Raw genomic sequence first — 57671 nt, 5'->3', positions numbered from 1 at the left:
CCGCTTCTCCGCCGCCCGCCGGGGACAGCGGCGCGAAGGCCGCCGCGCCGACGACGGACGTCACGAAGGTCGCGGCAAGGGCGGCCGGGGCGACGCGGGCGACGGGCAGGCCCCGGCCGGCGAGGATCGGGCCGAGGAGGGACCCGCCGCCGATCCCGTAGACGCCGCCCACCACACCGGCGGCCAGGGCGAGGCCGGTGACCGTAGGGCGGACGGTTCGGCGGCGGGCCGTTCGCGTGGGGGCGGAGCGTACGGACGCACAGCCACAGTCCCAGCGGGAGCAGGAGAGCGGCGATGAGGTGCCGGAAAACGGCCGGGCCGGGACGGGCGAGGACGCGGATCACGGCGCCCACGCACACCCCGGGAAGGGCGCCGGCCACCAGGCGGCGGGTCAGTGGACCGCGCAGGGCGCCGGTCCGGCCGTGGCGCCACAGGGCTCCGGGGCCGGCGACGACGTTGAACGCGATGTTCACGAAGAGCGGAGGAAGGCGGCCTTCCGTGGCGGCTGTGGCGCGACGCGCACACCCTGCTCCAGCTCATGCCACGGGCGTCCCGGGGTGCGTCCTGCCGCGCCTGAAGATGACCGCGACCAGGGTCAGGCCCACCGCCGCGCCGATCAGCTGCATGCCGATGAAGCCGGCCACGGAGGCGGGGGCGATGCCGGCGAAGGTGTCCGTGAAGGCGCGGCCGATGGTCACCGCCGGGTTGGCGAAGGAGGTGGAGGAGGTGAACCAGTACGCGGCGCCGATGTACGAGGCGACCGCGACGGGGGCGAAGCGCAGCCGGTCGGTGCGGGCCAGGCCGAAGACCAGCAGGACGAGCCCCGCGGTGGCGACGACCTCACCGAGGAGGAGGTTGCCCGCGGAGCGGTCGTGGGTGGACCACTTCACCAGCGGCTCACCGAACATGGCGTCCGCCAGGATGGCGCCCGCGATGGCGCCGGCGGTCTGCGAAGGCACGTACACGGCCAGCTCGCGGGCGGTGACCCCGGCGCCGCCGCCGCGGGCGGTCCACCACTCGGCCAGGGTGACGGCCGGGTTGAAGTGCGCGCCGGAGACCGGGCCGAGGAGGGCTATCAGGACGCCGAGGCCGAAGACCGTGGCGGTGGAGTTGGCGAGGAGCTGGAGCGCCACGTCGTCGGTGAGCGCGGTGGCCTGGATGCCGGAGCCGACGACCACCGCCACCAGCGCGGCGGTGCCCACCAGTTCGGCGGCGGCGCGGGCGGTCAGCGGCGTGCGGGGCGGGGTCGCGCCGGGTGCGGGCCGGGGGGCTTCGGTGGCGGTGGCGGGCTCCGCCGCGGGGGCGGCGGCGACGCGCTCGGTGGCGGTCAAGACGGGTTCTCCTCGGGCGGGCGGGACGGACGGACAGCGGGCTACGGGCAGGACCGCTTGAGGTTCGCTTCGGCGGTGGCGCGCGCGGTCCGGGCGAGGCCGGCGAACTGACCGGCGAGGGTTTCGATGACGTCCGGGCGCAGCCGGTAGTAGACGTACCTCCCGCAGGGCTCCGTCTCGACGACCCCGGTCTCGCGCAGCACCTTCAGATGGTTGGAGAGGTTCGTCTGTCTGGCACCCGTCTCCTCGACGAGGTGGGTGGTGCAGAGGGTCTCGTGCGCGAGCAGGGTCACGATCCGGAGCCTGAGCGGGTCGGCCAGCACCCGGATCAGTTCAGTGTCGACTGACGTCATCATGTGCTGATACTCTCACATCAGCTGCGCCTGATACCAGTCTGAGCTGATGTGATCGCCTCACCCGGTGGAGCGCCGATCGCCCCGGAACCGCCCCCACCGCAGTCGACTCACCCCAAGGAAGAAGAGATGACCTCCGCCCTCCCCCGGCCCGGCGGCCGGGAGGTACCTCCCGCCGCCTCCGTCCTCTTCGTCTGCGTCCACAACGCGGGCCGCTCCCAGATGGCGGCCGGGTTCCTGCGCCACCTGGCGGGCGACCGCGTCGAGGTCCGCTCCGCGGGCTCCGTCCCCGGTGACCGGGTCAACCCCTCCGCTGTGGCCGCCATGGCCGAGCTGGGCATCGACATCTCCGGACAGAAGCCGAAGGTGCTCACCCCCGAGGCCGCTCAGGCCTCCGACTACATCATCACCATGGGCTGCGGCGACGCCTGCCCGTACTTCCCCGGCAAGACCTACCTCGACTGGCAGCTCGAGGACCCGGCCGGCCAGGGCGTCGAGGCCGTCCGCCCGATCCGCGACGAGATCCGGGGCCTCGTCGAGGGCCTCATCGCCGAGATCGACGCCGCGAGCCGGGCGTGACCTCCCCGGCGACCCCCGAGCGGTCCCGTCCCGCCCCGCCGGGGCCCGTTCCGCCCCTCTCCGCGTGCCGGCCCGTCCGCCACGAGGTGCCGTACTTCGCGCAGTGGGAGTCGCCCGAGCTGGTCTCGGAGATCGTCACGGGCCGCCTGGACGCCGCCGACGACCCCCGCTGGCGGGCCTCCGGCGCCGGCTCCCCCGAGGAGTACGCCTTCTGGTCCTGGCGGGTGTGCGGCATGGCCTGCCTGCGGATGGCGCTGGCCCACTGGGGCCTCGACGCGCCCCCGAGCGTCACCCTCGGCAAGGAGTACCTCGAAGCGGGCGCGTACGTACCGAAGGAGGGCGGCCTGCACGGGCTGATCTACGAGCCCTTCGCCCGCCACACCCGGGACCGCTTCGGCCTCCACGCCGAATCCCGGCCGTGCCTCCCGCCGCACGAGGTCGCGTACCAGCTGCACGCCGGCCGCCTCGTCATGCTGTCCGTCCACCCGGACGTGCGCGGCGGGGACGCCGAGCCGCCCCAGCGCGGAGGGCACCTTGTGCTGGCCGTGGGCGCGGACCGGGACTCGGTCACGATCCACAACCCGTCCGGCTGGCACGGCGGTTCACAGGAGTTCGCCGACGTCCCCTGGCCGGTGATGCGCCGCTACTACGCCGGTCGCGGCGTCGCGCTCGGCCGCCCGGCCGGCTGATCCGCACCCGCTCCCCCGCCCCCACCGCGCCGAAGCGGGACGTCACCGCCCTGCCTCCGCCCTGCCTCCGCCCGGGCGGGGGACCGGGCCGGGAGGACCGCCGCCGCGGCCGGGGGCGCGGCAGCCGGCTCAGAAGACCCGCGTACAGCCGTTGCGGGTGCAGAACTCCTCGGCCAGACGGACGTTGCTCCCGTCGTACATCGTGAGGTAGACCCGCTGGACGCCGCCCGGGACCGTGATCCTCAGTGATCCGGCGAGGAGCTGGTCCGGCCCGCCCGCCTGCGCGAACGGGCTGCAGATGAGACCCGACCTCGCGTCGCCGTTCGCGCCGTAGGCGCACACCCGCCGGTAGCCGCTCGCCGCGTGGACGACGCCGGAGACGGTGGCGGTGTACCCGTCGGTGAAGTGGATCGTGCCGGACGTGGTGCTGTTGCCGTAGGCCATGCCGAAGGGCATGTCCACGTCGTTCACGGCGGCCTGCGCCGGCGCGGCGAAACCGACCGCCGTCATCGCGGCCGCGGCCATCACCATCAGGAGCTTGCGCATGTCTCTTCCTCTCCGTCGGACGAACCTGGAGCGAACAGAAGCTTCCGCCACCCTACTCGCCCCGGGACGCGCCGAGTTGGACGTATCCGCCTCGCCGGCGGACGACGGGGGGGTGGACCTCGTCGTCCGCCGGCGGGCCGGCCGTCAGTAGAGGCGGTTGACGACGTTGCGCATCGTGGTGTTCTTGAAGTAGTCCACCGGAGGGGCGCTCCAGTTGCTCTCCCACTCGAGGAGGGTGACGGTGTCACCGTCGCGGCCCACTCCGAAGAGGTGGTTGTGGTAGAGGCCGGGGTCGAAGGTGTACGTCAGGCGCATGCCCTGGACGGAGACGCCCTCTTCCACGTCCACCGCCCCGTAGTCGAATCCGGTCACCACGGTGGAGGGCCCTTCGTAGAGCCGCGGGCAGTCCGCGAAGGCCTGCCGGGCGCGGACGGCGAAGGCGGCGGCCTCGGCTTCCGTCTCGAAGACCACGGTGTTCTGCCTGCCCGCGGCCGTCTCTGACGTGGCGACCTCGCGGCTCCACACGTTCACCTCGGGCGCCTGGCCGCCCGGCCAGAAGCCGTAGCAGGTGGTGAGGTCGTTCCAGCCCCGCACGGCCGGCGCGCCGTACCAGGTCGTGCCGTCCTTCGGCATGTCGGACAGGTACACCATGCCCGGCCGCGGCCGCCATTCGACGGCGGCCGCCTCGGCTCCCGAGGCCAGCACCGTCAGTGCGGTGGCCACGGCCGCCGTGACCGCCGCGCGCGTGCTCTTCCGTAGTGCCATGAGATCCGGTCCCCCCTGCTGGTCGTCGGTCTTCGGTCGTCGGTCCGGGGCTCAGCCGGTGACGGTGTAGCCCAGCGGGCCGCCGACGATCTGGCCCTCGCAGTTCGGGTCGTTCGACTCGAACAGTTCCCGCGACTGGTTGACCAGGCAGCGGTACACGGGGGCGCCCGCCACCCCTGCGGGCGGGCCGTCGTGGATCCAGCCGAGGCGCGTCACGTACTGCTGGCCCTCGCAGTTGACGTCGCGGGAGAGGAAGTTGTCTCCCCGCACCACGCACAGGTAGAGGGGGTTGGTGCCCGGGGCGGCGCTCGTGAGGAGACGGCCCAGGGAGCCCTCGCGGTTGTAGCCGTCGGGGACGTGCCACACGCTGCTGAGGTGGTCCTTGCCGGGCTTCAAGTACCGGTCCAGGGAGAGCTGCGCGGCGCTGACCGCCGGCTCGCCCACGCAGGTGATCTCGCGGGTGGAGGTCCAGTACCCGGCCGTCTGCTGGAAGTCCGTGCCGTTGGTGATCCGGCACTGGTTGCCGCTGAAGCCCGTCGCGGCGGCCTTGGCGAGGGCCGCTTCCAGGGCGGCGCGCTGGGCGATGTTCAGCGGCCCGCCTCCGATGCCGGTGTAGCGCAGTTGCACGGGGCCGGCCGCGGCGGTGGCCGCCCGGGCGCCGGCGGCACCCGCGATGAGGCAGGCCGTCGCGGCGACGGCGACGGCGGCCGGGCGCAGCAGGCCCGAGAGGGACGATCGGTTCAACGCGAACTCCTTCGGCGGTGGTGGCGGTCTCCTGTCCGGGGACCGTCTTGACGCCGGGAAACGTATCGAGATCCACTGAACGCGCGGCACCCGCCAGTTCAGGGGGGTGGCGCGGCGGGGGATCGTCTGCGCGGGGGGTGGGGAGTGGGGCTTGGACGTGCGCGCGCCGTGGCCGTCACCGTGGCCGGGCTCTTTCGGATGGCGCACCTGTTCTTCGCGGCCGGCGTGGTGGGCGGGGGCGAGGTGGACGTGGGGGCGGTCGGCGTCTTCGCCGTCGTCTGTGCCGTCAGCGCGGCCGTGTACGGACCGGCCCTGGTACGGGGCCGGCTGCGCCCCGCGTGGGTGTGGGTGGACGTGCTGGTGACGGGCTGTGCGCTGCCGTGGGCCGCCCTCGCCGTCCTGGGGGCCGGTCCGGCGGTGACGCCCCACGGCTGGCTGATGGTGCAGGCGCTGTCGGCGGTGACGGCCGTCGTCGTCGTGCTCGACCGGCGTGGGCTCGCCGGGTCGGTCGCGCTCCTGCTGGCCACGTCGCTGGCCCTGTACGGGGCGGTGCCGGGTTCCGGGCCCGCGGATCTCCTGCGGCACGTCGCCGCGCTCCTCGAGTGCGCGGTGCTGGCCGGAGCCTGCTGGTGGTACGTGCGCCGCCAGGGGACGCTGCTGGACGCCGCGCAGGAACGGGCCGTCGTGGCCGAGGTGGCGCGGGCGCGGCAGGCCGAGCGGGCGGCCCACCACGCGGCGCTGCACGACACGGTGCTCGCCACGCTGTCCACGATCGCCGCCGGCCGGGTGGACGCCAACGCTCCGGCCGTCCGGGACCGCTGCGCGCGCGAAGCGGCCTATCTGCGGCGGCTGGTCCAGCTGGAGGAGGGCGCGCAGCGCCGCTCCGGTTCCCCCTCCGAGGGGATGGCGGGGGTGGGCGCCTCCTTGGAGGAGGTGGTGCGCTCCGCGGAGGGGCTGGGGCTGGTGGTCAGCGCCCGGTACCACGCGGTGCCGGAGGTGCCCGCGCACGTCGCCGGGGCGCTGGCCGCCGCCGTGCGGGAGGCGTTGAACAACGTACGCAGGCATGCCGGGATCTCGTCGGCCCACTGCACCGTGGTGGGGGACGAGGGGGGTGTGGTGGTGACCGTGGCCGACCGCGGCGCCGGGTTCGACTCCCGCGACGCCGCCCGCCGCGGTTCCGGTACCGGCTTGCGGCGTTCGGTGTACGGGAGGATGGCCTCCGTCGGGGGTGCGGCCTGGGTCGACAGCCGTCCCGGCGAGGGGACCGTCGTGGAGCTGCGGTGGCCCGCGTGATCGACGTGGCCGTGGTGGACGACGACCGCATGCTGCTCGACGGGTTGTGCTCCTGGTTGTCCGGGCAGCGGAGACTGCGCCTCCTGGGGACCGCCGCCACGGTGGACGAGCTGCTGGCCGGTCCGGCGGCGGCCGCCGAGGTGGTGCTGCTGGACCTGGTGCTGCGCGACGGATCGGTTCCCGAAGAGAACGTGCGGCGGGTGCGCGAGGCGGGAAGCCGGGTCCTGGTGATCAGCACGGTGGCGGACCGCGGGAGGGTCGTGGCGGCCGTGGCGGCCGGAGCCGACGGCTACCTGACCAAGGACCACGCGCTGGACTCCCTGGTCGAGGCCGTCGAGGCGGTGGCCGCGGGCGGCACGGCGCACTCCCCGGAACTCGCCTTCGCCTGGTTCAGCGACACCGGTCCGGCGCGCCCGCGCCTGGCTCCGCGCGAGCGGCAGGTCCTGCGCGACTACGCGTCCGGACTGACCCTGAAGGCGACCGCCCGGCGCGCGGGGATCAGCGTCAACACGGCGAAGTACTACCTGGACCAGGTCAAGGAGAAGTACCGCCGGGCGGGCCGCCCGGCGCACACGAAGATCGAACTGGCCCGACGGGCCCAGGAGGACGGCTTCCACTCCTGAGCGGTGCCACGCCGGGCGGCGGACGGCCCGCGAGCGGCACCGGGGAGAAGGGTGCCGCTCGCGGTCACCGGCGGCGGGGGTTCCCGCCGGCCCGGTGAGACGTGCCGTCGCCACTGACCCGCATGTCCCCGATCCGGGTGCCCAAACCCGCCCGCGGGAACGGGACTTGGAAGGTGGTGCGGGGCGCCGGGGGTGGCGGGTGCGCCGTGGTCAGACGCTGCCGCGCCAGGCGCCGGTCTCGCGGCCGCGGTCCTCGATGAAGTGCTTGAACCGCTTGAGGTCGCCCTTGACCTGGCGGTCGACGAAGCCGAGCTTGTCGCCGATGTTCTCGGCCATCCCGTCGGGATCGAAGTCCATCATCAGCGTGACCTCGGTATGGGCCGGGTCGATCGGGCGGAAGGTGACCAGACCCGACTGCTCCGTTTCGCCCCCCACGGTGACCCAGGCGACCTTGCTGTCGGGGACCTGCTCGGTGATCTCCGCGTCGAACTCGCGCTCCACGCCGCCGATCTTCGTCACCCAGTGGGTGAGCGTGTCGGTGCGCTGCTCGATGTGCTCGACCCCGTCCATGAACTCGGGGAACGACTCGAACTGCGTCCACTGGTTGTAGGCGGTGGTGATCGGGACGTTGACCTCGATGGATTCCTTGACCTGCGACATGACCGATCCTCGTTCCTTGCGTGGGCGGCCGCCCTTGCGCCCTGTTCGGGCGGTCGGGCGGACGGGGAAGACTCGTCATGTCTTCCCCCCGGCCGCTCCTGCCCCTGCCCGGCCGCGGCACACCACCCTTCCGGAAGGCGGACGGCGGGCGTGTCGGCGCATCCGGCCCCCTTCCGCTCGCCCGTCCGCCGCCGACGCCGTAGCGCGGCTCCTCGCCCCGGCGCCCGGAATGCGCGGGCGGCCCGTGCCGGGCAGGGTGGTGCACCCGCCCCCTTCGCGTCGGAGGTACGACGGCGATGCCGCAGAAGGCCATCACGGTGCCGGATCCCCCCACCGCCCGGGCCGGCCCGGTGACGGCCCGCGGCCGTCGGGGGGACCTGGTGCGGCTGGGGTCGGTCGCCGCCGCGTACGGCGTCGTCCAGCTCCTCCTCGTCGTACCGGGCACCGGGCTCGGGTGGGACGAGACGGTGTACGTCAGCCAGGTCGCCGCCGAGGCCCCGGCGGCGTTCTTCAGCGCGCCGCGTGCCCGCGGCATCACCTACCTCGTCGCCCCGGTCACCGCGCTCACCTCCTCCGTACCGGCGCTACGGGTCTACCTGGCCGTGCTGGCGGCGGCGGGACTGCTGCTCTCCCTGTGGGCGTGGCGGGGGCTGCTCCCCACCCGCGTGCTCGCCCTGGCGGGCGGCCTGTTCGCGGGGCTGTGGATCACCCTGTTCTACGGGCCCCAGGCCATGCCGAACCTCTGGGTGGCCCTCGGCGCGCTCTTCACCGTCGGGTGTTTCCTGAGGGCGGCCCGCGATCCCCGGGACCGCCTCGCGGTGGCGGGTGCCGCCGCGGGGGTGGCGTTCGCCGCGCTGATGCGTCCCGGGGACGCGGTATGGCTGACCGTGCCCCTGCTCGGCGCCGTGCCGGCGCTCCCTCCCCGGTCGCGGGCCGCTCTCGCGGCGGCCGTGGTGGCGGGCCTCGGGGCGGGCTGCGCGGAGTGGGCCGTCGAGGCCCACCTCCGCTACGGCGGTGTCCTGCCGAGGCTCCGGAGGGCGAGCGAGATCCAGGGCGGTCTGGGCTGGAACCCGGCCTTCGCCGACCAGCTGCGCTCACTCGGCGGGCGGACGCTGTGCCGTCCCTGCGATGTGCCGTGGTCGCGGCCCGTCACGGGCCTGTGGTGGCTGGCCCTGCCTCCGCTGACAGCGGCCGGGCTGCTGTCCGCACACCGCGGCGGAACGGGGAGGCGGGTCGGCCTGGCCACGGTGGTCGCGCTGTTCCTCGCCGTGCCGTACCTGCTGATGATCGGCTATGCGGCTCCCCGCTTCCTGCTGCCCGCCTACGCCCTGCTCGCCATCCCTGTCGCCCTGTGCGTGGACCGGCTGTTCGCCGCGTGCCGGGCCCGTCCGCTCGCGCTGAGCGCGCTGTGCGCGGCCCTGGTGGCCCATGTGGCCCTGCAGTTCACCATCGCCGGTGCCGCGGCGGCCCGCAGCCGGGCCGACCGCGCGGCGTTCACCGCGGTCGCCGGAGAGCTGCGCCGTCTGGGCGTACGCCCCCCGTGCACGCTCAGCGGCGCCGAGGCGGTCCGGGCCGCTTTCGCCACCGGATGCGCCGCCCGTCAGGTGTACGGGGGCCACGACGGCAGCATCACCGCGCGCGAGCTCGTCTCGCTGGCGCGTACGCGGCCGACGGCCGTGCTGGTGCCGGGCGGCTCCCCACCGCCCCGCTGGGCCCGGGGCTGGCGCCCCCATCCCCTGCCCGGCCTGCCGGGCCGCCCCGGGTACCGCGCGTTCCTGGCACCCGCGCCACCACCCGCCGTGCGGTAGGCGGCCCCGACCGGGCCGTGCCGGGCGCCGGGCCGGCCGGGGCCGTCTGATCACGCGCGGCGGGGGCAGACGGGCTGGTGGGCGTAGGAGGTGGTGCGTCGTGCACGTCATCCGCAGCTGGGCCGATCGGGTCAGGGGCGGCGCCGCCGCGTTCGGCGAGCGCAGGGCGCGGGCCCTGGCGCGTCACGAGGCGCGAGCCGGGGCCGAGCGGATGCGGGAGGTACGGGCCGCCGCCCAGCGGCCCCGCCCCGCTTCCGCGGCGCCCGCGCAGGAGGTGCCCTGGGGCATACGGGTCGCGGCCGAGGTGGGCTGGCGCTTCGTGGTCATCGCCGCCGCCCTGTGGATCCTGATGCGGGTGATCGGGTCCGTGCGGCTGATCGCGCTCGTGTTCGTCGCGGCGCTGCTGGTCACCGCGCTGCTCCTGCCGACGGTCGCCCGCCTGCAGCGCTGGGGCCTGTCCCGGGGACCGGCCACCGTGGTCACGGCGGTCTGCGGGTTCGTCGTCCTCGGGCTGGCGGGCTGGTTCGTCGTGTGGCAGGTGCTCAACAACCTCGGCAGCCTGTCCAGCCGCCTCCAGGAGGGCATCGAGGAGCTGAAGCGCCGGCTCCTGAACAGCCCCTTCCACGTGACCGAGGAGCAGATCGGCGACATCGCGGGCCGGCTGAACGATGCGATCGGCACGGGCGCCGACACCATCGCCTCGACCGGTCTCCACGGCGTGACCCTCCTGGTCGAGCTGATCACCGGGGTGCTGCTGACGGTCTTCTGCACGCTCTTCCTGCTGTACGACGGCAGACGCATCTGGGAGTGGACCCTGCGCCTCGTGCCGGCCGCGGCGCGGCCCGCGGTCGCCGGGGCGGGCCCGCCGGCCTGGCGCACCCTGACCGCGTACGTGCGCGGAACGATGATCGTCGCCATGATCGACGCGGTCTTCATCGGTGTCGGCATCCACTTCCTCGGGGTGCCGCTCGCCGTGCCCATCGCCGTGGTGATCTTCCTGGCCTCGTTCGTACCGCTGATCGGAGCGGTCGCCTCGGGCGCGCTCGCGGTGATCGTCGCCCTGGTCACGCAGGGGCTGTTCACCGCGGTGATGACCCTGATGGTGGTGCTCCTCGTCCAGCAGATCGAAGGGCACGTCCTCCAGCCGTTCATCCTGGGGCGCGCGGTCCGGGTCCACCCCCTGGCCGTGGTCCTGGCGGTCGCCACGGGCGGGCTGGTCGCCGGCATCGGCGGGGCGGTCATCGCGGTCCCGCTGGCCGCCGTCACCAACACGGTCGTCGGCCACCTCCGCGCGGGCGCCGGCGAGGACCCGGACGGGGAACCGGACTCCGGCGGCGCCGGCCGGGTAGGGGCGGTACGGCCGGGCGCGGACGCCGGCGCGGACCGGGACGCGGCCGGGCACGCGGACCGCGCGGCGGCACGGGAGGAGGACCGGTACCAGGACGAGGACCGGTACGGGGACCGGGAGGAGGAGGCCCGGCGCGCAGCAGACCGCCCCGCGCCCGGCCCCCCGGACCGCGAGGAGAACCCGCCGTAGCCGGCCGCCCCGTCGTCCGCGCACGCCGCGGCCCCCGGTCGCGGCGCGTCCCTCGGCCCCCGGAACGGCGGTCAGCGGCCGGCGGCGTCGCGCCCGGCCCAGCCGGTGGCGTCGACCACCTCGCGCGCGATGTCCACGACGGGCCGTCCGTCCGTCACCACCCGTACGGTGCCCGCGCAGGCACGCTCGTCCAGAAGCCGTGCCGTGCGGACTCCGCCCGTCAGCTCCTGCTCCAGCTCCGAGCCGATCTCCCTGCCGAACAGCCGTTCGCGGGCGGTGGCGTCGGAAGCGGTGAGCAGGACCCGCGTGATGCGCACCCCCGCCCCCATGGCACGCTCGAACATGCCGGTCGCCTCCGGCAGCACGCTCGCGGTGTTCGTGTAGACAAGACGGCGGTAGCCGCGCCGGGTGAGGTTCTCCCACACGGCCGTCAGGTTGCTCTCGGTGATCCCCGAGCGGTCGGGGTCCCCCTCCGGTGCCGGGTGCACCTGCCCCATGAAGTCACCGTCGATGACCGCATGGGCGACCGCCACGGCACGCAGTCTCGCTGAAACCTCCCAGCCCACCGTCGTCTTGCCGGCTCCGGCCCGCCCTCCGATGAGCAGTACTTCCGCGTGGTCCATGGAAGCAGCCTGCCAGCCGGCGACCGCCCCGCGCGGCCGAACGGCGCAGACCGGCGCCGGCCACGCTGGCCGGCGGCGGACGCGTCAGCCGCAGGCGCGGCGCACCGCGTCGAGGTGGACGAGGCCGTTCAGGACCTCGTCCGTGTCACCGACGAAATCGATCAGGCAGGCGATCTCGTCGACCCCGATCGCTTCCATCCGGCGGACCACGGCCAGCGCGTCGTCCACGGTCCCGAACAGGCCGCTGGTCTCGAAGTACCGGTTGAAGGACTGCTCGACGAGGAAGTCGATGTCCTCGGGGTCGAGGTCCTCGTCGGGCTCCGGGGCGGCCCCGGTGCGTGCGGACAGGTTCACCGAGCTGCGCAGGTAGTCGCTGAAGGGCTTCCGCACGATGCCGCGTACGGCGTCGCGGTCGGTGCCGACGAAGGTGTGCAGCATCAGGACGACGTGGCCGTCGCCCTGGTGGGCGTCGGCGAAGGCGCGCCGGTACTCGGCTATGCCGTGGGTGAGGTCGTCGACGTCCTGTCCGAGCAGGTGGGTGAGGAGCCCGACGCCCAGCCGGCCCGCCGCGCGGAACGTCTCGACGCTGCCGGAGGTGGTGAGCCAGACCGGCAGTTCCGGCTGGACGGGCGGGGGGAAGGTCCGGACCCGCACCGGTTCTCCCGTGCCGTCGGTGAGGTCGACCTCTTCGCGCCGCCACAACCGGCGGACGGTGTCGACCGTCGCGGCGGCGACCTGTTTGCGGTCCGCGTAGTTCTCCGGGCGCAGTGCGAAGTCCGTACTGTGCCAGCCGGACGCGAACGACACTCCCACGCGTCCGTGCGAGAGGTTGTCCACGACGGCCCATTCCTCGGCGATCCGTACGGGCGAGTGCAGCGGGGCCACGACGCTGCCCGCCCGGATGGCGACCCGCTCGGTCACGGCTGCCACGGCGGCGCTGGTCAGCGCGGGGTTGGGGTATCCCCCGCCGAACGGGTGGAAGTGCCGTTCGGGGGTCCACACCGCGGTGAAGCCGTGGGTGTCGGCGAAGCGGGCGCCCTCCATGAGCATCCGGTAGCGGTCCTCGTCGTCCTGGGATTCGTCCGCGAAATAGAAAAGGCTCAGGTCCATCGGGTTCTCCACGGTGTCGGGCGTAGGGGCGGCGGCTCGGGTCACCGGACGAGGAGCGTGTGCAGCTCCTCGACGGTGCAGCCCCGGGCGGTCTTCGTGTCGATGGACTGGGGGCCCACGTGGATGCGGGGGACCTTCCGCGCGATGGCGCGTGCCACGGGCTCGTAGAAGACCATGTTGAAGTAGAGCGATTCCCGGTCGGTCCTGGCGTAGTCGCAGCCCCAGCACCGGATGACCCACGCGTCGTCGTGCTCCCAGATGACGCAGGCCCCCAGTGCCCGGCCGCCGGACCGGGCGAGCAGGGCGAATCCGCTGTCGTCCATGGCGAGGCCGAGTCCGGTGAGGTAGAACTCGATCTGGTCCACCGTGGTGGACCGCGCGTAGCGCTGTTCCACTTGGTGGACGAGCGGCGCGATCTCCTCGCAGACGTCCAGGACCGGTTCCTGGGTGACCACGATCCCGCTGTCCAGGAACCGGCGTCGTTCCTTGCGTACGCCGGCGCGGCGGCTGCCGGCCAGGGAGGCGACGTAGCCGTCGAAACTGTCCCAGGTGACGTCCAGCCCGGCGACGGGCTCGGTGTGGACCAGGACGCTTCCGGCACGGCCCGCTTCGGCCAGGGCCGCGGTGGCCAGCGCCCGTTGGGCGGCGTCGGCCAGGGGAAGCAGTACCGCGGTGGCGCCGTCGTGCGCGGCCAGGGACAGCGCGTGGTCGAGCAGCAGGCGCGTGCAGGTCTGCCGCTGCCGCGGGGACAGCGTAGGGGAGACCGCGAGCTGGTTGGCCGTCGCGCCGGGCGCACCGAGCAGGTGGACCGGTTCCCCGTCGCGCCAGGGGCCGCTCGGCGGGGTGAGGACCGGTGGGAGTGGCGCGGTGGCGCGGTAGACCGGCAGGACGGCTCCGCACCGTCCGTGGCCGTCGCGGGCCCGGAGGTACCGGACGGTGGTGCCGCGGAGGGACTCGGCGAGTTCGAGGCGTGCCAGCTCGGCGACGTAGTGCGCGGTCCCGCCGGGCACCGCCAGGCCGCCGAGGAGGTCCTCCTCGATGTCCTCGATGGCGTCGGCCTGCTCGATCCGCCAGGTGGGGTCCGGGGACGGCGCGGTCACCGGAACGCCCGGCCGAGTTCGGCGATGCGGGGGACGGACGCGAGGGCCTGCTCGGGTGCGACGCCGAAGTCGATCAGGCAGGCGATCTCGTCGACGCCGAGTTCGGCGATCCCCTCCGCGGCGGCGGTCGCGTCGCCGACGGTGCCGAACAGGGCGTAGTGCTCGTAGTAGTGGTCGAGGGAGCGCCGGACGATCTCGTCGACGTCGGCGGCGCTGAGGGTCGCGGGGTCCAGTGAGGCAGCGCCTCGGCGCAGTGATCCGGCGATGAGGCGGAAGTTGCTCTTCAAGTAGGCAGCCAGCGGGCCGGCGACGCGTTCCCTGGCCAGTTCCCGGGTGGTGTCGAGGTAGGTGGGGACCATCACGACGACGTGGCCCGACCAGGAGTTGCCGCTGGCGCGGCGGACCGCCGCCCGGTACTCGCGGATCTTGTCCGCGAGGTCGTCCCGGTCCTGTCCCAGGAGGTACGTCAGCAGCCCGACATTGAGGTCTCCGGCGGCGCGGAACGTCTCGGCGGAGCCCGCGCTGGTGAGCCACATCCGGGGGAAGGCCTGCACCGGGGCGGGGTGGGTGGTGACCTGGACCCGTCTGCCGCCGCCGTCCTCGGCCGTCAGCGGGTCACCGCTCCACAGCCGCCGGACTTCCTCCATGGTCTCGGTCACGCGTCGGCGCCGGTCGTCATAGGCTCCGGGCCGCAGGACGAAATCGGTGGCGTGCCAGCCGGAGGCGAAGGACATTCCGGCGCGGCCGCCGGAGAGGTTGTCGACCACGGACCAGTCCTCCACGATCCGGATCGGGTCGTGGAGGGGGGCGACGATGCTGCCGGCCCGGATCTGCACCCGTTCGGTGACGGCGGCGATCGCGGCGCCCGCGAGTGCGGGGTTGGGGTAGAGGCCTCCGAAGCGGTGGAAGTGACGTTCGGGCGTCCACACCGCGCAGAGCCCTTCCCGGTCGGCGATCCTGGCGCCTTCCAGCAGGAGGCGGTACTTGCCGGTGGCGGTACCGGCCGGGGGCCCGCTCCGCGCCGGGGGCTGGGCGGTGTCGTCGTCGGCGAAGTAGAACAGGCTGAATTCCATGGGGTCTCCCCCGCCGGGGCCGAGGTGGCCGGCGGATGGTCGTCGGGGTGGAGGGGGCACGGCGCGGGGCGGGGCGGCGCGGTCAGTGCACCGCGTCGAGCCCTCCGCCGCGCCGGCCGCGTCCGATCAGGAAGGTGAGGAGCAGGGCGGCGGCCGCCAGCCAGCCCACGGCCACCGCGGCTTCCAGGGCGAGCTGTCCCGCGACGTGTGCCGCCGGGGCGCCGTCGAGCAGGCCGCGCAGCGCGCGCAGGCCGTGGGTGACCGGCAGTACGTCGGCCAGGGCGCTGATCGGCGCGGGCCAGAAGGAGGCGGGGACGTTGACGCCGGTGAACGCCATGAGCAGCAGGTAGGCGACGTTGAGCGCGCCCCAGCCGGCGTTGGGGTAGCGCATGACCACGGCGCCGATGAGCGCGCCGTAGCAGTACGCGGAGAAGCAGGCGGCCAGCACGATGGGGACGATGGCCGCCGTGGCCGCTCCCGGCAGGGGGATGCCGAAGACGGGCACGATGAAGGCGGCCACGACCATGGAGCTGATGAATCCGCTGACCGGGTTGTTCAGGCTGCGGCTGAGCAGCGCGACGACGGGGTCGCCGGGGGATGCGACGAGCTGGGTGAGGGTGCCGTTCCTGCGGTCGCGCACGATGGACAGGACCGAGGAGGTCGATTCGATGGTGCCGACGGCGACGATGTTCCCGACCGCCAGGTAGCGGACGGTGTCCTGGTCGCCGACCACGGTTCCGATCGTGGCGAAGAAGACCACCTGGAAGACCAGGCGCAGTCCCCAGCCGAAGAACCAGGACCGCAGGGTGTACTGCGAACGGTATTCGGCGAAGCCGAGGAGGGCCGCGTTCCCGGCGATGCTGAGCCGGGAGGTGAGGGCGTTGTTCATGCGGCCATCACCCGTCCGGTGACGCGGATCCGGTTGAGGACGGCGCGGGCGCACCACACTCCGGCGGCCAGGGTGCCCGCGCCCAGCAGCAGGATCGCGGTGATCTGTCCCACGGGGTTGTCCATCGGGTCCGGCGCGGCCGCGGCGCGCAGCAGGTCGGCGCTCCAGGACAGGAAGATCACGCGCGAGAACGGCTGTGACCACTCCGGCAGCGCGGCGATGGGGACGAAGACGCCGCCGAGCACGTACACCGGGTAGTTGAGCGCGTTCTTGAAGGCGAGGGCGGTGCGTCCCAGGACGAAGACCGTGGCCATCACCGTGGAGGTGGCGGCCGTGGCCAGGCAGGTGGCGAGCAGTCCGGCCAGGAACCAGCCGGGGTGCGCGAAGGACAGGTCGGCGTCGAAGAACAGCGCGGCGAACGCCCACGATTCGGCGAAGCAGACCAGGCCGAGGACGCCGACCGCGGCGCAGCGGCCCAGCAGGTTCGCGAAGAACGACGCGGGCGCGGAGAGCACCACGTCCAGGACGCCGCTCCAGCGGTCGGCGTCGATGATGTCTCCGGCCAGCATCAGGGACAACGTCCACATGCCGGCGAGCGCGGGTGCCAGGGCGGCCTGCTGGTCCAGGTCCAGGCGGCCGCCGTGCCGGGTGATGGAAAGGAAGATGAGGACGTGGAAGGGGAGTGCGATGACGATGGAGACGCGGCCGATCGCGCTGCGGAAGAGCGCCAGTTGCAGCAGGAACGCCGAGGTGAAGACCCTCATGCCGACACCTTCAGTCCGCGTGCGCCGAGCATGTCCACGTAGATGTCCTCCAGGCTGGGGCGGCCGGTCCTGATCCGGGTCACCCCGGCCTCCACCAACAGGGCGAGCACTTCGCGCGCGGCGGACCCGTCGCTCAGCCGGATCCGGACGGCGCCGGCTGCGGGCTCGACGGAGGCGACCGCGCGGTGGGCGGCGACCTCGGCCAGGACGTGGCCGGGGGCGTCCTCGACGTCGATGTGCTCGTGACGTGACATCAGCTTGCTCAGGGCTTCCGGGGTTTCCGTGGTCAGGACGCGGCCCTCGTTGACGAGGGTCACGCGGTCGCACAGTTCCTCGGCTTCGGCCATGTCGTGCGTGGCCAGCAGCAGGGACCGGCCCTCGTCCTTCAGGACGCGCACCAGGTCGCGGAAGGCGCGGGCGGCGACCGGGTCCATGCCCATGGTGGGTTCGTCCAGCACGATGAGGCGGGCGTTGCCCACCAGGCCCCGGGCCAGGTGGAGGCGCTGCTTCATACCCCGGGAGAAGGTCTCCACCTTGACGTCGGCGCGGTCCGACAGTCCGAAGCGGTCCAGCACCTCGTCGACCTGCCGCCGGGCCTCGGCGCGGTCGAGTTTTTGCAGGGCCGCCCAGTAGCGCAGGTTCTGCCGTGCCGACAGGCCCTGGTACAGGCCGCGGTCGCCGCCGAGTACGAGGCCGATCTCCCGGCGCACCGCGGCGGCCGCGGTGACCACGTCGTGGCCGTAGACGCGGACGGTGCCGGAGGTGGGGAGCAGGGTGGTGGCCAGGATCTTGACGAGGGTGGTCTTGCCCGCGCCGTTCGGGCCGAGCAGGCCGTGCACCTCGCCCTGGCCCACGCGCAGGTCGACGTCGTCGAGGGCCACCCGGGTGGTGCGCGGGCCGCGCCAGCCCCGGGTTTCGTAGACGCGTCGCAGGCCGCGGACGTCCACCGCGTCGGCGTGGGGATCGGGTGCGGGCGGTGTCTGCGGCATCTCAGGCCCTCCCGGGTGCGGGGTGGGGTGCGCCCTCGCGCAGCAGGCCGGACAGCGCGCGGCCCACCTCGGGGCTGCGGAGCAGATCCTGGCGGGGGACGTCGAACGCGTGCCGCCGGGCGGCGTGGCGGGCGGCGGCCCCGGGGGTGGAGGAGGTGACGGCGACCGGGCCGCACGCCCAGGACGCGTCGGTGGTGAGGTGCGCGGCGACCAGGTAGGCGAGGAAGTGCTCGAACCGGTCGGCGGATTCGGCGGCCAGCTCGTCGCCCAGCTCCGCCCGGGTGAAGGCGCGGTGCACCAGCTCCCGGTAGAGGCCGGCGAGGTGGGCGGCGGCTTCGACGGGTTCGGCCGAAGGCGCGGCGGCCTCCTGTGCGCGGCGCGTCGCCCTCGCCAGCTCGTCAGGGGTGAGTTCGTCCGCCAGGCCCTCGGCGGCCCGGGTGAACTGGGCGTGGAAGGTGCCGGTTCCCGGGAGTTCGGGGTCGAAGAGGACCACCAGGGGCGGGGCCGGCTGGGTGGCGGCGAGCCGCGCCGCCAGGCCGAGCGCCAGCGGGCTGCCCATGCAGTATCCGAGCACGGCGCGAACCGGGCCGGGGGGTGCGGCCGGTGCGTCGGCCCACGGGGCCAGGTACGCCGGGGGCTCCAGTGCGGCACGGTCCCGCAGCCCGGTGGCGGGGGGCAGCGTCTCCAGCACCGTGTACGGGGTGTCCAGGTGCGCCACGAGTTCGGGGAAACCGGCGTCCGTCCTGCTCTGGCCGAAGTCCACGGCGAGCACGGTGCCCGGTGTTCCTCCCGCTTCGGGGGGCGTCGTCCCGGTGAGGGCGCGCCAGCCGGGCGTCTGCGTCATCGTGCTTCTCCTTCAACAGTCATGGTCACCGGCCGTGGCGCCGTCGCGTCCACCGCGACCAGGCGGAACTCCGCGGTGCACTGCCCGTCGTCCTCGTCGTCGAGCCACAGGTCGTCCGGGCCCGGCAGCATCTCCCCCAGGTCCAGGCAGACGTCCTCCTCGGGGAGGGCGGCGGCGAGCCGGAGCGCCCGGCGCAGATTGCGGACCAGCAGGGGTGCGTCCAGGTCGACGTAGAACGGCTTGGGTTCCGCGGGAGTGCGGGCGAAGACGTGGCGGGGAACGCCCCGCGCCCGCAGATCGGCCGCCAGGGCCTCGGCGGACCGGGCGCCGTGCAGCGCGGTGACGGGGATGCGCCAGCTCTCGCGGCAGATCACCATCTCGTCCAGCAGCACCCTCGGCCCGTGGGCGCCCTTGGGGCGGATCTGGAACCGGTTGACCACCAGGGCGGTCAGGAACTCTCCGAGCACCTCGGTCACCGGCGCGGACCAGGACCCGTCCGGTGGCTCCACGACCAGTTCCCCGCCGGCCTCGCGGACCCGCAGGGCGGTCGCGGGCCAGGAGACCGCCCCGCCCGGAGCTCCCGCGTCGCCGCCGAACGACCAGTACGCGTAGGCGCCGGGCACGTGGACCGCGAGCGGCGGGTAGGTGCGCGGGGACACTTCCGGCGAGTCGTTCGGCTGGAGGGCCAGGACCCTGCCGCCCGCCATGTCCCGGGCGACCGTGTCGCGCAGTTCGTCCCGGTCGTCGGCCTGGGTGTGGAAGACGCGGCTCTCCAGGGTGTTCAGCGCGACGTGCAGCTCGCCCAGGACCCAGCGCGCCGGGCCGTCCGGTCCCCCGGTCCTGGCCAGCATCACGTCGGGGCTGTGGTACCGGGCCCCGGACCAGGCCGGGGCCCGGTGCGGGAAGAGCGCCGCGGCGAGCGGAGCGAGCCCGGCGGTGCTCAGCCGTACCTCGCGGGTCCGCCCGGCACCCGCCGGGCGGGGTCCGGCGTCCAGCAGTTCCGCCCAGCGCAGCCGGAAGTCCTCCGCCACCTCGTCGATGACGGTGCCCGGCGCTCCGGCCAGGACGTCGGCCACCCCGAGGTACAGCTCGCTGAGCGTGACTTCCTCCGAGCGCCCGCGCAGGGTGCGGTAGCGGTCGCGGGCCCGCTCCTCCACCGCGGCGGCGGTCTCCGCCGCCAGCCATCGCGCACTGTCCAGCAGCAGCGCGAGCGGCCCGCGCAGCGCTTGGATCAGATCGCCGCCGATGGTGACGTCCAGGTCGCGGCGGCTGTCCTGGTACAGGTGGGAACGCCCGTACAGGGTCTGCTTCTTGTCCCGGACGGCGGCCCGGCCGGTCGCCTCGCTCAGGTAGCCGCCCAGGTCCTCCAGTGCCCGGTGGGTCGCCAGGGCGTCCCCGGCCGCGGCGGCCACCGTGTCCCGTCGCCGGTCCAGCTCGCGCAGCTGTTCGAGCGGGCCACGGCTCGCCGACGGGTCGGCAATCCGCTCCAGCTGCTCGCGCAGGCTGCGTTCGGGGTGCTCGTCCAGCGGCACGGTGAACCCGACGGCCAGCACGCCGGCGCGGCGCAGCCGGTCGAACTCCGCCGCGGCCTCGGCCTCCGGATGGCCGTCGCCGACGGCCGCGCGCACCGCCGGGCCGGCCGCGCCGTGTACTCCGACGGCGGTGAGCAGGGCCGCGGTGACGCCGGTGGCGGGTTCGGCCGGACGCCAGGGGCGGCGGATCACGGCGCCGTCGAAGTGGACGGCCGGGTGCACGCGCACCGGCAGGTGCGGTGCCAGCAGCGGGTCGTCGCACCACGCTTCGGCCAGGCTCTCCAGCGCCCAGGTCTCGAAGTGGGTGCTGCGGCGGCGGATGCCGCCGGTGCCGGTCCGGCGCAGACCGGTCGCCCGTTCGTCGAAGCGCGCCCAGGCGACCGGTCCGAAGAACCCGATGGTGTCGTTCTTGGCGCAGTACCGCTGCGCGTAGCGGGCCAGGAGCGCGTCCCGCTTGCCGCCGCGCCCGAGGTCCTGGCCGTCCCGGCGTGCGGTGGCGTGCCGGGCCACCCAGTTGCGCACGGCGGCGGGGTTCTGCCAGGCCAGTGCCTCGAGGTACCGCTCTTCGGAGAGGAACCGGCCGGGGCCGGGGCCGTCGGCGGCGAGGTCCGCCAGCCAGTGGAAGGGCATGCCGGCCCCGCGCAGGGCCGACAGGCGCCACATGCGCCAGCCGGGGGCCAGGCCGAACTGCGGGTCCGGTGGCGTGCCGGTGCCGGTGTCCGGTGCGGTGTCCGGTGCGGTGTCCGGCATTTCAGCGGGCTCCCCTCGTGCGGAGCTCCGCCGCGAGGGTGCGCAGCGTCGGGTTGTCGAACAGCGCCCCGATGCTGAGGTCGAGCGCGTACTGCTTGCGGATGTGCATCATCAGCTCCACGGCGGTGAGCGAGTTGCCGCCGAGGTCGAAGAAGTTGTCGTCGGGCCGGATCGTCTCGGTGCCCAGCGCGGCGTTCCACAGCTCCCGCAGCCGCTCCTCGACCGCATCCGCGCCCGTGGGCCCGGCTGCCGCGGCCCCTGCCGGGGCCGGGGACGGCACCGGGGACGGCACCGGGCCGGCGGGGGCGGGGCGGGGAGCGGGCGGGGGGACCGGGGCGGACGCCGCCGGGGCCGGCCGCACCGCGCGCACCGCGGCGACGGGCGGGACGGGCACGGGCACCGCGGGCGGAACCGGCGCCGCCGGGGCGGTGACCGGCATCGGCAGTCCGTCGCGGAACGGTACGACCGTGACCTGGCGCGGCGTCACGGAGTCGAGCAGGTCCAGGAGCAGCCGGACCCCGGTGTCGGGGTCGATGCCGGTCTGCACGGCCGGCGCGTCGTCCTGCCGGACACTGGACGCCGCGGCCGGGACGCCCGCCGTGGCGGCCGGACCGGCGGCGGTGGCATCGGCGGCGGTGACATCGGCGGCGGCCGGCTCGGCGGCCCGGAGGAACGCGGAGTCCTCCACCCGGCGCATCGTGAACCCCTGGATCTCGGCGAGTACCGCGCCTTCCTCCGACAGCAGCGTCACATCGGCGACGATCAGCCCGTCCGCGCTGTCCTGGCGCCTGATGTGGCTCAGCAGCCGGGCGGGCAGCGAGGCTTCGTGGAGCGTCAAGGAGCGGTACATGAACGGCAGGTGGAAGGTGTCGCGCTCCGGGTCGCGGGCGTGGGACGTCGCGCAGTCCAGCAGCGCGGGGTGCAGGGCGTGGTCAGCGGTCTCGTCCGCGAAGACCTCGGGCAGCGCCAGGCGGACCAGGTGCTCGGCGCGGTCGCCGGGGACGCTGTCGAGGGTGACGACGTTGTTCCAGCGCGGCCCGAGGGAGAAGAGCCGCTGCGGCTTCTTGCGGCCGGTGGCCGGGGGGCGCCGGACCGTGTGCCGGGCGCGCAGCGCCGCGAGGTCGACGTCCGTCCCGCCCGCCGGCGCCACCTCCCCGGTGGCGCTGCCGGTGACGTGGACCTGCCCGCCGGCCGCGGAGTGCGAGGTGACCGTGAAGTGCCACTCCCCCTCGCCGGAGTCCGCCGGTTCCCAGGAGACCTCCACCCGGCAGCTGTCCTCCACGACCAGCGGCCGCAGGAAGACGACGTCCGTCAGGCGGACCGGTGCGGGCCGGCCGTCGAGGCACTCGTCCCGGAAGGCCCGGACGACGAGGTCGAGGTGGCCGGTGCCCGGCAGTACGGCCTTGCCGTCGATGCGGTGCTCGTCGAGCGCGGGGCACTCGGCCGGGGTCAGCCCGGTGCTCCACACCCGTCGCGCGGTGGCGGCCGGCCGCGGCCGGCCGTCGCGGGCCGCGAGGGCGGGCACCGCCATGCCGACGGTGTTCCACGCGGGCCAGTTGACGCTCAGCATGCGGCAGCCGGGCAGCAGCGGGGTGCCGGTGAAGGCGTCCAGGAAGGCGTTGGCCGCCGCGTAGTCACCACCGCCCCGCAGGCCCGAGACCGCGGCGCGGCTGGAGAAGGACACGAAGAAGTCGAGCTGCGGGCGGTCGGCGAACAGGCCGGCGAGTGCCACGGTGCCCTGCACCTTGGGTGCCAGGACCGCGCCCGTCTGCTCGCGGTCGCGGAAAGCGAGCATCCCGTCACCGGCGACGCCGGCCAGGTGCAGGACCCCGGAGACCGGTCCGAAGCGGGCCGCGGCGACGTCCGCGGCCCGGCGCAGCGACCGCGCGTCGGTCACGTCGCACGCGAAGACCCGGTACTCCGCGCCCGACGCGGTCAGTTCCTCCAGGTCGGCCACGAGGCGGGTGGTCCGTGCGTCCCCGGCGGCCAGCAGCCGGTCGCGTTCCTCGCCCTCGGGCAGGCCGTTGCGGCCCAGCAGCACCAGGCGCGGCCGCAGCCCCGTCCGGGCCAGGCCCTTGGCCACCTCCATGCCCAGTCCGCCGAGCCCCCCGGTGATCAGGTAGACCCCGCCGCGCCGCAGTGCGGGCCGGGTGGCGGGCACCGGGTGGTACTCCCGCTCGGTGCGGTGCCAGCGGCGGTCGCCGCGCAGGGCCACCACACCGGGGAGCTGCCATTCGCCCAGCTCGGCCACGAGCGCGTCCTCGCCGGTCCCGGCACCGATGTCCACCAGCTTGCACACCATGCGTTCGTCCTCCAGCGCCAGGGTGCGCAGCAGGCCGTGGGTCATGGCCTTGACGGGGTCCACCGGTTCGGCGCCGGAGACGTCCGCCGAGTTCTCGGTGAGCACCAGGACGGCGGGGATCCCGGCGGCGCCGGCGTGCCGGGCCCCCTGCTGGGTGAGCGCGACCAGGCTGTGGAAGGCGTCGTCCAGCCGGCCGGGCACGGTGGCGGAGGTCGGGCGGGTCCAGGGGGCGAGGGTGAGGGCGTGCACCAGGACGCGGGGCCGGACGCCACGGGCGGCCAGCGTGCGGAACATCCGGTCGAAGTCCTCCACCGTTCCGGGGCGGACCCGGAATCCCGCACCGGTCTCCTCGTAGGCCTCACCGGGCTGGACGCGGGTGACGCGCAGTCCGGCCTGCTGGAGCGCGAGCGACGTCTCCAGTGCCCGGGCGGGATCGGCGGGCAGCAGTGCCAGCGCCGGGACGTCCTTCGGGGGCCGGGGGATCGCCGTACGGGGTGCGTCGGTCCACGAGAGGGTGCCGAACGGGGAACCGGCGGCCGGCGGCTGCCCGTCCCCGTCCGGGGCGGGCGGTCCGGCGGGCTGGTCCAGTGGGGCGGCGGAGTCGGCGGTGCCGGTCCGGGGAGGCTGCTCGGCGGCCGCGGGGTCCGGGGCCGCGGTGCCGGCGGCGTCGCGCGGGGCCGGGGCGTCGGCCCAGTGCCGGGACAGCTGGTACGGGTAGCCGGGGAGGGGGACGCGCCGGACGGGCTCGCGCTGGCCGACGGCGTCCCAGTCCACCTCGTGGCCCTCGGTCCAGAGGACCGCGAGCGCCTCCATGACGGAGCGCCAGTCGGCGCCGTCGCCGTCACGGTCGTCGCGGCGGCGCGGGAGGGTCGCGACCGCCGTGTGCCGGTCCTCGGCCATCTCCGGGTACCGGACGGCCAGCGAGGTCAGCGTGCGTCCCGGACCCACCTCGAGGAGCAGGTGGTCACCGTCGCGGAGCAGCGCTTCCAGCGCGGGGCCGAAGTGGACCGGGTCCGCCACCTGGCGGGCCCAGAAGGCGGGCGTCACGGCCTCCTGCTCGGTGACGGTCCGCCCGGTGGCGGCGGAACGGATCGGCAGCTTCGGCGCGCGCAGCTCGACACCTTCGAAGGCGCGCTCGAACTCCGCGGCGGCCGCCTCCATCAGGGGGGTGTGGAAGGCGTGCGAGGTCAGCACCGGACGGCACGCTATGCCTTCGCCGCGCAGGACCTCGGCGAAGGCCTCCAGCGCGGGCAGCGGTCCGGCGACCACCGTCTGCCGGGGGCCGTTGACGACCGCCACGGTCAGCTCCGGCGTCATCAGGCGCCGTACCGTGTCGGCGGGCGCCGCCACCGCGGACATGCCGCCGGGCTCCGCCCGTTCCATCGCCCGGACCCGGGCCGCCACCAGTGCGGCGCCGTCGGCGAGGCCGAACACCTCCGCGACGGCGGCCGCCGCCAGTTCACCGATGCTGTGGCCCAGGAGCGCGCGGGGACGGATCCCCCAGGCCAGCCACATCCTGCTCAGCGCGTACTCGACGGCGAACAGCAGCGGCTGCGCGAGCGCCGTGTCCCGCAGGTCGTCGTCGCTCCCGGCGGAGCACCACGCCTCGCGCACCGCCAGGCCGTGCCCGTCGAGCAGGTCGAGGCATTCGTCGAAGGCGCGGGTGAACTCCCGCTCGGTGCCGTACAGGCCCCGGGCCATTCCCGCGTGCTGGGCGCCCTGTCCGGGCAGCAGGAACACGACGCCGCGGGGCACGGCGGTACCGGGCCCCAGGACCGGCTTCCGCCCGTCCAGGCCGGTCAGGGCCGCCACGGCGGTGCCCGCGTCGGCGGCGACCACCGCCGCGCGGTGCAGGTGTGCGGTGCGGCCCGCCTGGAGGGTGGCGACGCTGTCGGCGAACGCGTCGTCGCCACCGGCCACCAGGTGCCGGGCGAGCCGCTCGCGGTAGGCCTGCTCGGCCTGCGGGCTCTTGCCCGACCACACCACGAGCCGCTCGCGGCCGTCGGGTGCGGTCAGCGTGGGCACCGGCCCCTCCTCGACGATGGCGTGCACGTTCGTCCCTCCGATCCCCAGGGAGCTGACCCCGGCCAGCCGTGGCGTACCGGCCGTGCGCGGCCAGGGGGTGAGCTCGGTGTTGACGCGGAACGGGGAACTCTCCAGCCCCAGCTTCGGGCTGGGCTCGGCGCAGTTGATGCTGGGCGGCAGTTGCTCGTTCTCCAGCGACAGCACGACCTTGATCAGCGCTGTCACCCCCGAGGCGTGGCCGAGGTGCCCGATGTTGCCCTTCACCGAGCCGATCGCGCAGCTTCCCGGCTCCAGCTCGCCGTCGGCCAGCCGCTGGTACGCCTGGGTGAGGGCGGCGACCTCGATGGGATCGCCGAGCGGGGTGCCGGTGGCGTGCGCCTCGACGTAGGAGATGTCGCCGGGAGCGACGCCCGCCATCTCCATGGCCTCCGCGACGACCGCGGACTGGCCGGTCACGCTGGGCGCGCTGAATCCGATCTTGCCCGAGCCGTCGTTGTTGACGGCGGTGCCGCGGATGACGGCCCGGATGGTGTCCCCGGCCGCGAGGGCGTCGCTGAGCCGCTTGAGCACCACGACGCCCGCTCCGCTGCCGAAGATCGTGCCGTTGGCGTCCTTGTCGAAGGGGCGGCAGTGGCCGTCGGGCGTCATCGGGCTGCCCGGCGCCCACCAGTGCCCGTGCCCCAGGGGGAACTCCACGTCGGAGCCGCCGGCCAGGGCGATCTCGCACTCGCCGTTGCGCAGCGCCTGCGCGGCCAGGTGCACCGTCAGCAGGGAGCTGGAACAGGCGGTCTGCACGGTCATGCTGGGGCCGCGGAAGTCGAACTTGTACGAGACCAGGGTGGCCGCGTAGTCCGAGTTGTTGAGCACGCCCACGGACATGCCCGAGGCGCTGCGCACCGTGCTGTGGTCGGCGCCGGCCAGCAGGTCGACGTACCGGTTGACGCCGACCGAGCCGAACACGCCGACGTCGCTGACGCGTTCCGGGTCGTAGCCGGAGTTCTCCAGCGCGGCGTGCGCGGCCTCCAGGAAGATCCGGATCTGCGGGTCGGTCGACGTGGCGTCGCGCGGCGACAGGTCGAAGAACCGGGCGTCGAACCGGTCGATGTCGGGCGCCAGGGCGACCGCCTTGACGTAGCCGGGGTCGTCCAGGGCCTCCGGCGGTACCCCGGCCGCCGCCAGTTCCTCGTCGGAGGGGAAGGTCACCGACTCCCGGCCCTCGCGCAGGTTGCGCCAGAAGGCCTCGGTGTCGCGGGCGCCGGGGAACCGGCCGGCGAGGCCGATCACGGCGATCGGCTCCAGCTGATCATTCATGGGTGCTTCGCCCCTCAAGGTGGATGCGCCGGCGGATCGCCCTGCGGCGTTCCGCGGCGTCGTGCAGGTTGGCGGTCGTGGCACCGGCCGGGCGGTGCGGTGTCCGGGTCCCTCCGGCGCTCCGGTCGGACAGGAAGCGCAGCAGGGACCGGGGACTCGCGTGGGTGAACAGGTCGGTGACGGTGAGCGGGCCGGGCAGCTCGCGGCGCAGCGTCTCGTGCAGCCGCAGCAGGGAGATCGAGTCGAGCCCGACGTCGAAGAAGTTCTCGTCGGGGCCGACGTCCTGTCCGACGAGTTCCCGCAGCCGCGCGGCCAGGACCGCGGCGGCCGGATCGTCGCCCCGCGGGGGTCCGGCCAGGACCTCGGACGGCCCGTCGGCGGGCGTCCGGTTCCCCGGCGCGATCCGGGCGGCGGTCTCCTCACGGGGCTCCGTGCCCGCGCTCACCACCTTGTGGTTGGCGTCCATGCGCACGTCACCGGTCAGCGTGATCGACGAAGGGACGGCCAGCGGTGGCAGCCAGGCCGACAGGTGGCGGCGCAGCCCGGCCGCGGTCGGCGCGCTGCCGTCGCGGGGCACCACCCACAGGGTGAGGGCCCCGTCGGGGGTCAGCGCCGCGCCGGCTTCCCGCACGTCGGCATGGCGCCGGGCGGCGCTTTCCACCTCCTCCAGGCCGACCCGGTAGCCGTTCACCGAGACCTGCCGGTCGGTGCGCCCTTCCACGTGCACCCGGCCCGACGGGTCGAGCCGGCCCAGGTCGCCCGTCCGGTAGGTGCCCGCCACCGGGCCCGTCGTCGCGTCGGGCCGCGGTGCGAACCGCTCGCCGGGCCCGGTGCCGTCGAGGTAACCGGTGGCCAGCAAGGGTCCGCGGACGAGGATCTCGCCCCGCTGTCCGGCTCCGGCCGGCCTCCCGTCCGGCGCCAGGACCACCAGCTCGGCACCGGCCGCACCGGACCCCACCGGGAGGGCGGCCTCGGCGGGCAGTGCGGCGGTGACCGGGGCGTAGCGCGCGGCGACCAGGTGGGCGGAGGCGATCTGCGGTGTCTCGGTGGCTCCGTAGGCGTTGACGACGGCCGCCCGGGTGAAGGCGCGGACCCGGCGGGCCTGGCCCACGGTCAGCGGCGCTCCCCCGGACATGACCAGGCGCAGGGCGTCCAGGCGCAGAGCGGGCCGCTCCTCGTGGGCGGCCGCCAGGAGCTCCAGCAGGGCTGGGGTCGCGTGCAGCAGCGTCACCCCGCTGCCGTGCAGCAGGCCGAGGAGGCGGGCGGGGTCGGTGCGCACGTCGGCCGGCGGCAGCACGACCGCACCTCCCGCGCGCAGTGGTACGAACAGATCGCGCAGCACCGGGTCGTGCCCCAGGCCCGACAGCAGCGCGGTGCGGTCCGCGGCCCGGGTTCCGTAGGTCCGGCCGTACCAGCTCAGCGCGGACTCCAGCGCCCCGCGCGGCACTTCCACCGCCGCGGGCGTGCCGGACGTGCCGGAGGTGAACAGCACGTGGCTCGCACCGGGCAGCGTCCGGGGCCGCGCGGCCCCGGCCAGCAGCGTCGGCGGCCGGTCCTGGCCGCCGTGCAGCCGCAGGGTCCGCGCGGGCCGGACGACGTCGCGGCAGGCGGCCAGCCGCCGCTCCGGCAGCGTGCCGTCCAGCAGTGCGGCGACGGCGCCCGCGTGCCACACGGCGAGCAGTGCCACCGGCAGCCACGCGCCGCGTACCGCCTCGACGGCGACCACGGCATCCGGCTCGACGCCGTCGGCGGTCAGCCGGGCGGCGAGCGCCGTCACCTGCCGGGCCAGCCAGCCGTACGTCAGGGCCGTGCCGTCGGCCGGGAGCAGCGCCGGCGCCGAGGGGTGCCGCGCGGCCGCGGCCAGCACCTGGCCGGCGAGGGCGGGCTCCGGTGCGAGCGGGGCGCGGGCGGGCGACGGCGGCCGCCGGGCGGCACGGGCGGCACGGGAGCGTTCGGTGACCAGGCTGAGGCCGGCCAGCGGGACGTCCGGGTGTTCCAGCACCTGGTCGAGCACGGCGGCGCACTGGTCGGCCAGTTCCTCGGCCACGTCGGCGGGGACCCGGTCCGTGGCGCGCACCAGATCCAGGTGGTAGGCCTGGCCGGTGCGGCGCAGGTAGAAGTTGACGTCGAACAGCGCGGCGAAGCCGGGGACGTCCACCAGCGTGACGTCCAGCCCGGTCATCGACGGCGCGGGCGCGACCTGGGTGAGGTCGTTGACCCACACCTGGAAGAGCGGATTGCCCGTCGGCCGGGTCGGCACGCCCAGCGCCTGGACGATGGCGTCGAACGTCGGCACGCTGTGCTCCAGCGCCTCGACCTGGCGTTCCCTGACGTGCTGGAGGAACGCCGGGAAGTCGGCGTGCCCGTCCACGTCGAGGCGTACCGGCAGGCTTTCGACGAGGAACCCGGCCAGGGCGTCGTCGGCCGGGCCGCGCCGCCGCGAGGCGGGCATGCCCAGCACCACGCCGGAACGCCCCGACCAGGCCGACATCACGAAGGCCACGCAGGCCAGGACGAGCACGGCGGGCGTGACCGCGTGCTCGCGGGTGAAGGCCTCCATCCGCCGGGTGCGGTCCGCGCCCAGGGGGCGTGGGTGCGTCTCCCCGCTGAAGGTGGGTCGGTCCGGGGCGGGCAGCCGGAACGGCAGGTCGCTGTCGCGCGGGGCATCGGCCAGCCGGTCCTGCCAGTAGGCGAGATCGGCCGTCCAGCGGGACCCGCCCACCGCGTCGGACTCGGCCTCGGCGTGGTCGGCGAACCGGGGGGCGGGCGGCAGCCGCGGGGGTTCGTCGTGCGCCCTGGCGTCGTACGCGGCCGCGAGGTCGGCCAGCAGCAGGTCGAGGGTGTGCTGGTCGGAGATCATGTGGTGCAGGGACAGGACCAGGACGCTTTCGTCGGCCGTCCGCGAGCGCAGCAGCGCCGCGTGCCACAAGGGGGCGCCGGTGAGGGCGATGGGGCGCTCGGCGGTCTCCCGTACGAATGCCGCGACCGCGGTTTCCAGGGGGCCCTGGACGGTGCGTACGCGCAGGTCGGGGCGGACGTCGTCCGCGTAGACCAGTGCGGGTTCCCCGTCGGGGGCGCCCGTCGGGAGGTCCACCGACGCGCGCAGGGCGTCGTGCCGGGCGGTGAGGTCGGCGAGCGCTGCCCGCAGCGCGGGCAGGCTGAGGTGTCCGCGCAGCCGCAGCGCGGTGACCACGTTGTACGCGGCGGAGTGCGGATGCAGGCGGCTGAGCGTCCACATCCGGCGCTGCGCGGGCGCCAGCCGGGACCGGGACCGGGAACGGCCGGAGGCGGGGGGCGGGAGGGGCCGGCCGGCCGCGGCGGCCGGACCGGATTCCGCCGGACCGGATCCGGCGTGACCGGCGGCGACGAGCTCGCGCAGTCGGGCCAGCGACCCGTTGTCGCGCAGCAACGAGCCGAGGGGGATCTCCACGCCGAAGTGCTCGCGCACCCGTGCCTTGAGCCGGACGGCCGCCCACGACGTGCCACCGCCGCTGACGAAGCCCGTGTCGTCCCCGTGTGCTCCTGGCGGCAGTTCGAGCAGCTCCCACCACAGCCCGGCCAGCACGTCGGCGGTTGCTCCGCCGGTGCCGGTGGTCCTCGGGGCGGAGGCGGCCGCCGTCGGCGCCGGTGGGCCGCTCCTGCGTACGGTTCTCCTCTTCCTGCTCACGCCGCGCCACCTCCCGCCGGCGCCGGCCGGGCGGTGCGGGCGGCGAGGTGGGCCGCGAGCGCCGAGGGGGTCGGCGCGCCGAAGACGTCGGCCAGCTTGACCCGGGTCTCGGCCGCCTTTTCGATCCGCCGTACGAGGCGGGCCGCGAGCAGTGAATGGCCGCCGCTGACGAAGAAGTTGGTGTCGGCGGTGATGTCGTCCCGTTTCAGGAACTCGCCCCACAGCGCCACCAGCTTCCCGGTCAGCGCGTCACCGTTCGGCGGGGCGTCCGCGTCCTCGGCGTCCGCGCCGTCCGCGCCCTCCGCGGATCCGGCGGGAGTGCCGGCCGTGGCGTCGGGCACGGCCGCGCGCCGGGCCCGGCGGGCCAGGGCCGTCTCCGTCAGCGCCCGGTGGTCGACCTTGCCGTTGGGCGTGGTGGGCAGGACGCTCACCGGCACCACGTCGTTGGGGACGAACGAGGCGGGCAGGACGGCACGCGCGTGGGCCCATGCGTCGGGGACGATCTCCTCGCCGCGTGCGGTGTGGACGAAGAGCACCAGGCGCCCGTCGGCCGTCGGGTCGCCCGCGATCACCGCGGCCGCCGCCAGGACTCCGGGGCACCCCGCCATGGCGGCCTCCACCTCGCCCAACTCGATCCGGTTGCCCCGCAGCTTCACCTGACGGTCGGCACGGCCCAGGACCTCCAGCGTGCCGTCGTGCCGCCACCGGGCGAGGTCGCCCGTGCGGTAGTGACGGCCGAAACGCGGGTGGTCACGGAACCGGTCCGCCGTCAGGTCCGCGTCGCGGTAGCCGAGGCCCACGCCGTCCCCCGCGACGCACAGTTCTCCGCGCAGGCCCGGGGGCAGTTCACGCCCGTCGGGGTCGGAGACGAAGACGGTGGTGTTGGCGATCGGGGTCCCGATGCTCACCGCGCCCGTCGGCCGCGCGCGCACCTCGGCGGCGGTCGACCAGATGGTCGTCTCCGTCGGCCCGTAGACGTTGTGCAGCCTGCAGCCGGTGTCCAGCAGCCGGCCCGCGAGCGCTGCGGGCATCGCCTCGCCGCCGCACAGCACGTGCCGCCCGGCGAGGCGGCCGCCCGCCTCGTCCACCACGAGCCGCCAGGTGGTCGGGGTGGCCTGGATGACGCGGACGTCGTGCCGTTCGACGAGCCCGAAGAGGACGGAGGCGTCGGTGCGCGCCTCGTCCGGTGCGACCACGACCCGCCCGCCGCAGGAGAGCGGCAGGAACAGTTCGAGCGCGGAGATGTCGAAGGCGAAGGTCGTCAGCCACAGCACGGCCTCGCCCGGAGCCGCGGACACGGTCCGCGCGAAATGCGAGACGACGTTGGCGAGGTTGGCGTGGCTGAGTTCGACGCCCTTGGGCCTGCCGGTGCTGCCGGAGGTGTAGATCAGGTAGGCGCGCTCGCCGGGCGCGGGCACGGTCTCCGGGCCCTCCAGCGGGCCGTCCGGTGCCGGCTCGGCGAACGGGAGGACGGCGCACGGCCCACTGATCCAGTCCCACCCGCCGCGCCCCAGGAGCACCTTGGCACCGGAGTCCTCCAGCTGGTGGGCCAGCCGCTCGCGGGGGTGCGCCGGGTCCAGCGGCAGGTAGGACGCCCCTGCCAGCCACACCCCGAGCACCGCCGCCGCCAGCGCGGCGCCGCGCGTGGCCTCGACCGCCACCACGTCCCCCGGGAGCACGCCCGCCGCGCCGAGCGCCGCACGGGTGGCCCCGGCCGTACGCCACAGCCGGCCGTACGTGACGTCCTGCCCTTCGTCCACGACGGCCACCGCACCGGGCCGCTCCGCCGCCCGTGCGGCGATGGCCGCCAGCAGGCCGGCCGGATCGACGGCCCGCTCCGTACGGTTCGCGCGCTCCAGCACCGCGCGGTCCCGTCCGCTGGCCAGCGGGAGGTCGCCCACCGGCCGGTCGGGGTCCTGGCCCACGGCCAGGATCAGTTCCTCGTACCGCTCCAGCAGCGACCGTACGTCCGCGGCCGTGTGGACCTCCGTGCTGTACACGGCCTTGACGCGCGTGCCCTTGGGCGACGGCGACACGAGGAACTCCAGGTCGAACCGGCTGTAGCCACGGTCCACGTCCAGGGTGCGAGCGGGCCGGCCGCCGACGGTCAGGCCGTCTCCGCCGTCGTCGGGCATGTAGTTGAACATGTGCCGGAACAGCACGCCGCGCCACGAGGCGTCCTGGCGCGGGATGTCGGGCAGGACGAGATCGACCGGCATGTCGGCTCGTGCGACGGCGCCCAGGAACACCTCCTGCGTCGTCCGGACGAGGGCCCGGAAGGTGTCACCGAGGTCCACCCGCACCCGGCAGGCCAGCGTGTTGACGTGATAGCCGACGCGGTCGCGCGCCTTGGCGCCCCGTATGTCCACCGGCGTGCCCACCACCAGGTCGGGTCCGGCACCGTGCCGGGCCAGCAGCAGGTAGTACGCCGCGAACAGCACGCTGCTCTCGGTCGCCTTCAGTTCCTCGCGCAGCCGGCGCACCACCGACCGCGCCTCGCCGGAGAGTTCGTGCACGATGCGCGCTCCGGCCAGGGTGGGCGCGTCCGGCTCGGGAGCGCCGCACCACAGCTCCATGCGGGCGGGGTCCACTCCCGACAGGTGCCGGCGCCAGTACGCGGCGCTGTCGGCGCTGGGCTCCGGTTCCACCAGAACCGGCACTTCGCGCAGCGACTCGGGCGCGGGCGCGGCGTCCGCGGCCAGGGCGTCGTACAGCGCGGTGAACTCGGCGAGCACCACGTTGGCGGAGCGTCCGTCGAAGACGACGTGGTGCACGACGAAGCAGAACACGTCACCGGTCTCGCACAGCAGGTGCGCGGCACGCACCAGCGGCTGCCCCTCCAGTGCGAAGGGCGTCGACGCGAACTCCTTGATGTCCTCCTCGAGGTTCTGCGGAGTCGACCGGATCACCTCGACGGCGATCTCCACGTCATCGGGCGGAAGGACTTCCTTGCGCAGCGCGCCCTGCTGACCGGACCGCCGCGTGCGGAACACGGTGCGCAGCACCGCGTGCCGCCGCATCAGGGCGTCGACCGTCTGCTGAAGGGACCACCACCGAAGCCGCCCCGTCACCTGGACCGCCAACGGCACATTGTTGATTCCGCTCCCCTGCATGATCTCGTGCAGGAGCCACAGCGCGTTTTCCTTGGCGGAAGCCATCGCGGAACCGTTCTCGTCCGCTTTCCCACCGTCGGGATCCAGCACCTTCACCGTCGCCACCAACCGTCCTGGAAATTCGATCGCTGGCGAGCCTAGGACCGCCCCGCGGCACGGGACATGACCGGAAGGGCACATCGAAGGGCACCCCCGGCTGCCCTCCCGCAACCTCCTCACCTGCCTCTTCGGCTTGGCGTCCAGGCACCGACCGCTTCCCTTCCGTACCTGTCGGCCGGTCGTCCGCCGCCCGAGAATCCATGGACGACCCGCGTCACCCGGACCCCGCAGCAGTGGCGGATCGGGCAGGAGAAGGCAGAGCGATGGACCATCTCAGACTGGTGTGCGCAGCCAGCGCCGCCGTACTCGGTACGGACGATCCGGATCCGAACGCCAATTTCTTCGCGCTCGGCGGAAGTTCGTTCAAGGCAGCGAAGGTCTGTCTCCGACTGCGCCGCGAACTGGACGTACCCGTACCGCTGGAACTCCTCTTCCGGAATCCCGTGCTGAAGGATTTCGCGGTGAGCCTGGCGGAACTGACGGACCGCGGGTGCGCGCCGACGCCGGTTCCCGGACCGCGCCCGGACGCCGCCGGGATCCGCCCCGGCGCGCCCCTTCCGGTGACCCCCTCGCAACAGCGGTCGCTGGAACGCGACCTGGCCCACCGGACCCTCGGGGCCAGGCCCCACGTGCGCACCGTGCCGTGGTGCGTCTCACTGGACGGCCCCGTCGACGAGCACCGGCTCACCGCCGCCCTCGCCGCGCTGGCCGCCCGGCACGACGCGCTGCGCACGGTGTTCACCATGCGGGACGGGGTGGGTGGGGCGACGGTCCTGCCGACGGGTGAAGTCCCCTTCCGCTCGTACGACCTCTCCGGTCTTCCGGAGCGGGACCGGTTGCCCCGGGCTCTGGCCCTGGCCGCCGAGTGCTCCGGCCGGCCCTTCGACCCGCGCGAGCTGCCCCGGCTGCGCGCCGCGCTCTACCGGCTCGCCCCGGAACGGTCGGTGCTCCTGCTGGTCAGCGACCACATCGTCTCCGACGGGCGCTCAGCGGAGGTGCTCGGCACGGAACTGGCCCGCCTCTACACCCGGGCGGCGACCGGCGACGCCCGTGAGCTGCCGCCGGTGGCGGTCCAGTTCCCCGACTGGGTGAGCCGCCGGCACGGACCGGAAGGCCTGCGGCAGCTGCACGCCCGGCTCCTGCCCTACTGGCTGCCCGAGGTCACCGCGAACCGCTTCTTCCCGCAGCTCGACCTGCCGAACGCCCGGCCGTCGGCGGAGCCGGCCGCCGACGGCATCCGCCATCACAGCCTGGTCCCGGCCGGCACGGCCGACGCCATGCAGGAGTACGCGCGGCGGCACGACACCACGCTCTTCACGGTCCATGCCGCGACCTTCGTCGCGCACCTGCACACCGTGACGGGCGAACACGACCTCACGGTCTGCACCCCCGACGACCTGCGCGCGACGGACGACCTGGAGCACACGGTCGGCTGGCTGTCGACCACCGTGGCCCTCCGTTTCCGGCTGCCCGAGGGTCCCGCTTTCGACGACGTCGTCGCGGAGACCCGTCGTGTCCTGCTGGGCGCCATGGACCACCGCGGACCCGGCTACCGCGACGTCCTGGACGCCGGCGGCGCCGCACAGCAGGGCCCGCCCACCGTCATCTTCTTCGAGTACACCGAGGCCGACGAGAGCGACGACGCGCCGCTGCTCTTCGCCGGCACTCCCGCCACCGGCCTGCCGCTCCCGCTCGCCGGGACGACCCCCGGGCTGTCCCTGTGGTCCCGCCGCACCACCGAAGGCCTGGCGACGACGGTCGTCCACGCCGGCAACCACCTGGACGCACCGGCCATGGAGGAGTTCCTCGCCGGCTGGCGCGCCCTTACGGCCCAGGCGCTCAGCGCCCCCCACCTGCCGGTCGCCGAGGTGGCCCGGCGGTCCGGCGGGCGGCGGACGGCATAGGCGCGGCGCGCCCGCCGACGGCCCCAGCAACCGAGCGGCTCCCCGCCACGGGCCCCGCTCCTTCCAGATCCTCGTCCGCCGTCCCAAGGCCCGGCGTGGCGTGGCGTCCCACCCTCCCTACGAAAGGCGTCCCGATGACCACCTACCCTCAGGAGACCGCCCTCTCCTCCCGTGCGCAACGAGCCGACGGAGTACGGCTCGCGCGCTTCACCCTGCAGGACCTGCCCACGCTGGAATTCGCCGCGCCGATCGTTCCCGAACTGGTGCCGCTCGACGAGCTGCCCGCGCCCTGGGCCTACAAGCGCTTCCGCGACCTGGAGGGCAAGGAAGCCTTCCGGGCCCTCCTTCTCGAGAAGCTCGACAGCGCCTTCGAGGCGCTGGACGGCGACACCGCGGCCGGGACCAGCGCCGGCCTCCGCGCCCTGCTCGGCCAGTTGACGGACAAGGGCGCGGTGGTCCTCGCGGACATCGTGGCCGGCATGGACTTCATGTCGCTGGTCGAGCGCTACGACGAGATCATGAGCCGCGAGGGCAGCGGCAGCTTCATCCACCGCTTCGTCGACCTGCGCAGGACCGTCGGACTGCTCACCGACCCCGAGGTCAACCAGCCGCTGCTGCACCCCCTGATGGTCACCCTCATCTCCTACGCCGTCGGCGGGCCGGTGCGGATCGTCGACGCCCGGGCCAAGGACGCCGAGCCGTTGTCGGTCCTCGCGCAGGACAACATGCTCCACATCGACAACACGCCCTTCAACGACGAGTACAAGATCCTCGTCACCTGGCGGCGCGGGACGGCGGAGGGTCCGGCGGGCCAGAACTTCACCTTCCTGCCCGGCACCCACAAGCTGGCCCGCACCTGTCTGACCGACGCCGAAGGCGTCCCGTGGTCGAGTGAGAACGCTTCGATCTTCACCACCCCGGACAGCATCCGGAAGGTCTTCGACGCCCAGAGGCGCCTCAACGGCGAGGCCGAGCCGACCGTCGTCGAGGTCACCGACCCCGACCGGCCGCTCAGCAGCGTGTTCGCCGCGGGCTCCCTGGTGCACCACCGCTTCCGTACCGCGACCGGCAAGGCCCGCAGCTGCGTCATCATCGCCTTCCACCGGGTGGCCGACAACCCCGGCCGGCTGGTGAGCGACGTCGAGGACACCGCGGACGCCTCGCTGAGCGAGCTGCTGACCTGCGGCACCCCGGACGAGACGTACGAGGGGCGGTTCCTCGCGAGCCTCCAGGCGTCGGCCGGTGACATCGCCGAACTGCTGACGAGGTGGCGCACCAGTCCGGAACGGCCCGTCCCGCTGCCGCTGCACGAGCAGACGCTCAGCGGGCCGCGCTTCGAGGAGTGGATGACGGCCGCCACCGAGGCGCCGAAGGTGCAGGACATCAGGGGCCGCGAGCAGGTGATCCCCTTCGGTGACATCCTGCTGCGCGAGGAGTTCTTCGACCTGGTCTGGCGCCTGATGCGGTTCGACAAGCACGGCCCGCTGGACCTGATCCTCCACCACGACAACCACGAGGAGCCGCGCAAGTGGGCGCGCAACCTCATTCGTGAGGCCTCCCCGGACCGCCTCCACGAACGGCTCGCGGGCTGGAGCGAAGGCCTGGAGCAGCCGCGGCCGTCGGACGCCCTCCAGGCGCGGCAGGTCCACGACCTGGCGATGCGCGTCCTCGACCTGACGACCCTGGACGGCACCCAGCAGCCGCCCGCCGACTGGCAGAACGACCTGGCCGGGATGAGCCCCGCCGTCGCCGGACGCTCGGTGACGCAGCTGATCAAGGACCTGGCCGAGTCCGTACTGCGCTGCGAGGACCTGCCGGCCTACCTCTCGACGTGCCTGTTCGTCTTCTGGGCGGTGGACACCGCGTACAGCCTGGACGGCCGGCGGGACGCCGAGACCCGGGAGATCGCGGGCCGGCTGCTGCGGCATTACGTGCTGCTGTCGCTGACCTCGGCCGAGTAGACCGCGTGCCGGCCCGGACGCTTCCCGTCCGGGCCGGCCGCGCCCCCCTCCGCCCGTGCGGCTCCGCCGGCTATGCCGCGTCCATGAGGGCGACCGCCAGATCCGCCCGGCCGCGGATACCGAGTTTCTGGTAGCTGTGCGTCAGATGCGTCTCGACCGTGCGGACGGCGACGTGCAGCAGCGCGGCGATTTCACTGTTGCTGTGCCCGGCCACGACCAGCAGGGCGATGCGGCGTTCGCTGGAGGTGAGTGCCATGACCCCGGTCTGGCTGGCCCGTTGCGGCCGGGCGCCGCAACGGCGCAGGGCTTCCTGCGCGATCAGGTGAAGCCGGACCGCTCCCATGCGCTCGGCGCGCTGGGCCGCTTCGCGCAACACCTCACGGGCCCGCTGCCGCTGGCCGGAGCCCTGGAGCGCCTGCCCGAGCGAGAGGAGGGCGGGAACCAGTTCGGGAAGCGGTTCGGTCGTGTCCCGCAGCGTGTCCACCGCCTGTTCGGCGATGTCCAGGCCCTGCCGTCCGCCGAGGGACGCGCCGAGGGCGCGCAGCGCCCGGCCCACGGCGCGGGGCGTTCCCCACGTCCGGGCCAGCCGCAGTTCCTCCGTGGCGAGCGGGACCGCGTTCTCCGGCGAACCCAGCGCGACGTGGCAGTCGGCGGCGGCGGAGCGCCACGGAGTGACGACCGGGCTCTCCACCTGGCGGGCGGACTGGCGGGCGCCGCACTCCAGGAAGTCGGCGAGCGCCCCTCCGGGGTCCTCGGACGCGAGGCGGAGCAGTCCCCGCGCGTAGAGGAACTCGCTCCATTCCCAGGAGCCGTTGGCTCCGCCCAGGGCGACGGCTTCGGCGAGCCGCTGGGCCTCGGACAGCCGGCCCGTCTCGGTCAGCGCGATGACGGCCTGGGCGCTGAGGTGGGCGTTGTCGGGCACCGGCTCCACGCACTGTCCCGCGCGCGCCCCCCACAGCGTCGTGTCGGCCAGGAGTTCGCCGTACTGGCCCCGCATCACCGCCATCTCGGCCTGGACGCTCAGCAGGCTCTGCCGTCCGGGGTGCAGCTTCGGCATCCGGTCGTCGGCGAGTCCGCGTGCCACCAGCCGGCCGGCCTCGGGGAGTTCGTCGGCCCACTGCGCCAACGAGGCGGTGGACGCGAGGAGGTACGGCTCGATCAGCGGATCCAGCACCTGGGCCGTCAGCGACCGGACCCGTTCCATGACTTCGGCCGCCGACAGGTGTCCCGCGGTCGCCTCGTATTCGGTGAGCAGCGCACGAGCGGTGGGGGCCATCGTGCCGGGCGACTGCTCCTCGATCCGTTTGAGTTCGGCCACCACCTGGAGCCAGCTGCTGCCCTCGTGCGAGGAGACCAGGGCTGTCGCCGCCTGGAGCGCGTCCGCCAGGCCCGTGGAGTCGGCCTCCTCGGCGAGGTCCTCGAGCACGGTGAGGGCGAGGCGGACCTCGCCCCGGGCCACCAGGGCGGCGCTCAGCGCGGTGGCGGCGTGGACCTTTCCCCCGACGTTCCGCTCCAGGCGCAGCGCCTCGGCGAGGTGGCGCACCCCGGAGGAGCGTTCGCCCTGCATCTCCAGACAGCCGAGTTCGGAGAGGGCCTCGACCCGGCGGCGGACGGGCAGTGGCTCCTCGAGCGCCCGCCGCAGGAGGGCGATGGCGTCGTCGATCCGCGCGCCTCGGACCGCCCGGGTGGCGGCGGTGAGCAGCACGTCGGCGGCCCACGGCTCGCCCACGGCCGCGATCGGCAGCAGATGGCGCGCCACCGTGTCCTCCGGGTCACCCCGGTGGTGCAGCAGTTCGGCGGTGCGACGGCGCAGGTGCGTCCGGTGGTCCCGGTGCTGGGAGTCCCGTATCGCCTCGCGCAGCAGCGGGTGGGCGAACACCGGACGGCCCTCCGTCGCGGTGGCCCGCAGGAGACCTTGCCGGATGAGGTCCCCGGTCCATCCGCAGAGCCGGGCCGGGTCCGATCCGGCCACCTGGGGCAGGAGCGCGAGGGCGTCCTCCACGTCCTGGAGTTCGGCGAACGCCCGGGTGGCGGCCGCCGTCTCGGCGCCCGCGCTGCGCAGCCAGCGGGACACCGCGCCGGCGAAGGCGCCGTGATGGAGTTCGGCGCAGCTCTCCGGGAGCCGGGGCGGGAGCGGCCCGCCGCCGGTGATCTCCGTCAGGTCGGTGAGCAGCGCGTGCAGCAGCATGGGGTTGCCGGCGCAGGCCTGGACGCAGTCCTCGGCCAGGGCCGGCGGTACGTGGTCGCCCAGCGCGGCGCGGACCACACCGGTGGCGGCCGCCGGGCCCAGGGGCCGCAACGTCCACTGTCCGTGCGCCGGTCTGCCGGCGGGGTCGGCGAAGGCGGGCTTGGGCGGGACGAGGTCGTACTGCCAGCGTTCGGTCACCGCCAGCAGGACCGGCAGTTTGTCCAGCCGCCGGGCCACTTGGGCGAGCCAGCGGCGCGACGGCTCGTCGGCCAGGTGGATGTCGTCCACGGCGAGCAGGACGGGACCTTCCGCCGCCTTCGCACGGAGCAGGCTCCACAGCCGGGACGGCAGATCCGCCCCGTACAGCGAGCCGTCCCACTGAGCGCCTCCCGCCGCCGGCGGCACGACCGACCTCGTGTGGAGGAGGTCGTCGAAGAGCTGGAGGACCGCGCCGAAGTCGGCGTCCGATTCCTGATCGGAGCATCGTGCGCTCAGTACCGTCGTCCCCCGCAGCGCCTCCCCCCTGGAGAGTTCCTCCAGCAGGGCGGTGCGGCCGGTTCCGGTGGCCCCCCGGAACACCAGGAGTTCACCGGCGCCCGACCGTGCCCGCTCGGCCCCCGCCCTGGCCCCCCGCAGCGGCTGCGCCCGCTCCCACAACGCGCCGGGCTGAGCGGGGGCGGGCGCACGGGACGAACTGGCGATCATACGGGGGGCTCCTGGACATCAAGGTGCGCTGCACAGAGAGGAGAGGCCATTGTGTACCACTTCACCAGACGCGATAGCAGGGTACGGCGATTTCAGGCCTCTCCCGGCATACCTGCGATCTCCGTCTCATTCGGACATGTCCCTCATGCACGCGTATGCCGTCGCCCGGCCGCGCGGGGAGCCCTGCCCCGGGGCCGCGGCCGGCCGCCCGCCGCCCGAGGGCGGGCCGGGTCCGCCCCGAGGGCCACAACGCCGCCTTCCACACATTCCCGGGCGACTGCGAGAGCAATTGTTCTCCACTCTTCGGACAAAGAAAATGCGCCAATGGTTGATAACGAAACAAAGGTTCTCGGCCTCGGAAAAACACTTCCCGAATGCACGTCGCCCCGGCGACGGCCGCCTACGGCACGGGACGCCCGTGCCGCGGCCGCCGGACCACCGGAGCGGACACAACCCGCAGGCAGGGGCGCTGCCGCGGTCCGTTCGGCACGCTAACACCACCTGTATCAAAGACACTTAAAGTCCTCGTGGTTTCGATCTCGTGGGCGCCCACGATGGTCACACCACGACCCCGTCCAGGAGAGTGAAAGCCAATGGCGCTGCGGCCCACTCGATAGCCGGCCCGCTCGCACGGGTCCCTTCATTCGGGTCCGCCACGAGAACAAGGAGACATGAACTGTGATGCAGTGCGTCGACGGAGTCAGCACGTTTCGTCGGGTCCCGGTTGTCATTCACGCCCCGGACCCGATTTCCCGGGCCGGAGTCGTGAGCGAGCTCCGTCCGTACCCGGAGATAGCGCTCACGGACGACGCGCGGCACGAGCCCGGCCAGGTCGCGCTGCTGCTCGCCGACTCGGTGGACGAGGCCGTCCTGTCGAACGTGCGCCGGCTCGTCCGCGCCGAAGCCGTCCGGGTCGTCCTGGTCGTGGACCGGCTCAGGGAAGCGGAGCTGTTCGACGTGGTCGCCTGCGGCGTCACGTCGATCCTCTGGCGACGCGAGGCCAACGGCGCGCGCCTGCTCCAAGCCGTCCTCGCCGCGGAACGGGGAGACGGCGACTTCCCCGCCGATCTCCTGGGCAAGCTCATCGCCCACATGGGACGTCTGCGCAACAGCGCGCCCGGCGCAGCGGGCTCGGCTCCGGCCACGATGGGGATGGTGCCGCGGGAAGCGGACGTCCTGCGACTGGTGGCGGACGGCCTGGACACCGGAGAGATCGCGGCCAAGCTGGCCTACTCGGAGCGGACGGTCAAGAACGTGCTCCACACCGTGACGACCCGCCTCCACTTGCGCAACCGGGCCCACGCGGTGGCCTACGCACTGCGCGAGGGCTACATCTAGGCCGCCCCTTCCGGAACTTGGCGGTCGACGGGCCGCCGGGGACGGCCGGCACTCTGTCGCTGCCGGCGCTCACCGGCCGTTCAGCAGCTGCGTGGTGGCCAGTTCCCGGTAGAGGGCGTCCCCGGTGAGGAGTTCGGCGTGGGTGCCCACCGCCCGTACGCGGCCCGCCTCCATCACGACGATGCGGTCGGCCGTGGTGACCGTGGACAGGCGGTGGGCGACGACGAGGACGGTGATGCGGCCGGCGACGTCGGTGATGGTGTCGCGCAGCGCCGCCTCGTTGGCCGCGTCGAGCTGCGAAGTGGCTTCGTCGAGCAGCAGCAGCCTCGGGCGGCGCAGCAGGGCCCTGGCGATCGCGACGCGCTGGCGCTCTCCGCCCGAGAGCCTGCTGCCGCGGTGGCCGACGTCGGTGTCGAGGCCGTGGGGCAGGCGGTCCGTCACCCCGTCGAGGCGGACGAGGCGCAGGGCGTGGCGGAGTTCCTCCTCCGTGGCGTCGACCGCGCCCAGCGTCAGGTTCTCGCGCAGGGTGCCGGCGAGGACGGGCGCGTCCTGCTCCACGTATCCGATGGCGGAGCGCAGTTCCGCCAGGGGCCACTGCCGCACGTCCTTCCCGTCCAGCAGTACGTGCCCGCCGTCCGGCTCGTAGAAGCGTTCTATCAGGGAGAAGACCGTGGTCTTGCCCGTGCCGGAGGGGCCGACGAACGCGGTCAGGCCTCCGCCGGGAACGGTGAAGGAGACACGCCGGTGCACCGGGGGCAGCCCGGGGCGGTAGGCGAAGCGGACCTCGCGGAAGGCCACGCGGGCGGGCAGCGGATCGCCGTGCGACCGGCTCGCACCCCCTCCCATCGCGCCGTCCGCGCCCCGGGACGCCTCCGGGCTCGCGGCCTCCAGGCTCTCCACCTCCATGCGCTCGACCTCCAGGATCCGGGCGGCGGCGGCCGAACCGATCTGGAACTGGACGACGCCTTCCACCAGTTGGCCGATCCGGGGAGCCAGCGCGAACAGGTAGAGGAGGAACGCGACCAGGGTGGAGACCCCGATGGCTCCGGAGGTGACGCGGGCGCCCCCCACCCCCAGCACGACCAGGAAGCAGACCTGCACCACGACGGCCGAGAGGGTCGCGGACACCGCTTCCCAGGCGGCGGCGCGGACACCGGTGCGCCGGGCGTGCTCGGCCGCCCGGTACAGCGCTCGCGCCTCCTGCTGTTCGGCACCCGACGCCTTGATGGTGCGGAAGGCGCCCAGGGCCCGTTCCAGCGCGGCGCCCATGCGGCCGACCGCCTCCTGCGTGTGCCGGGTCGCCCGGCCGATCCGCGGGGACACGACGGCGACGACGACGCCGACGAACGCGATCACGCCGAGGGTGACCCCGAGCAGCACGGGGTCGAGCAGGCCCATCATCACCACCGTCGCGAGGGTGATCAACGTGCCGGTGACCGCCGCCGACACCGCCCGCGGGGCGCTCTGCCGCAGGAGCGCCGTGTCGGAGGTGACGCGGGAGATCAGGTCCCCCGGTTCGGTGCGCTCCACCACCGGGACCCGCAGGGCCAGCAGACGGTCCGTCAGGCGGAGCCGGGCGGTGCGGACGACGGACTCCGCGGACCGGTCCAGTACGTAGTGCCCGAGGCCGGCGAGGATTCCCCCCGCCGCCACCAGCGCGCTCAGGGCGATCACGGGGCCGTACGCCGGTGCTCCCCGGCCCATGTCGTCCATCACCTGCTTGGCCGCCAGGGGCTGGGCCAGGCCCATCGCGCTGCCCATCAGCCCCAGCAGGACACCCGCGCCCATGGGGCCGCGCTGGGGCCGGAGGTGCCCGATGAGGGCGCGCGTCGCGGGGGGCACGGGTCACTCCACCGCGAAGAAGCGCTGGAAGTATCCGGCCGGCGTGCCCTCGCCGACCGCTTCGCCCTCGGCTTCCACCCAGGCGTGCGCGGCGAACGGCGGGCGGGTGCGCACCCCCACGCACCAGGTGGGCCACTGGCCGCGGCAGCGGCACAGCAGCACGGTAGCCAGGGACCGGGGCAGGCAGCCCTTGTGTCCGCCCGCGGCCAGGCTCACGGCGAGCACCGTCTCCCGGGCCGCTTCCGCCTCGGCCAGCGTGGCGGGCCGGGACCCGCGGCGCAGCAGGGCCAGCACGGCCCGGATCCGCGCGGGCGGAAGGGTGGCCAGCACGTGGGCGCAGCCGATCACGACGCGCGCCCCGAGGCGGCGGCCCAGGGGGACGGAGCGGGGGTGGTAGGGAACGGCTTCCGGGGTCGACATCGGTGCGTGTCCCTTCGGCGGGGCGGCCGGCGGCCGGTGGTGTGGTGCGCTGTGCTGAGCTGTGCCGTGGGCCCGGTCCGGCGGCCGTGGCCGGCTACGGCGTGATGAGCCCTGCGGAACGGAACTCCTCGACGATGCTCATGACGTCCTGTGCGGCCACGTCGGTGTCCACTCCCTCGTACCGTTCGACGAGGGCCGCCGCCGCCCGTTCGGCGCCGTGGCCGTCCAGGAGTTCGCGGAGCACGAGGGCCGCCGTGGGGTTGAGGGTCCAGTACGCGGCGCTCTTCTGGTCGAGCAGGGCCATGCCGTACTCGGTCTCGGTCAGCAGGATCCCGGGCTTCAGCGTGCACATCGGATCACCTTTCCGGTCGGGTCAGGGGGCGCGGCCTCGGGGACGGCGTCATCTCCCGGGAGCGCAGCCATACTTCGCAGGCCACCGTCGGGTGCAGCAGGTAGCTCTCGCTCTCGGCCGACAGGGCGCGGCTGCACCACTCGCGCAGCGCCGCCGCGTCGACGAGACCCAGCCGGGCGAGGCGCGACTCCTCGCACAGGGCGAGCAGCCGGGCGCGGTGGCGGCGCAGTCCCGCCTCCTCCTCGAAGGTGGCGTTGGCCTTGGTGCCGCGGGTGCGGCTGGCCTCGGGGACGATGCCGCGCATGGCCTCGACGATCAGCGGCTTGTACCGCCACGGAGTGATCCGCTCCTGCGGCCGGACGGCGAGGGCCGCCTCGATCACCCGGTCGTCGTAGTAGGGGGCCGCGACCGTGATGCCCAGCGGGGCGGCCATCTGGCCGATGTGCCGGGTCCACTGGGAGATGCCGTCCATCGCGGCCATCTCCCGGTGCTCACCGTGCCCGCGGCCACGGGGCTCGGCGTCCGGGAGGTGGCTGCGGAGCAGTTCGCGCACCGCGTCCACGGCCTCGGGCGTGGCCCAGCCCGGCATGCGGGGCGGCGCCGACCAGTCCAGCAGCGGTTCGTCCGCCGGGGCCGGGGGTGCGTCCAGGTCACGGGCGACCCTGGCGAGCCAGGCGCGGTAGGAACGGCGGTCCAGCAGCTGGCGCAGCACGCGCCATCGGGACCACTGGTACTTCGCGGTGTATCCGCGCAGGTCGCGCAGGGCGGTGAGGGGGTGCGTACCCACCAGCGCGTGGAGGCGGGCGGGTGCTCCGGCGAGGAGTTCGTCGCCCCCCAGGCCGGTCAGGTGCAGGGTCGATCCGCCGGCTGCCGCCAGCGCGACGATGTGCATGCGTCGGTTGCGGTCGACCGTGAGGATGCTGGGGGTGTCCAGGAGGTCGTCGAGCGCGTCGATCCCGTCGAAGGTCATGGCCAGTTCGGCCGCGGGGACGACGTGGTGCTCGACCGTTCCCAGGCCCTGGGTGGTGCGGCGCGCCCAGTACACGTCGTCACCGAGTTCGTCGTGGATGGCGGCGGTGTACGCCGCGACCTTGGCGTCCCCGCGGGCGGCGGCGCAGCACACGGCGGTGGAGTCGAGGCCGCCCAGGTCCGCCGTCACCCGCTCGCGCCCGCGCGTGCGCGTGGCGACGGCGGCGGTCAGCGCCTCCCGGAAGCGCACGGCGCCTTCGGCCAGGGACAGGTGGGGCTCGGGCGGCGCCCACCAGCGGGTCTGCCGCGCCCGGCCGTCGGCGTCGAGCGTCAGGTAGTGGCCGCCGGGCTGGGCGTGTACCCCCTTCCACATCGGGGAGCCCGACAGCGGGTGCGGCACGCCCAGGGTGAGCAGTTCGAGAGCGAGCCTGCGTTCGTCGAGCGGGGCGCCGACGAGTTCGGCGAGTACGTCCGCCCGGTCGGAGGCCAGGCTGACGCCGCCGGCCGCCGGGAGGGCGGCATCGGTGAAGAACACCCGCCTGATGCCGACGGCGCCGCCCTGGACCCGGACCCGTCGGCCGCTGCCGGCCACGAGGTGGAGGCTGCCGGCCCAGGTGGCGCTGACGCGGTCGAGCGCCGACAGGGACGTGCCTTCGACGGCCGTGGCGGCGCGCCGGGCCGCTTCGGCGGTGACGGAGTGTTCGCCGAGCACGGCGACGCGGGTTCCTCCGCACGCGCCCACCACCATGCTGGACGGTGTCCAGCGCCCCACGAGCCAGGGGCGTCCGGAGGGGTGGCGCAGGGCCTGGTCGGCGTGGGCGAGCGCGCGGGCGGCGACGGCGGCGGCCGCGTCGGTGTCGGGCAGGACGGCGAACCAGGTGGGCAGGGTCTGGAGTGACAGGGAGTCTTCCACGACTGCGGCCTTCGGTCGGCGGTGTGCGGGAAGCGGGGGCCGGGAGGCAGGTGGCCTGGTGGGCGGGGGCGGGGGCGGCTGGGGGCCGCCCCCCGCCGGCCCGGCCGCCGCCGCCTGTTCGGCGGCGGGGCCGGGCCCTCATGTCAGAGGAGCTGCTTGCCGCCGAGGACGTCCTTGGGCCCCGTGTTCTTGATCCCGGTCACCTTGCGGAAGCTGCCGGCCTTGGTGAGGGTGGGGCGCTCATACGTCATGGTCGAACTCCTTTTCGCTGGGGGACGTGCGGTCTGCATGCGCATGCGGCGGTTCCCGATCCGGAGATCGGTCATTCCGCTTTCACCACGCTACGTAGGACGAGCAGATCATCACAGGGCGCTTCCGCTTCGCTCGCCGTGCGCCCACGGCGCTCACGTGACCCCGCGCGCCCCTGAACGGTTCCGCCCGCCGCCCCTTTCGAGGACATCCGGCCTCACACGTCCCGCCCGTACCACCGGGGAAGCGAAAACATACTTTTCCAGGGTTCGTTCTCCCGGTCCCCCGCCGGCGGTCAGGCGTGCTCGTCCGACGGCTGCCGGCCGGGCTGGACGGACCAGACCGGGGGTTCGTCGTTGCCCGAGTCCTCGTCGCGCTCCGCGTCGGCGGCCGTCGCGTGGACGTTGCCCGCCGCGTGGTGGACCGGCGCGTACACGGCGTACAGCCGCATGGGCTCGTCGCCGGTGTTGGTGACGTTGTGCCAGGTGCCGGCGGGTACGAAGACGGCCCAGCCGTCCTCGACCTCCCGGTCGAAGTCGAGCCGGTCCTTCGCGGGGCCCATCTGGACGCGGCCCCGGCCGGCGTCGAGGCGGAGGAACTGGTCGGTCTCCGGGTGCGCCTCCAGGCCGATGTCCTCACCCACGGGGATCGACATGAGGGTCAGCTGGAGGTACTTCCCGGACCAGGCGACCGAGCGGTAGTCGCTGTTCTCCAGCGTCGCCTGCTCGAGGTCGAAACTCTGGGGTTCGGGCCCGATGTCCTTGATGGTCATGCTTCTCTCCCGGTCGACGGAGGTGGTACGCGTTCGGGCGCAGGTGGTGCGCCGTGCCAACCCTTCCAGACTCACCGGGGTGTCGCGGCCCGGCGCCAGTGACACTCGAGCCGGACTGTCACGGTCACGTGCGGCAGCTCGGCGTCGCAGGGGAGCGGGCGCCTGCCGACCAGGTGGCCGCGCCGTGACGCCACCGCACCGCGCGTGCGAGGAGGACCCGCCGGACCGGTACGAGGAGAGGCACGGCTCGCCCGGGGGCGAGGAGCCTCATCCCGGCCGGTCGGTCACGGGTAGAGCCTCGGTTCGCCGGGGCGCTCGAAGTAGAAGCCCCGCGGCCCCTCGGGTTCCGGAGCACGGTCACACGGGCAGGACCGGCCCCCCGCCTTCCACCAGAGCGCTGCCGTCCAGGAGGAGTTTGCCGGGCCGCGGAAACGGCGTGCTGCGCGCGGACGAGGCAGCCCTCGGAGCAGGTCAGTTCACCCATGACGGGCATGTCCGCATCCCGCGGCAGTAGGCCGTGACAACGCCGGCCTTCCCCTTCGCCCCGGGCGCTTCGCACCTGCCGTCGGCCGTGGTCCCGGCGTAGCGGACCTTGACCACGAAGTCGACCTGACGGCCGTTCCTGAGGGCGGATCCCCAGTACTCGAGGTCGCGCCGCCGGTCGGACGGCTTGCCGGGCCTGCCGTTGAGGGCGGCGTTGACGAGCCGGCAGCTCGTGGTGCCGTGCGGCCGGGAGAAGTGCTGCCGGCCCAGCTCGGAGTTCCCCGTCCGCCTGGGGACGCGACGGTGGTCCCAGTCCGTCTGCACTCCCTCGGGTGCACTGCCCGCTGACCGGGCACCGGCCGGAGCGCCACACGTAAATGGCTGGCAGGTGCATGACCAGTCAAGCGGGTGCGGGGCTACCTTCTTAGAGCTCCGGAGGAGCGGCTGTCCGAACGTCCGGACCCTTGACGGGCGGCGGCGCCTCCGACACCCCGGCTCCGCCGCAGGGGCCGGACCCGCCCCCCCACCTGAAGGAGCACGACCATGTTCCTGGGCACCTGTGCGAAAGTCGGCACCGCCGCGGCGGCGCTCGTCCTCACCGCGGCGACCGCCGCGGCCGCGGCACCCACGCCCGCGCCGGCCGATGCCGTCGCGGCGGCAGTGACGCTTCGTTACGACGACAGCCGCGCCGGCGGCTGGGAAACCGCCGTCGCGGCCGGGGTCGCGTCCTGGAACGCGAACGTCAGCAACGTGCGGCTGGTGAAGGCCGCGCCGGGCGTCCGGGCCGAGATCGTCATCGTGGCCACCACCGGCTGGCCGCAGGCCACCCTGGGACCGGTCCGCCCGGGGCGGCAGGTGCGGGTCGAACTCGGCGCGCAGGCCGTGAGCCAGGGGTACGACAAGACGCGCATCACGGCGCACGAACTGGGCCACAGCCTGGGCCTCCCGGACACCAAGCCGGGACCGTGCACCCAGCTGATGTCCGGATCCAGCGCCGGGACGGCCTGCACCAACGCCGTACCGGACGCCACGGAGCGGTCCCGCGTGCAGTCCGCGTACGCGAGCGGCCTCACGGCGGGCGTGCCCGCCGACGGCCGGATCCTCGTCGACGCACCCTGACGGGCGGAACGGGGCCGACCACCGTCACCGTCGGCGCCCCGACGAGAGCTGCGGCTCGGTGATCCAGGCGGACGGCAAGGCTGCCGTCCGCCTGGCGGTGGCGGGCGAGGGGGCCGCGCGACCACGTTCAACGTGCCCCGACAGCCGGGGCGGCCGCGTGCGCCGCCGCCCGCTCCCCCACGCCTGGCGACCCCCTGCGCCGGTTGACGCGGAGACCGGCCCGACGACGCACGTGGTGTCACCGTCCGTCGTACCCCTGAAGGGGAGGCCCGGGTCGAACGAGCGGGCACCCGGGGAGCGGATCGGGGACCGGCCCACCACCCCCGCGACGGCATGGCCGCACCGGTCCCGCCGTCTCGGCGGACCGCGCACGGCGGCCTCGGCGTTTCGGCCAACCACGCTGCTCCGCACGCCCGTTGCGGCAGAGGGGTCGGTGCATCCACCACACGCCGACACGCGCTCCGTCCCGGGAAATCCGCAGCGACTGAAACACACCAGTTCGATATCCCGGCGTGGTCGTTAAGCCTCACGACCACACCGGACGAACGCCAGGGGGACCACGTTGACATCGGCTGCCACGAACGAACACCAGCCCACCCCACCCCTCCCCCCGCCGCCCCCGCCACCGCCGCCCGCGGAGATCACCTACAGCGGGCAGTACTCCGTCAACCCCCTCGCCGAAGTCTCCTTCCGGCGGATGTGCGCGCAGATCCCGGCCGTCCTGGGCCGCATCGCGCGGCTGTCGTGGCGGACCGACCGGCGGGCCGTGCAGCTCCTGCTCGCCTGCCAGCTGGTCACGGGCGTCTCCGCCGCCGTGGTGCTCGCGGCCACGGCCCGGGCCATGGCGCCGGTCCTCGGGGACGGCACCGCCGGGGAGCGGCTGCGCGGTGCCCTGCCGGCACTGCTGGTGGTGGCGCTCGCCGCGGCGCTGGTGCGTACGGCAGGCGCGGTCGCCACGTACGCCGAGCGGCGGATCACTCCGCGGCTGACGTCGGAGACGGACTCCGCGCTGGTCGAGGCGGTGTGCCGGGTGGAGGCCTCGGCGTACGCGGAGGACGGCTTCTCGGACCGGCACGAGGCGGCCGAGATGGGGGTGATCCGCACGCACGTCATGGTCACCGACGCCCAGCGGTTCCTGTCCGCGCTGATCCGCATGGTCACCGCCGGCGGCGTGCTGTCGGTGCTGAACCCGTGGATGCTGCCGCCGTTGCTGCTCGCGGTGCTGCCGGCCGGTGTCGGCGCGATCCTGACCGCCCGGGTCGACTACGAGATCCATTACGCGAACGTCGCCGACCGCAACGTGCGCGGCATGATGCGCTGGTGGGCGACCACCTCGAAGTACGGCGACGAGGTCCGCGCCAACTCGATGACCGACTACCTCATCCACTGGTACCGGGCCCTGTCCGACCGGTGTGACCGGCGCACCCTGGCCGCCGCCCCGCGGACCCTGCGGATCGCCTTGCTCTCCGCGCTGGCCGGCGGCGTGTTCCTCGTCGCGACCTGGGGCGCGCTGGCGTGGCTGGCGGTGTCCGGACGGGTCGAGCTCGCGGTCGCGGCGACGGCGGTCATCGCCGTGCAGACCACGCTCGCCGCGCTCTCCCAAGTGGTCGTCAACGGTGCCGCGGTCTTCCACACCAGCCTGTACCTCGGTGACATGCAGGCCTTCCTCGACGACGCCGCCGCCCGCGCCCCCCAGCGCGGCCCGCGCGCGCACGCCGCGCCGACCGAGGAGATCCGGCTCGAGGAAGTCGTCTACCAGTACCCGGGTAAGGACAAGCCCGCCGTGGACGGTGTCTCGCTCGCCCTGCGGCGCGGACAGATCCTCGCGATCGTCGGCGCGAACGGGTCGGGCAAGTCCACCCTCACCCGGCTGCTGACCGGGATCTACCTGCCCGACAAGGGCAAGGTCACGTGGAACGGCACCGACCTGGCCGAGGTGGACCCCGCCACGGTGTGGGCGAACACCGGCCTGGTGCCGCAGATCTTCGCCCAGTGGCCGCTGCGGGTCCGCGAGAACGTCACCCTCGGCCAGCCCCGTACCCACGACGACGCCTCCGTATGGGAGGCCGTCGACGCGGTCGGCCTGCGTGAGGCCGTCGAGGACCTGCCCGCGGGCCTGGACACCCTCCTGGCCCGCGACGTGTTCGGCGGCTCGGAACTCTCCGGCGGGCAGTGGCAGCGCATCGCCTGTTCGAGGGCCCTCTACAGGCAACCGGACCTGCTGATCCTCGACGAGCCCACCTCGCAGATGGACCCCCGGGGCGAGCACCAGATCTTCGAGCGGATCAAGGCCATCGCCGCCGACCGCATCACGATCGTGGTCACCCACCGCCTGGAGAACACCAAGATCGCTGACCACATCATCGTGATGGAGGACGGCCGGATCACGGAACAGGGCCGGTACGACGACCTCGTCCACGCCGGCGGAACCTTCGCCGAACTGCTGGAACTCTCCCAGGACCGCTGACCGGCCCCGCCCCGTCACACCCGTCCCCTCTCACTGCCGGCCGAGCAGGCGCTTCCTCGTCCCCGGCTCAACTGCGGCCCGGGCCAACGGTCCCGCGCTCACCACCGAGGTCCCGAGGCCGCCCTCCCTCCCCCACATCCGTCCCCTGACCACCGCCTACCTTGACCCACCAGGAGGCCACCGTGCCGCTGCCCAGTCTGCTCGGCGTCTTCGCCCACCCCGACGACGAAGCCCTCGTCGCCGGCGGAGTCCTCGCCGCGCACGCCGGCTCCGGTGCCCGGACGACCGTCGTCACCACCACCTGGGCCCCCGACAGCCACCGTGCCGCGGAACTCGCGGACGCCACGGCGGCCCTCGGCGCCGGCGTACCCCGCATGCTCGGGTACGCCGACCACCGCATCCCCCAGTCCGCTCCGGGCCGCCCACGCCTGTGCGACGCACCGATCGACGAGGTGATCAGTGAACTCGTGCGGCACATCAGACAGTTCCGGCCCGAGATCGTGGTCACCCACGACGCCTACGGCCAGCTCACCGGCCACCCCGACCACCGGCACACCCACCGCGTCACCACCCTGGCGTTCACGGCCGCCGGGCTGGAGCACCTCTACCCCGACGCCGGGGAACCCTGGCAGCCCGCGGCTCTCTACACCGCCACCCACCCTCACTCCGCCCTGGACGACCTCGGTCCTCTGCTCGCCGGAGCGGACAAGTCGGTCCTCAGCGTGCCGGACGAGATGATCACCGTGACGGTCGACGTCCGACCCTGGCTCGACAGGAAGTGGCGGGCGATCCTCGCGCACCGCAGCGAGGTCGTGAAGCAACGCCCGCTCCCCGCCCTCCTCTCCCGCCTTCCCGAGCCGGCCCGGAACAGAATCATCGGGACGGAATACTTCTCCCGCCTCAGCCCTGCGAAGTCCGCCAGCGGGCTCACCCAGCTCGCGCTATAGGGAGAGCCCCCCGGGTGCCGTCCCGGACCGGCAACACCGAAGGCCTTCCAGCCGTCCGGCGTTCCCCGCGCCGAGGCGGTGTTGAGTGTGGTCGGTCATCTGCTGCAGACAGACCGGCGGTGGGGTGGGGGCTGCGGTACGAGGAGGCGCCCGGTCTCGTCGCGGGCCCAGCACGGAGTCGACCAGGGAGCGGGCGCCCTCGTCCGGGGCAGGGACCGGGGCCCTCGGGACAGGGGCAGCGGACGTGTTCGGGGGGCGCAGGGGGCCGTGTTCCGGTCGGCTCTCGCCCCGTCCGTCCCGGAGTCGTGGAGCCGCGCGGGTCAGGCGCCGCCCCCGGCGTGGCGGCCGTGATCGCCCGCGAAGGCCGCGAAGACCTCGCGCGCCGTGCCTCCGGCATGCAGGAAGCGTTCGTCGAGGATGGCCGCCAGGTCGTCCAGCGCCGCCCGCAGCACCGCGGCGGAGAGCCGGACGTCCGGGTGACGGGCACCCGCCGCCTGGTCCGCCAGGTTCAGGGCCCAGGTGATCTGGCGGGCGAGGGAGGTGCGGTCGTCCCCGTCGTGGAAATAGTACGACTCGGCGTACTGCTGGAAGTCGACGGACACCACGGAGACGGCCCGGGCCAGGCCGTCGAGGATGGCCGCGCCCGCGTCGGCGTCGATCTGCTCCGTCGAAGGACGGGTACGGGCGAGGTGCGAGATCCGCAAGGCGAGGGCACGGCGCCGGGCGAGGGCGGGGTAGATGCCGAGGGTCCAGGCCACCGTGGCGCTGAACAGGGCGAAGCCGACGATGGCCTCCACGGGGGCGAGGATGCGGAGCCATCCCTCGGCGGGCGCGATGTCACCGAGGCCGAGGGTGGAGATGTGGACCAGGGATACGTACAGGGCGTCCGGAAAGTCCGCGTGCTCGGCGGGGCGCAGACCGGAGGCGTAGGTGAAGGCCCGCGGCATGTGGGGCCAGTAGACGAGAGCCCATCCCACGACCGCGGTGAGGGCCCACACGGCGACGACGACCACCATCGCGACGGGGCCCGCCAGCCCTGAGGGCCCGCGACGCAGCGGCCGGCGGGATGACAGCCGCCAGAGCGCCGTCATGACCAGGCGACTGAGGCCGCCGTGGCGCGTGGGGTGCCACAGGGTGTGGAACACGTCCCGCAGGACGACCGACACGAGGACCGCGCCCGCGAAGGTGATCAGCCAGTTCATCCTCGTCACCTTCCCCTGACGGCGTCACCAGCCCCTCGCGGGAACCCACATGGGCGATCCCCCTTCCGGCACGAACCTGTTCGCTCAGGAGCCTCGGATCCGGATAACGATCGCATCACCGGCCCTTGGAAGCCCGCCCCGACACCTCCCGGAACCGACCTGCACCGCTGAGGATCCCGCTCGGAGAACCGGGCCAGGGCCTCCGCGGCGTCCGGCCGGGACGGCAGCAGCCGCGGCCACCGGCTGACCGGTTCCGTGGCTGACTGCCGAGCCGCCTCTACCGCACGGTGCAGTGCCCGCTCGATACGGCCCGGAAGCGGGTGGGCGTCGGAGGATCCGGCGACCATCGCCCGGGCCAGCGGGTGACCGGCGAGCGAGTACTGCTGATCGACCTGCACAGCGTGGCCGGCATGGACCTGGACGGGCTGCTGCTCCTCCTCGACCTGCACCGGCGCGCCGAATACCTGGGCCTGCGCGTACTGACCGCCGGCTGGCAGTCCCAGCCCCAGCAGCTTCTCGCGGACGTCGCCCGCATCCCCGGCCCCGCCGCCCGAACCGACGAAGGCTATGCCCTGGCAAGCTTCCGGCACCTGCTCACCGAGCGCGCACAACCCGCCCGAGATCTCGGTGCCGCCCGTGCTGTGAAAGGGGAGCCGGTGACAAGCCATCAGTGACCTGCGTCAGAGATCCTTCGCTGGGCACAACGTTCGATCGACACGGTCCCTCTCTTGCCGGGAGGATGATCGGCTGGGGCAGAGGCGAACCCGTGGGGTGATCCAGCAGGCAGGCTCCGACTCAGGTCACCAGCTGGCCGTGGTGGTCAGTGATCCGTGTGTCGCGGCGGCGAACTCGTCTCGTACGGCATGAAACCTTTCGAGCAGCGGATCGCGCACCAGGCCGCCTATCAGCTCGTCCCAGTGCACCACGGAGTCGGACACCTGAAGGACCTGGGCCACCTCGTCCGCCGTGAGGGCACGGCTCTCCTCCAACACCCACTCCAGAAAGTCGCGCTTCTCCCACCGGTCCTCGTCCTCAAGGCGTCCCCAACCGGTCAGAAGGTCCCAGGCGACGAAGGCGGCGTTATGGTGTGGATCCTCGCAGACTTCTGGATTACGCGGGCACCAATGACGCTCCAGCGCGTCGACCGCCGACCGCAGCACAGCCCGGCGCAGTGCCAGCCTTTCCAATCGCATGCACTGCTCCAGCACATCCCGGGCCCGGGAAGATACCTCGGCCGACCCCAGTACGGCGATGCCCGCCCGGGGAGCCGACGGGGCCGGGGCAGGGGTGCCGTGGGGGCGGGCGTCCGGCTCGGCGCGGTCGTTCCCCCGTCGGCGGGAAGGTCGGGGGCCAGGTCAGGCACAAGCGTTCGTTCCGTGTCACCGAGCAGTCGGTCGATGCCGGCCCGCTGGGCGGTGATCGTCCGGTGCACGGCGTGCGGCCACGGTCGGTCGGCGGGTGTGACCGGTCCGAGAAGTGTGAGGAGCTGCTCCGGAGTGGGACGGGCCGCCGGGTCCTTGGCCAGGCACGGCCTGACGACCATGCGGAGCCCTGGCGGAAGGGCGGACAGATCGGGTTCGAGGTGCACGACGTTGTAGAGGGTTCCCGCCATCGACGTAGCCGCGAAGGGGCTCTCGCCCGTCGCGGCCATCACCAGGACCGTGCCGAGCGAGAACACGTCGCCGGCCGGGGTCAGTTCGCGGCCTTCGGCCTGTTCCGGTGACATGAACGCGGGTGAGCCGACCACCCAGCCGGTCTGCGTCAGTTCAGTCGCCTCCGTACCCTCGGCGACGCGCGCGATGCCGAAGTCGATGACACGTACGCCGTCCTCGGCGAGCAGGACGTTCTCGGGCTTGAGGTCGTGGTGGATCAGCCCCACCCGGTGAATCTCGGCCAATGCGGTGGCCAGTCCGGCGGCGAGGCCACGTACGGACTCCTCGGGAAGCGGGCCCGCCTTCTCCACGGCCGCGCCCGGCGACGGCCCGTTGACGGAGACCGAGGCGAGCCACGGTGTCGGGGACGGTGCGGCCCGTTCGACTTCCGCCCCAACCGCACCCCGGCTCTCCCTCCCGGGCGCACGTCCAGGCCAGTGGGGCTGCGCATCTGAGTGGGTCTCAGTACAAGGCCGTCGGCATCATCCGATCGCACAGGGACGCGGGGCTCCGACTTGGGTATTGCATCAACTGTTCGAAATCTGGTTGACCGTCACACCCTCCGCCGCTAGATTTCCAACATACGGAATTTCAATTCCATTATTGAGGGGGGTTGTACAGGATCCGTGTCCGCGCCAGAGGCGGCCGCTCTGACGTGCCTGAGCCGCGAAGCTGTCGTCGGCGGAGCCCCGAGAGCGCACACCGCTCACCTCACTCGAGCTTGAGTGTCGGCCGTACGTCGCGGACCGCGGCACTGAGGCCATCCTGACCGCTGCGACCCGACGCCGTACCGCTCGCGGGGGAACACCCCGCCGCGCCGGCCGGTGCCCTCGGGTGACCGCGGGAGATCGCCTGGTCGTGGATGAGCCCCACTGCCGGCACGCCGCTTCGACGAGGGGCCTCTCGCGCCGTAGGGCTCAGCGGCCCTCCCTTTCGGCGCGCTCGGACGCCGACACGACAACGCCGAGAACTGCTCCACCGCAACCGACAAAAGGCCTGCACCGCTCACGCTCTCGCAGGCCGGGGGTGAAAAGCAATGACCAGAAGCGTGACCGACGTATCCGTCCCCGCCCTGACCGGCCATCAACCGCCTGTCCGTCCTCGGCGGCAGCCCGGATGCACCGGTGCTGCGCATCGACCGGGACTTCACGGTCGCCCGGGACGGTGATGCCGATGCGTCCGAGGCGCTGCGCTGGATCATCACCCGCCTCGACGAGCAGTTGTACGACTTCGTCCTGGAGCCGGGTGACGTCGCGTTCGTCGACAACCCCAACGTGGTGCACGGTCGGCGTTCCTTCCGCCCGCGCTACGACAGGCAGGACCGCTGGCTCAAGCGCGTCAACGTCGTCGCCGATCTGCGGCGCACCCGTCCTGACCGCGCCGGCGCCGACACACGTGTGATCGGCTGAGGGAGAACACGTGACCCTTCACGACATCGCACCCGCCCTGCCCGAGAACTGGCTGCGCGACCGCTACTTCTCCGCCCGCTACGACATCTCCAGTTCGGGCTCGACCCCCTGTACGCTCGGCGAACTGCGCCGAATCCTGAGCATCGACAGCACGGAGCTGGATGCCATTCCGTTCCGGGACAGTCCCTCGACGGGCAGTGAGCGACTGCGGGAGGCCATCGCCGCTCGTTACGCGCCAGGGCGTGCGGACCAGGTGATGGCGACCCACGGGGCGAGCGAGAGCCTGTTCCTCGCCATCGCCGCCCTGGTGCAGCCCGGGGACGAAATCGTCACCCTGCGCCCTGTCTACCAGTCCCTCTCCTCCATCGCCGAAGCGCTCGGCGCCCGCCTGCGGACCTGGGAACTCCGCTCCGAGGACGGCTTCGTTCCGGATCTGGAGCTGCTGCGGGCGGTACTCACGCCTCGCACTCGGGCCGTGGTGGTCAACTTCCCCCACAACCCGACCGGCACGACCCTTTCCCGCGCGCAGTACGACGACCTCCTTCGACTGGTCGACAGCCACGGTTGCCACCTGCTCTGGGACGGATCCTTCGCCGAACTCACCCACGAGGCCGATCCCCTGCCCGAGCCGACCGATCAGCTGGAACGGGCGCTGTCCTTCTCCACTCTTTCCAAGTCCTACGGCCTTCCCGGCCTGCGCGTCGGCTGGTGCGTCGCCCCGCGCCCGCTGATCCCCGACATGGTGCGGCTGCGCGACTACCTCACCATCAGCACCTCACCAGTGTCCGAGCACCTGGCAGCGGTGACGCTGGAGGACGCCGACAAGATACTGACCCCGCACCGGAAACTCGCCCTCGACAACCGTGCGTTGCTTCTTGACTGGGCCGCACGGCATCCCGGGCAGACCGACCTGCCGGCGCCTCTGGGTGGCGTGACCGCCTTCCCCCGTCTCGTGGGAGTGCCGGACGTGACCGCGTTCTGCGACGCCCTGGAAGCGGAGGAGGGGGTTCTCGTCGTACCGGGTGACTGTTTCGACCACCCGGACCGCATCCGGGTCGGATTCGGCGGACCCCCGCACGAGCTCGAGGCGGGCCTCGATCTACTGGCGGCACGGGTGCGCAGGACGGCCGGGGCGGACATGTCGGCCGAACGGGGAACAGGATGACCACCGGATCACCGGCCCCGGAGGAAACGCTCCCCGCCCACCCCGTCCGGAAGCTGCTCGCCCACCGGCCCTACTGGGTCTGGAACCTCATCGTCCAGCTCGTGAACGGGCCCGCTCTGATGGCGGCCATCGCCTTCGCCGGTCTCGCCTCCGTGGCCACCGGTTCCGCGAAGGACGGAGGCGTCATGGTGGCCTCGCTGATCCTTGCCGACGTCGTCTCCTCCGGCCTCATCGGCAGGGTCGCGGACCGTACGTCGGGCCGGACCGTCCAAGTGGCCTCCGCCACTCTGGCGGCACTGGGACTGGGTTCGGTCGCCGTGGCCGCCGGCCTCGGCGCGCCGCTGCCCCTGCTGTGCCTGCTGTGCGCGTTGGCCGGCCTCGGCCTCGGCGGCCTGACCGGACTCACCCGCACGCTCCTCAACGCTGCCGTTCCGGAAGGGCTGGTGCAGCGCGCGCTCGCCGTCAACGCCACCATGATGGAGCTGCTGGTCGTCG

At 73.8% G+C, this 57671-nt stretch carries 45 protein-coding genes and 1 pseudogene (2 of these 46 only partly in view); 16 read left to right on the top strand and 30 right to left on the bottom strand.

What is annotated here, in order from left to right; all coding sequences use genetic code 11:
• The 3 genes and pseudogenes from ACZ514_RS15125 to ACZ514_RS15115 all read right to left on the bottom strand — a co-directional run.
• Positions 1 to 470 (bottom strand): annotated as a pseudogene (locus tag ACZ514_RS15125) (TSUP family transporter); its annotated part reaches 74 nt to the left of the window's first position; the annotation flags it as partial.
• Positions 471 to 536: 66 nt separating this feature from the next.
• The gene (locus tag ACZ514_RS15120; protein ID WP_468168223.1) at positions 537 to 1331 is read right to left on the bottom strand and encodes an aquaporin; all 795 of its coding nucleotides are present in this window, start codon (positions 1329 to 1331) and stop codon (positions 537 to 539) included.
• 41 nt (positions 1332 to 1372) lie between these two features.
• Positions 1373 to 1687 carry an ArsR/SmtB family transcription factor gene (locus tag ACZ514_RS15115; RefSeq protein ID WP_468168221.1) on the bottom strand — a complete coding sequence of 105 codons (315 nt, stop codon included), beginning with the start codon at positions 1685 to 1687 and terminating at the stop codon, positions 1373 to 1375.
• Positions 1688 to 1813: 126 nt separating this feature from the next.
• On the opposite strand from ACZ514_RS15115, the gene ACZ514_RS15110 reads away from it, so the two are divergent.
• Positions 1814 to 2263 carry an arsenate reductase ArsC gene (locus ACZ514_RS15110; RefSeq protein WP_468696762.1) on the top strand — a complete coding sequence of 150 codons (450 nt, stop codon included), beginning with the start codon at positions 1814 to 1816 and terminating at the stop codon, positions 2261 to 2263.
• Positions 2260 to 2952 carry a C39 family peptidase gene (locus ACZ514_RS15105; RefSeq protein WP_469124893.1) on the top strand — a complete coding sequence of 231 codons (693 nt, stop codon included), beginning with the start codon at positions 2260 to 2262 and terminating at the stop codon, positions 2950 to 2952. Before ACZ514_RS15110 ends, ACZ514_RS15105 begins: the two co-directional genes overlap by 4 nt.
• A gap of 129 nt (positions 2953 to 3081) precedes the next feature.
• Here ACZ514_RS15105 and ACZ514_RS15100 read toward each other — a convergent pair whose 3' ends face one another.
• The 3 genes from ACZ514_RS15100 to ACZ514_RS15090 form a co-directional block, all read right to left on the bottom strand.
• Positions 3082 to 3498, bottom strand: coding sequence for a hypothetical protein (locus ACZ514_RS15100; RefSeq protein ID WP_469124892.1), 417 nt, complete (start codon positions 3496 to 3498; stop codon positions 3082 to 3084).
• A 144-nt stretch (positions 3499 to 3642) separates the two neighbouring features.
• Entirely contained in the window at positions 3643 to 4263 is a 621-nt protein-coding gene (locus tag ACZ514_RS15095) for a hypothetical protein (protein WP_468168209.1), read from the bottom strand.
• A 51-nt stretch (positions 4264 to 4314) separates the two neighbouring features.
• Positions 4315 to 5007, bottom strand: coding sequence for a hypothetical protein (locus ACZ514_RS15090; protein ID WP_469124891.1), 693 nt, complete (start codon positions 5005 to 5007; stop codon positions 4315 to 4317).
• Positions 5008 to 5205: 198 nt separating this feature from the next.
• Between ACZ514_RS15090 and ACZ514_RS15085 the strand changes: the two genes are divergently transcribed.
• Together ACZ514_RS15085 and ACZ514_RS15080 are read left to right on the top strand one after the other, a co-directional pair.
• Positions 5206 to 6300, top strand: a complete 1095-nt coding sequence (locus ACZ514_RS15085) for an ATP-binding protein (RefSeq protein ID WP_468168203.1) — start codon at positions 5206 to 5208, stop codon at positions 6298 to 6300.
• Positions 6288 to 6923: a response regulator gene (locus ACZ514_RS15080; protein WP_468696752.1), complete on the top strand. Its 636-nt coding sequence runs from the start codon at positions 6288 to 6290 to the stop codon at positions 6921 to 6923. Before ACZ514_RS15085 ends, ACZ514_RS15080 begins: the two co-directional genes overlap by 13 nt.
• Before the next feature lie 210 nt (positions 6924 to 7133).
• Here the strand turns inward: ACZ514_RS15080 and ACZ514_RS15075 are convergent, their stop codons facing one another.
• Positions 7134 to 7583, bottom strand: coding sequence for an SRPBCC family protein (locus ACZ514_RS15075; protein WP_468168197.1), 450 nt, complete (start codon positions 7581 to 7583; stop codon positions 7134 to 7136).
• 296 nt (positions 7584 to 7879) lie between these two features.
• On the opposite strand from ACZ514_RS15075, the gene ACZ514_RS15070 reads away from it, so the two are divergent.
• Positions 7880 to 9391: a hypothetical protein gene (locus tag ACZ514_RS15070; protein WP_469124890.1), complete on the top strand. Its 1512-nt coding sequence runs from the start codon at positions 7880 to 7882 to the stop codon at positions 9389 to 9391.
• A gap of 100 nt (positions 9392 to 9491) precedes the next feature.
• Complete coding sequence (locus ACZ514_RS15065) at positions 9492 to 10928, top strand: AI-2E family transporter (protein ID WP_469124889.1); 1437 nt, start codon at positions 9492 to 9494, stop codon at positions 10926 to 10928.
• 71 nt (positions 10929 to 10999) lie between these two features.
• Here ACZ514_RS15065 and ACZ514_RS15060 read toward each other — a convergent pair whose 3' ends face one another.
• The 12 genes from ACZ514_RS15060 to ACZ514_RS15005 form a co-directional block, all read right to left on the bottom strand.
• Positions 11000 to 11551, bottom strand: a complete 552-nt coding sequence (locus ACZ514_RS15060) for an AAA family ATPase (RefSeq protein WP_468168191.1) — start codon at positions 11549 to 11551, stop codon at positions 11000 to 11002.
• 84 nt (positions 11552 to 11635) lie between these two features.
• Positions 11636 to 12661: a MupA/Atu3671 family FMN-dependent luciferase-like monooxygenase gene (locus ACZ514_RS15055; RefSeq protein ID WP_468168188.1), complete on the bottom strand. Its 1026-nt coding sequence runs from the start codon at positions 12659 to 12661 to the stop codon at positions 11636 to 11638.
• Positions 12662 to 12702: 41 nt separating this feature from the next.
• A complete protein-coding gene (locus ACZ514_RS15050) occupies positions 12703 to 13761 on the bottom strand; it encodes a peptidogalycan biosysnthesis protein (RefSeq protein ID WP_469124888.1) in 1059 nt (352 codons plus the stop codon).
• Positions 13758 to 14834: a MupA/Atu3671 family FMN-dependent luciferase-like monooxygenase gene (locus tag ACZ514_RS15045; RefSeq protein ID WP_469124887.1), complete on the bottom strand. Its 1077-nt coding sequence runs from the start codon at positions 14832 to 14834 to the stop codon at positions 13758 to 13760. Before ACZ514_RS15045 ends, ACZ514_RS15050 begins: the two co-directional genes overlap by 4 nt.
• Before the next feature lie 82 nt (positions 14835 to 14916).
• Positions 14917 to 15723 (bottom strand): ABC transporter permease, encoded by an 807-nt coding sequence (locus ACZ514_RS15040; RefSeq protein ID WP_468168179.1) that lies wholly within the window; start codon positions 15721 to 15723, stop codon positions 14917 to 14919.
• Positions 15720 to 16487 (bottom strand): ABC transporter permease, encoded by a 768-nt coding sequence (locus ACZ514_RS15035; RefSeq protein ID WP_468168176.1) that lies wholly within the window; start codon positions 16485 to 16487, stop codon positions 15720 to 15722. Before ACZ514_RS15035 ends, ACZ514_RS15040 begins: the two co-directional genes overlap by 4 nt.
• Positions 16484 to 17476 carry an ABC transporter ATP-binding protein gene (locus tag ACZ514_RS15030; RefSeq protein WP_468168173.1) on the bottom strand — a complete coding sequence of 331 codons (993 nt, stop codon included), beginning with the start codon at positions 17474 to 17476 and terminating at the stop codon, positions 16484 to 16486. Before ACZ514_RS15030 ends, ACZ514_RS15035 begins: the two co-directional genes overlap by 4 nt.
• A 1-nt stretch (position 17477) precedes the next feature.
• A complete protein-coding gene (locus ACZ514_RS15025; RefSeq protein WP_469124886.1) occupies positions 17478 to 18320 on the bottom strand; it encodes a hypothetical protein in 843 nt (280 codons plus the stop codon).
• Complete coding sequence (locus tag ACZ514_RS15020) at positions 18317 to 20602, bottom strand: lantibiotic dehydratase (protein WP_469124885.1); 2286 nt, start codon at positions 20600 to 20602, stop codon at positions 18317 to 18319. The genes ACZ514_RS15025 and ACZ514_RS15020 overlap by 4 nt, the downstream gene beginning before the upstream one ends.
• A gap of 1 nt (position 20603) precedes the next feature.
• Positions 20604 to 26240: a type I polyketide synthase gene (locus ACZ514_RS15015; protein WP_469124884.1), complete on the bottom strand. Its 5637-nt coding sequence runs from the start codon at positions 26238 to 26240 to the stop codon at positions 20604 to 20606.
• Positions 26233 to 29907, bottom strand: a complete 3675-nt coding sequence (locus tag ACZ514_RS15010; RefSeq protein ID WP_469124883.1) for a condensation domain-containing protein — start codon at positions 29905 to 29907, stop codon at positions 26233 to 26235. Before ACZ514_RS15010 ends, ACZ514_RS15015 begins: the two co-directional genes overlap by 8 nt.
• A complete protein-coding gene (locus ACZ514_RS15005; protein ID WP_469124882.1) occupies positions 29904 to 33125 on the bottom strand; it encodes a non-ribosomal peptide synthetase in 3222 nt (1073 codons plus the stop codon). Before ACZ514_RS15005 ends, ACZ514_RS15010 begins: the two co-directional genes overlap by 4 nt.
• A gap of 257 nt (positions 33126 to 33382) precedes the next feature.
• Here ACZ514_RS15005 and ACZ514_RS15000 point away from each other — a divergent pair, with 257 nt between their 5' ends.
• Entirely contained in the window at positions 33383 to 35023 is a 1641-nt protein-coding gene (locus tag ACZ514_RS15000; protein WP_469124881.1) for a condensation domain-containing protein, read from the top strand.
• Positions 35024 to 35157: 134 nt separating this feature from the next.
• Positions 35158 to 36984 carry a hypothetical protein gene (locus ACZ514_RS14995; RefSeq protein WP_469124880.1) on the top strand — a complete coding sequence of 609 codons (1827 nt, stop codon included), beginning with the start codon at positions 35158 to 35160 and terminating at the stop codon, positions 36982 to 36984.
• A 70-nt stretch (positions 36985 to 37054) separates the two neighbouring features.
• On the opposite strand, the gene ACZ514_RS14990 is transcribed toward ACZ514_RS14995, so the two are convergent.
• Positions 37055 to 39877, bottom strand: a complete 2823-nt coding sequence (locus tag ACZ514_RS14990) for a LuxR C-terminal-related transcriptional regulator (RefSeq protein WP_469124879.1) — start codon at positions 39875 to 39877, stop codon at positions 37055 to 37057.
• 681 nt (positions 39878 to 40558) lie between these two features.
• On the opposite strand from ACZ514_RS14990, the gene ACZ514_RS14985 reads away from it, so the two are divergent.
• A complete protein-coding gene (locus tag ACZ514_RS14985; protein WP_468168146.1) occupies positions 40559 to 41215 on the top strand; it encodes a helix-turn-helix transcriptional regulator in 657 nt (218 codons plus the stop codon).
• A 69-nt stretch (positions 41216 to 41284) separates the two neighbouring features.
• Here ACZ514_RS14985 and ACZ514_RS14980 read toward each other — a convergent pair whose 3' ends face one another.
• The 7 genes from ACZ514_RS14980 to ACZ514_RS14950 form a co-directional block, all read right to left on the bottom strand.
• Positions 41285 to 43003 (bottom strand): ABC transporter ATP-binding protein, encoded by a 1719-nt coding sequence (locus ACZ514_RS14980; protein ID WP_469125018.1) that lies wholly within the window; start codon positions 43001 to 43003, stop codon positions 41285 to 41287.
• 57 nt (positions 43004 to 43060) lie between these two features.
• Complete coding sequence (locus ACZ514_RS14975) at positions 43061 to 43477, bottom strand: lasso peptide biosynthesis B2 protein (RefSeq protein WP_468168143.1); 417 nt, start codon at positions 43475 to 43477, stop codon at positions 43061 to 43063.
• A gap of 94 nt (positions 43478 to 43571) precedes the next feature.
• Entirely contained in the window at positions 43572 to 43829 is a 258-nt protein-coding gene (locus ACZ514_RS14970; protein ID WP_468168140.1) for a lasso peptide biosynthesis PqqD family chaperone, read from the bottom strand.
• 4 nt (positions 43830 to 43833) lie between these two features.
• Entirely contained in the window at positions 43834 to 45711 is a 1878-nt protein-coding gene (locus ACZ514_RS14965; protein ID WP_468696719.1) for a lasso peptide isopeptide bond-forming cyclase, read from the bottom strand.
• Between the two features lie 143 nt (positions 45712 to 45854).
• Complete coding sequence (locus ACZ514_RS14960) at positions 45855 to 45962, bottom strand: keywimysin-related RiPP (protein ID WP_158688462.1); 108 nt, start codon at positions 45960 to 45962, stop codon at positions 45855 to 45857.
• 293 nt (positions 45963 to 46255) lie between these two features.
• A complete protein-coding gene (locus ACZ514_RS14955; RefSeq protein ID WP_468696716.1) occupies positions 46256 to 46732 on the bottom strand; it encodes a cupin domain-containing protein in 477 nt (158 codons plus the stop codon).
• Positions 46733 to 47203: 471 nt separating this feature from the next.
• Positions 47204 to 47539 (bottom strand): hypothetical protein, encoded by a 336-nt coding sequence (locus tag ACZ514_RS14950; RefSeq protein WP_469124878.1) that lies wholly within the window; start codon positions 47537 to 47539, stop codon positions 47204 to 47206.
• Positions 47540 to 47758: 219 nt separating this feature from the next.
• On the opposite strand from ACZ514_RS14950, the gene ACZ514_RS14945 reads away from it, so the two are divergent.
• From ACZ514_RS14945 to ACZ514_RS14935, 3 genes are all read left to right on the top strand, one after another.
• Positions 47759 to 48334 carry a snapalysin family zinc-dependent metalloprotease gene (locus tag ACZ514_RS14945; RefSeq protein ID WP_469124877.1) on the top strand — a complete coding sequence of 192 codons (576 nt, stop codon included), beginning with the start codon at positions 47759 to 47761 and terminating at the stop codon, positions 48332 to 48334.
• 562 nt (positions 48335 to 48896) lie between these two features.
• A complete protein-coding gene (locus tag ACZ514_RS14940; RefSeq protein ID WP_469124876.1) occupies positions 48897 to 50801 on the top strand; it encodes an ABC transporter ATP-binding protein in 1905 nt (634 codons plus the stop codon).
• Positions 50802 to 50983: 182 nt separating this feature from the next.
• A complete protein-coding gene (locus ACZ514_RS14935; protein ID WP_468168122.1) occupies positions 50984 to 51748 on the top strand; it encodes a PIG-L deacetylase family protein in 765 nt (254 codons plus the stop codon).
• A gap of 320 nt (positions 51749 to 52068) precedes the next feature.
• Here ACZ514_RS14935 and ACZ514_RS14930 read toward each other — a convergent pair whose 3' ends face one another.
• Positions 52069 to 52950: a potassium channel family protein gene (locus ACZ514_RS14930; protein ID WP_468168119.1), complete on the bottom strand. Its 882-nt coding sequence runs from the start codon at positions 52948 to 52950 to the stop codon at positions 52069 to 52071.
• 362 nt (positions 52951 to 53312) lie between these two features.
• Between ACZ514_RS14930 and ACZ514_RS14925 the strand changes: the two genes are divergently transcribed.
• Complete coding sequence (locus ACZ514_RS14925) at positions 53313 to 53624, top strand: hypothetical protein (RefSeq protein WP_468696705.1); 312 nt, start codon at positions 53313 to 53315, stop codon at positions 53622 to 53624.
• Between the two features lie 126 nt (positions 53625 to 53750).
• Here ACZ514_RS14925 and ACZ514_RS14920 read toward each other — a convergent pair whose 3' ends face one another.
• Positions 53751 to 53939, bottom strand: a complete 189-nt coding sequence (locus ACZ514_RS14920) for a hypothetical protein (RefSeq protein WP_469124875.1) — start codon at positions 53937 to 53939, stop codon at positions 53751 to 53753.
• Positions 53940 to 54001: 62 nt separating this feature from the next.
• Entirely contained in the window at positions 54002 to 54913 is a 912-nt protein-coding gene (locus ACZ514_RS14915) for a serine/threonine-protein kinase (protein WP_469124874.1), read from the bottom strand.
• Between the two features lie 813 nt (positions 54914 to 55726).
• Between ACZ514_RS14915 and ACZ514_RS14910 the strand changes: the two genes are divergently transcribed.
• The 3 genes in view from ACZ514_RS14910 to ACZ514_RS14900 are tightly spaced (at most 10 nt apart) and all read left to right on the top strand, a layout consistent with a single transcriptional unit that may run on beyond the window.
• Positions 55727 to 56011, top strand: a complete 285-nt coding sequence (locus ACZ514_RS14910; RefSeq protein WP_469124873.1) for a TauD/TfdA family dioxygenase — start codon at positions 55727 to 55729, stop codon at positions 56009 to 56011.
• A gap of 10 nt (positions 56012 to 56021) precedes the next feature.
• Positions 56022 to 57176: a capreomycidine synthase gene (vioD, locus tag ACZ514_RS14905; RefSeq protein WP_469124872.1), complete on the top strand. Its 1155-nt coding sequence runs from the start codon at positions 56022 to 56024 to the stop codon at positions 57174 to 57176.
• On the top strand, positions 57173 to 57671 hold the beginning of the coding sequence (locus ACZ514_RS14900) for an MFS transporter (protein WP_469124871.1). The gene runs 746 nt beyond the window's last position; 499 of the gene's 1245 nt are visible here — the first part of the coding sequence; its start codon is at positions 57173 to 57175; the stop codon falls past the right edge of the window. Before vioD ends, ACZ514_RS14900 begins: the two co-directional genes overlap by 4 nt.

Source organism: Streptomyces sp. NPDC034086 (assembly GCF_055575515.1).
This window is presented reverse-complemented; position numbering and strand designations above follow the sequence as displayed.

Coding starts and splice junctions, on each gene's coding strand:
- ACZ514_RS15115 (WP_468168221.1), bottom strand. CDS start 1,687: ATGATGACGTCAGTCGACACTGAACTGATCCGGGTGCTGGCCGACCCG.
- ACZ514_RS15110 (WP_468696762.1), top strand. CDS start 1,814: ATGACCTCCGCCCTCCCCCGGCCCGGCGGCCGGGAGGTACCTCCCGCC.
- ACZ514_RS15100 (WP_469124892.1), bottom strand. CDS start 3,498: ATGCGCAAGCTCCTGATGGTGATGGCCGCGGCCGCGATGACGGCGGTC.
- ACZ514_RS15095 (WP_468168209.1), bottom strand. CDS start 4,263: ATGGCACTACGGAAGAGCACGCGCGCGGCGGTCACGGCGGCCGTGGCC.
- ACZ514_RS15085 (WP_468168203.1), top strand. CDS start 5,206: ATGGCGCACCTGTTCTTCGCGGCCGGCGTGGTGGGCGGGGGCGAGGTG.
- ACZ514_RS15075 (WP_468168197.1), bottom strand. CDS start 7,583: ATGTCGCAGGTCAAGGAATCCATCGAGGTCAACGTCCCGATCACCACC.
- ACZ514_RS15070 (WP_469124890.1), top strand. CDS start 7,880: ATGCCGCAGAAGGCCATCACGGTGCCGGATCCCCCCACCGCCCGGGCC.
- ACZ514_RS15060 (WP_468168191.1), bottom strand. CDS start 11,551: ATGGACCACGCGGAAGTACTGCTCATCGGAGGGCGGGCCGGAGCCGGC.
- ACZ514_RS15055 (WP_468168188.1), bottom strand. CDS start 12,661: ATGGACCTGAGCCTTTTCTATTTCGCGGACGAATCCCAGGACGACGAG.
- ACZ514_RS15045 (WP_469124887.1), bottom strand. CDS start 14,834: ATGGAATTCAGCCTGTTCTACTTCGCCGACGACGACACCGCCCAGCCC.
- ACZ514_RS15040 (WP_468168179.1), bottom strand. CDS start 15,723: ATGAACAACGCCCTCACCTCCCGGCTCAGCATCGCCGGGAACGCGGCC.
- ACZ514_RS15035 (WP_468168176.1), bottom strand. CDS start 16,487: ATGAGGGTCTTCACCTCGGCGTTCCTGCTGCAACTGGCGCTCTTCCGC.
- ACZ514_RS15030 (WP_468168173.1), bottom strand. CDS start 17,476: ATGCCGCAGACACCGCCCGCACCCGATCCCCACGCCGACGCGGTGGAC.
- ACZ514_RS15025 (WP_469124886.1), bottom strand. CDS start 18,320: ATGACGCAGACGCCCGGCTGGCGCGCCCTCACCGGGACGACGCCCCCC.
- ACZ514_RS15020 (WP_469124885.1), bottom strand. CDS start 20,602: ATGCCGGACACCGCACCGGACACCGCACCGGACACCGGCACCGGCACG.
- ACZ514_RS15015 (WP_469124884.1), bottom strand. CDS start 26,240: ATGAATGATCAGCTGGAGCCGATCGCCGTGATCGGCCTCGCCGGCCGG.
- ACZ514_RS15000 (WP_469124881.1), top strand. CDS start 33,383: ATGGACCATCTCAGACTGGTGTGCGCAGCCAGCGCCGCCGTACTCGGT.
- ACZ514_RS14995 (WP_469124880.1), top strand. CDS start 35,158: ATGACCACCTACCCTCAGGAGACCGCCCTCTCCTCCCGTGCGCAACGA.
- ACZ514_RS14990 (WP_469124879.1), bottom strand. CDS start 39,877: ATGATCGCCAGTTCGTCCCGTGCGCCCGCCCCCGCTCAGCCCGGCGCG.
- ACZ514_RS14985 (WP_468168146.1), top strand. CDS start 40,559: ATGCAGTGCGTCGACGGAGTCAGCACGTTTCGTCGGGTCCCGGTTGTC.
- ACZ514_RS14980 (WP_469125018.1), bottom strand. CDS start 43,003: ATGGGCGCGGGTGTCCTGCTGGGGCTGATGGGCAGCGCGATGGGCCTG.
- ACZ514_RS14975 (WP_468168143.1), bottom strand. CDS start 43,477: ATGTCGACCCCGGAAGCCGTTCCCTACCACCCCCGCTCCGTCCCCCTG.
- ACZ514_RS14970 (WP_468168140.1), bottom strand. CDS start 43,829: ATGTGCACGCTGAAGCCCGGGATCCTGCTGACCGAGACCGAGTACGGC.
- ACZ514_RS14960 (WP_158688462.1), bottom strand. CDS start 45,962: ATGACGTATGAGCGCCCCACCCTCACCAAGGCCGGCAGCTTCCGCAAG.
- ACZ514_RS14955 (WP_468696716.1), bottom strand. CDS start 46,732: ATGACCATCAAGGACATCGGGCCCGAACCCCAGAGTTTCGACCTCGAG.
- ACZ514_RS14945 (WP_469124877.1), top strand. CDS start 47,759: ATGTTCCTGGGCACCTGTGCGAAAGTCGGCACCGCCGCGGCGGCGCTC.
- ACZ514_RS14930 (WP_468168119.1), bottom strand. CDS start 52,950: ATGAACTGGCTGATCACCTTCGCGGGCGCGGTCCTCGTGTCGGTCGTC.